At 32.7% G+C, this 57,671-nt stretch carries 52 protein-coding genes (2 of these 52 cut by a window edge); 30 read left to right on the plus strand and 22 right to left on the minus strand.

Translation table 11 applies throughout. From position 1 onward, the window contains the following. Window positions 1-1,063 carry the 3' portion of a membrane protein insertase YidC gene (gene yidC, locus EDB96_RS11275; protein WP_134140837.1) on the plus strand. 851 nt of this gene lie to the left of the window's left edge, so only the last 1,063 of its 1,914 coding nucleotides appear in the window; the start codon falls outside the window, past its left edge; its stop codon occupies window positions 1,061-1,063. Between the two features lie 70 nt (window positions 1,064-1,133). On the opposite strand, the gene EDB96_RS11280 is transcribed toward yidC, so the two are convergent. After that, window positions 1,134-2,114 (minus strand): fasciclin domain-containing protein, encoded by a 981-nt coding sequence (locus EDB96_RS11280; RefSeq protein WP_134140839.1) that lies wholly within the window; start codon window positions 2,112-2,114, stop codon window positions 1,134-1,136. Window positions 2,115-2,390: 276 nt separating this feature from the next. Between EDB96_RS11280 and EDB96_RS11285 the strand changes: the two genes are divergently transcribed. Further along, a complete protein-coding gene (locus EDB96_RS11285; protein WP_057118835.1) occupies window positions 2,391-3,101 on the plus strand; it encodes a toxin-antitoxin system YwqK family antitoxin in 711 nt (236 codons plus the stop codon). A gap of 89 nt (window positions 3,102-3,190) precedes the next feature. Beyond that, window positions 3,191-3,748: a DUF4956 domain-containing protein gene (locus tag EDB96_RS11290; RefSeq protein WP_134140840.1), complete on the plus strand. Its 558-nt coding sequence runs from the start codon at window positions 3,191-3,193 to the stop codon at window positions 3,746-3,748. Here the strand turns inward: EDB96_RS11290 and EDB96_RS11295 are convergent. Continuing rightward, complete coding sequence (locus EDB96_RS11295; protein WP_134140842.1) at window positions 3,745-5,622, minus strand: PEP/pyruvate-binding domain-containing protein; 1,878 nt, start codon at window positions 5,620-5,622, stop codon at window positions 3,745-3,747. The two genes, EDB96_RS11290 and EDB96_RS11295, sit on opposite strands and share 4 nt — an antisense overlap. Before the next feature lie 142 nt (window positions 5,623-5,764). On the opposite strand from EDB96_RS11295, the gene mnmA reads away from it, so the two are divergent. From mnmA to EDB96_RS11315, 4 genes are read left to right on the plus strand one after another with little or no spacing between them, the layout of a single operon-like run. Continuing rightward, window positions 5,765-6,952: a tRNA 2-thiouridine(34) synthase MnmA gene (gene mnmA / locus EDB96_RS11300; protein WP_057118828.1), complete on the plus strand. Its 1,188-nt coding sequence runs from the start codon at window positions 5,765-5,767 to the stop codon at window positions 6,950-6,952. 40 nt (window positions 6,953-6,992) lie between these two features. After that, window positions 6,993-8,600 (plus strand): S8 family serine peptidase, encoded by a 1,608-nt coding sequence (locus tag EDB96_RS11305; RefSeq protein WP_134140843.1) that lies wholly within the window; start codon window positions 6,993-6,995, stop codon window positions 8,598-8,600. A 9-nt stretch (window positions 8,601-8,609) separates the two neighbouring features. Then, a complete protein-coding gene (locus tag EDB96_RS11310) occupies window positions 8,610-9,554 on the plus strand; it encodes an NAD(P)H-dependent flavin oxidoreductase (protein ID WP_134140844.1) in 945 nt (314 codons plus the stop codon). 20 nt (window positions 9,555-9,574) lie between these two features. Beyond that, window positions 9,575-9,985 carry a hypothetical protein gene (locus EDB96_RS11315; RefSeq protein WP_134140846.1) on the plus strand — a complete coding sequence of 137 codons (411 nt, stop codon included), beginning with the start codon at window positions 9,575-9,577 and terminating at the stop codon, window positions 9,983-9,985. Between the two features lie 90 nt (window positions 9,986-10,075). On the opposite strand, the gene EDB96_RS11320 is transcribed toward EDB96_RS11315, so the two are convergent. Next, the gene (locus EDB96_RS11320; RefSeq protein WP_057118817.1) at window positions 10,076-10,516 is read right to left on the minus strand and encodes a DUF4268 domain-containing protein; all 441 of its coding nucleotides are present in this window, start codon (window positions 10,514-10,516) and stop codon (window positions 10,076-10,078) included. Window positions 10,517-10,607: 91 nt separating this feature from the next. Here EDB96_RS11320 and EDB96_RS11325 point away from each other — a divergent pair, with 91 nt between their 5' ends. After that, window positions 10,608-11,258 (plus strand): NUDIX hydrolase, encoded by a 651-nt coding sequence (locus EDB96_RS11325; protein WP_134140848.1) that lies wholly within the window; start codon window positions 10,608-10,610, stop codon window positions 11,256-11,258. Window positions 11,259-11,384: 126 nt separating this feature from the next. Then, window positions 11,385-12,194: a lysophospholipid acyltransferase family protein gene (locus tag EDB96_RS11330; protein ID WP_057118813.1), complete on the plus strand. Its 810-nt coding sequence runs from the start codon at window positions 11,385-11,387 to the stop codon at window positions 12,192-12,194. 119 nt (window positions 12,195-12,313) lie between these two features. On the opposite strand, the gene EDB96_RS11335 is transcribed toward EDB96_RS11330, so the two are convergent. Genes EDB96_RS11335 through EDB96_RS11345 form a run of 3 tightly spaced genes read right to left on the minus strand, consistent with a single transcriptional unit; the run spans window position 12,314 to window position 14,553 of the window. Then, window positions 12,314-12,946, minus strand: coding sequence for a hypothetical protein (locus tag EDB96_RS11335; protein WP_134140849.1), 633 nt, complete (start codon window positions 12,944-12,946; stop codon window positions 12,314-12,316). Window positions 12,947-12,954: 8 nt separating this feature from the next. Continuing rightward, window positions 12,955-13,449 (minus strand): RNA polymerase sigma factor, encoded by a 495-nt coding sequence (locus EDB96_RS11340; protein WP_008462500.1) that lies wholly within the window; start codon window positions 13,447-13,449, stop codon window positions 12,955-12,957. Window positions 13,450-13,491: 42 nt separating this feature from the next. Continuing rightward, entirely contained in the window at window positions 13,492-14,553 is a 1,062-nt protein-coding gene (locus EDB96_RS11345; RefSeq protein WP_134140850.1) for a DUF3810 domain-containing protein, read from the minus strand. Window positions 14,554-14,897: 344 nt separating this feature from the next. Here EDB96_RS11345 and EDB96_RS11350 point away from each other — a divergent pair, with 344 nt between their 5' ends. Further along, a complete protein-coding gene (locus EDB96_RS11350; RefSeq protein ID WP_134140852.1) occupies window positions 14,898-16,358 on the plus strand; it encodes an aminoacyl-histidine dipeptidase in 1,461 nt (486 codons plus the stop codon). A gap of 311 nt (window positions 16,359-16,669) precedes the next feature. On the opposite strand, the gene EDB96_RS11360 is transcribed toward EDB96_RS11350, so the two are convergent. The 3 genes from EDB96_RS11360 to EDB96_RS11370 all read right to left on the minus strand — a co-directional run bounded on the left by EDB96_RS11360 (window position 16,670) and on the right by EDB96_RS11370 (window position 20,353). After that, the gene (locus tag EDB96_RS11360) at window positions 16,670-17,443 is read right to left on the minus strand and encodes a carboxypeptidase-like regulatory domain-containing protein (RefSeq protein WP_057118806.1); all 774 of its coding nucleotides are present in this window, start codon (window positions 17,441-17,443) and stop codon (window positions 16,670-16,672) included. Window positions 17,444-17,650: 207 nt separating this feature from the next. Beyond that, window positions 17,651-19,570 carry a DEAD/DEAH box helicase gene (locus EDB96_RS11365; protein ID WP_057118804.1) on the minus strand — a complete coding sequence of 640 codons (1,920 nt, stop codon included), beginning with the start codon at window positions 19,568-19,570 and terminating at the stop codon, window positions 17,651-17,653. Window positions 19,571-19,774: 204 nt separating this feature from the next. Further along, window positions 19,775-20,353, minus strand: a complete 579-nt coding sequence (locus EDB96_RS11370; protein ID WP_057118802.1) for a non-canonical purine NTP diphosphatase — start codon at window positions 20,351-20,353, stop codon at window positions 19,775-19,777. Window positions 20,354-20,429: 76 nt separating this feature from the next. On the opposite strand from EDB96_RS11370, the gene EDB96_RS11375 reads away from it, so the two are divergent. Further along, a complete protein-coding gene (locus tag EDB96_RS11375; RefSeq protein WP_134140853.1) occupies window positions 20,430-22,208 on the plus strand; it encodes an ABC transporter ATP-binding protein in 1,779 nt (592 codons plus the stop codon). On the opposite strand, the gene EDB96_RS11380 is transcribed toward EDB96_RS11375, so the two are convergent. Continuing rightward, the gene (locus EDB96_RS11380; protein ID WP_134140854.1) at window positions 22,189-22,569 is read right to left on the minus strand and encodes a DUF2809 domain-containing protein; all 381 of its coding nucleotides are present in this window, start codon (window positions 22,567-22,569) and stop codon (window positions 22,189-22,191) included. The genes EDB96_RS11375 and EDB96_RS11380 overlap by 20 nt on opposite strands. Window positions 22,570-22,783: 214 nt before the next feature. Between EDB96_RS11380 and EDB96_RS11385 the strand changes: the two genes are divergently transcribed. The 3 genes from EDB96_RS11385 to EDB96_RS11395 all read left to right on the plus strand — a co-directional run bounded on the left by EDB96_RS11385 (window position 22,784) and on the right by EDB96_RS11395 (window position 25,057). Further along, window positions 22,784-23,962 carry a glycoside hydrolase family 88 protein gene (locus EDB96_RS11385; RefSeq protein WP_134140856.1) on the plus strand — a complete coding sequence of 393 codons (1,179 nt, stop codon included), beginning with the start codon at window positions 22,784-22,786 and terminating at the stop codon, window positions 23,960-23,962. A gap of 6 nt (window positions 23,963-23,968) precedes the next feature. Continuing rightward, window positions 23,969-24,370 (plus strand): hypothetical protein, encoded by a 402-nt coding sequence (locus EDB96_RS11390; protein WP_057118793.1) that lies wholly within the window; start codon window positions 23,969-23,971, stop codon window positions 24,368-24,370. Window positions 24,371-24,625: 255 nt separating this feature from the next. Beyond that, complete coding sequence (locus EDB96_RS11395) at window positions 24,626-25,057, plus strand: hypothetical protein (protein WP_057118791.1); 432 nt, start codon at window positions 24,626-24,628, stop codon at window positions 25,055-25,057. Window positions 25,058-25,112: 55 nt separating this feature from the next. On the opposite strand, the gene EDB96_RS11400 is transcribed toward EDB96_RS11395, so the two are convergent. Together EDB96_RS11400 and EDB96_RS11405 are read right to left on the minus strand one after the other, a co-directional pair. Continuing rightward, a complete protein-coding gene (locus EDB96_RS11400) occupies window positions 25,113-26,627 on the minus strand; it encodes an FMN-binding glutamate synthase family protein (RefSeq protein WP_134140857.1) in 1,515 nt (504 codons plus the stop codon). Window positions 26,628-26,664: 37 nt separating this feature from the next. After that, a complete protein-coding gene (locus EDB96_RS11405) occupies window positions 26,665-27,447 on the minus strand; it encodes an NYN domain-containing protein (protein ID WP_057118787.1) in 783 nt (260 codons plus the stop codon). A 325-nt stretch (window positions 27,448-27,772) separates the two neighbouring features. On the opposite strand from EDB96_RS11405, the gene azu reads away from it, so the two are divergent. The 3 genes from azu (at window position 27,773) to EDB96_RS11420 (ending at window position 30,346) form a co-directional block, all read left to right on the plus strand. Next, window positions 27,773-28,297 (plus strand): azurin, encoded by a 525-nt coding sequence (gene azu, locus EDB96_RS11410; protein ID WP_057118785.1) that lies wholly within the window; start codon window positions 27,773-27,775, stop codon window positions 28,295-28,297. A 183-nt stretch (window positions 28,298-28,480) separates the two neighbouring features. Then, window positions 28,481-29,740 (plus strand): aminotransferase class I/II-fold pyridoxal phosphate-dependent enzyme, encoded by a 1,260-nt coding sequence (locus tag EDB96_RS11415; RefSeq protein ID WP_134140858.1) that lies wholly within the window; start codon window positions 28,481-28,483, stop codon window positions 29,738-29,740. A gap of 120 nt (window positions 29,741-29,860) precedes the next feature. Further along, the gene (locus EDB96_RS11420) at window positions 29,861-30,346 is read left to right on the plus strand and encodes a hypothetical protein (protein ID WP_134140859.1); all 486 of its coding nucleotides are present in this window, start codon (window positions 29,861-29,863) and stop codon (window positions 30,344-30,346) included. Between the two features lie 337 nt (window positions 30,347-30,683). Here the strand turns inward: EDB96_RS11420 and EDB96_RS11430 are convergent, their stop codons facing one another. Both EDB96_RS11430 and EDB96_RS11435 read right to left on the minus strand, forming a co-directional pair. Then, a complete protein-coding gene (locus EDB96_RS11430; protein ID WP_057118779.1) occupies window positions 30,684-31,802 on the minus strand; it encodes a hypothetical protein in 1,119 nt (372 codons plus the stop codon). Between the two features lie 45 nt (window positions 31,803-31,847). After that, complete coding sequence (locus EDB96_RS11435; protein ID WP_057118777.1) at window positions 31,848-32,813, minus strand: transporter; 966 nt, start codon at window positions 32,811-32,813, stop codon at window positions 31,848-31,850. A gap of 123 nt (window positions 32,814-32,936) precedes the next feature. Between EDB96_RS11435 and EDB96_RS11440 the strand changes: the two genes are divergently transcribed. The 5 genes from EDB96_RS11440 to EDB96_RS11460 all read left to right on the plus strand — a co-directional run bounded on the left by EDB96_RS11440 (window position 32,937) and on the right by EDB96_RS11460 (window position 39,320). After that, window positions 32,937-33,218 (plus strand): DUF4834 family protein, encoded by a 282-nt coding sequence (locus EDB96_RS11440; protein WP_057119860.1) that lies wholly within the window; start codon window positions 32,937-32,939, stop codon window positions 33,216-33,218. A 48-nt stretch (window positions 33,219-33,266) separates the two neighbouring features. Next, window positions 33,267-35,720, plus strand: coding sequence for a YfhO family protein (locus EDB96_RS11445; protein ID WP_134140864.1), 2,454 nt, complete (start codon window positions 33,267-33,269; stop codon window positions 35,718-35,720). A 64-nt stretch (window positions 35,721-35,784) separates the two neighbouring features. Beyond that, the gene (locus tag EDB96_RS11450; protein WP_134140865.1) at window positions 35,785-37,074 is read left to right on the plus strand and encodes a glycosyltransferase family 4 protein; all 1,290 of its coding nucleotides are present in this window, start codon (window positions 35,785-35,787) and stop codon (window positions 37,072-37,074) included. A gap of 46 nt (window positions 37,075-37,120) precedes the next feature. Next, window positions 37,121-38,590, plus strand: a complete 1,470-nt coding sequence (locus tag EDB96_RS11455; protein ID WP_057118768.1) for a polysaccharide biosynthesis C-terminal domain-containing protein — start codon at window positions 37,121-37,123, stop codon at window positions 38,588-38,590. Window positions 38,591-38,969: 379 nt separating this feature from the next. Beyond that, complete coding sequence (locus EDB96_RS11460; RefSeq protein ID WP_317039113.1) at window positions 38,970-39,320, plus strand: hypothetical protein; 351 nt, start codon at window positions 38,970-38,972, stop codon at window positions 39,318-39,320. An 87-nt stretch (window positions 39,321-39,407) separates the two neighbouring features. Here the strand turns inward: EDB96_RS11460 and uvrA are convergent, their stop codons facing one another. Continuing rightward, window positions 39,408-42,203, minus strand: coding sequence for an excinuclease ABC subunit UvrA (gene uvrA / locus EDB96_RS11465; protein ID WP_134141144.1), 2,796 nt, complete (start codon window positions 42,201-42,203; stop codon window positions 39,408-39,410). A 541-nt stretch (window positions 42,204-42,744) separates the two neighbouring features. On the opposite strand from uvrA, the gene EDB96_RS11470 reads away from it, so the two are divergent. From EDB96_RS11470 to EDB96_RS11475, 3 genes are all read left to right on the plus strand, one after another. After that, complete coding sequence (locus EDB96_RS11470) at window positions 42,745-43,329, plus strand: RNA polymerase sigma factor (protein ID WP_057118765.1); 585 nt, start codon at window positions 42,745-42,747, stop codon at window positions 43,327-43,329. 50 nt (window positions 43,330-43,379) lie between these two features. Further along, window positions 43,380-43,523 (plus strand): hypothetical protein, encoded by a 144-nt coding sequence (locus EDB96_RS21065; protein ID WP_166669294.1) that lies wholly within the window; start codon window positions 43,380-43,382, stop codon window positions 43,521-43,523. 583 nt (window positions 43,524-44,106) lie between these two features. Continuing rightward, on the plus strand, window positions 44,107-45,171 hold the full coding sequence (locus EDB96_RS11475) for a tetratricopeptide repeat protein (RefSeq protein WP_057118763.1): 1,065 nt from the start codon (window positions 44,107-44,109) through the stop codon (window positions 45,169-45,171). Between the two features lie 44 nt (window positions 45,172-45,215). Here EDB96_RS11475 and EDB96_RS11480 read toward each other — a convergent pair whose 3' ends face one another. Beyond that, window positions 45,216-45,893: an endonuclease III domain-containing protein gene (locus EDB96_RS11480; protein ID WP_134140866.1), complete on the minus strand. Its 678-nt coding sequence runs from the start codon at window positions 45,891-45,893 to the stop codon at window positions 45,216-45,218. Between the two features lie 119 nt (window positions 45,894-46,012). Between EDB96_RS11480 and bcp the strand changes: the two genes are divergently transcribed. After that, window positions 46,013-46,465: a thioredoxin-dependent thiol peroxidase gene (gene bcp, locus EDB96_RS11485; RefSeq protein WP_134140868.1), complete on the plus strand. Its 453-nt coding sequence runs from the start codon at window positions 46,013-46,015 to the stop codon at window positions 46,463-46,465. 751 nt (window positions 46,466-47,216) lie between these two features. Here bcp and EDB96_RS11490 read toward each other — a convergent pair. Next, window positions 47,217-48,677 carry a hypothetical protein gene (locus tag EDB96_RS11490; RefSeq protein ID WP_057118757.1) on the minus strand — a complete coding sequence of 487 codons (1,461 nt, stop codon included), beginning with the start codon at window positions 48,675-48,677 and terminating at the stop codon, window positions 47,217-47,219. Between the two features lie 90 nt (window positions 48,678-48,767). Between EDB96_RS11490 and EDB96_RS11495 the strand changes: the two genes are divergently transcribed. Genes EDB96_RS11495 through EDB96_RS11505 form a run of 3 tightly spaced genes read left to right on the plus strand, consistent with a single transcriptional unit; the run spans window position 48,768 to window position 50,518 of the window. Then, the gene (locus EDB96_RS11495) at window positions 48,768-49,532 is read left to right on the plus strand and encodes an MBL fold metallo-hydrolase (protein ID WP_134140869.1); all 765 of its coding nucleotides are present in this window, start codon (window positions 48,768-48,770) and stop codon (window positions 49,530-49,532) included. 12 nt (window positions 49,533-49,544) lie between these two features. Next, window positions 49,545-50,048: a hypothetical protein gene (locus EDB96_RS11500; RefSeq protein WP_057118752.1), complete on the plus strand. Its 504-nt coding sequence runs from the start codon at window positions 49,545-49,547 to the stop codon at window positions 50,046-50,048. A 44-nt stretch (window positions 50,049-50,092) separates the two neighbouring features. Next, window positions 50,093-50,518 carry a hypothetical protein gene (locus tag EDB96_RS11505; RefSeq protein WP_243839338.1) on the plus strand — a complete coding sequence of 142 codons (426 nt, stop codon included), beginning with the start codon at window positions 50,093-50,095 and terminating at the stop codon, window positions 50,516-50,518. A gap of 66 nt (window positions 50,519-50,584) precedes the next feature. Here the strand turns inward: EDB96_RS11505 and EDB96_RS11510 are convergent, their stop codons facing one another. The 4 genes from EDB96_RS11510 to EDB96_RS11525 form a co-directional block, all read right to left on the minus strand. Next, window positions 50,585-51,229 carry an alpha/beta hydrolase gene (locus EDB96_RS11510; RefSeq protein ID WP_166669295.1) on the minus strand — a complete coding sequence of 215 codons (645 nt, stop codon included), beginning with the start codon at window positions 51,227-51,229 and terminating at the stop codon, window positions 50,585-50,587. A gap of 74 nt (window positions 51,230-51,303) precedes the next feature. After that, a complete protein-coding gene (locus tag EDB96_RS11515; RefSeq protein ID WP_057119856.1) occupies window positions 51,304-51,630 on the minus strand; it encodes a hypothetical protein in 327 nt (108 codons plus the stop codon). Window positions 51,631-51,634: 4 nt separating this feature from the next. Further along, window positions 51,635-52,885 carry a dihydroorotase gene (locus tag EDB96_RS11520; protein WP_134140870.1) on the minus strand — a complete coding sequence of 417 codons (1,251 nt, stop codon included), beginning with the start codon at window positions 52,883-52,885 and terminating at the stop codon, window positions 51,635-51,637. A gap of 70 nt (window positions 52,886-52,955) precedes the next feature. Continuing rightward, entirely contained in the window at window positions 52,956-54,884 is a 1,929-nt protein-coding gene (locus EDB96_RS11525; RefSeq protein ID WP_134140872.1) for a vWA domain-containing protein, read from the minus strand. A 226-nt stretch (window positions 54,885-55,110) separates the two neighbouring features. Between EDB96_RS11525 and EDB96_RS11530 the strand changes: the two genes are divergently transcribed. Continuing rightward, window positions 55,111-56,223: a lactonase family protein gene (locus EDB96_RS11530; protein ID WP_134140874.1), complete on the plus strand. Its 1,113-nt coding sequence runs from the start codon at window positions 55,111-55,113 to the stop codon at window positions 56,221-56,223. A 147-nt stretch (window positions 56,224-56,370) separates the two neighbouring features. Here EDB96_RS11530 and EDB96_RS11535 read toward each other — a convergent pair whose 3' ends face one another. Beyond that, a protein-coding gene (locus EDB96_RS11535; RefSeq protein ID WP_134140876.1) for a DEAD/DEAH box helicase crosses the window boundary here: on the minus strand, window positions 56,371-57,671 show its 3' portion. It continues 52 nt past the right edge of the window; the window shows 1,301 of its 1,353 coding nt (coding positions 53-1,353); the start codon falls outside the window, past its right edge; its stop codon occupies window positions 56,371-56,373.

Raw genomic sequence — 57,671 nt, forward strand, 5'->3', positions numbered from 1 at the left:
TATTTTAGCTACGGAGAAACCATTTGAAACTTCAAAATTACAATCTGACGATTTAGTTAAAGATGAAAAAATTGACACTGTTTTTACAAAACAGTTTAGAGCAAATTTACCTTTAGCATTCTCAAATGGTGAGATTGATTACAAAATGAGTTTGTATTTTGGTCCGGCTGATTACAAAACATTAAAATCTTACGATAAGAATTTCGAAAAAATCATTCCTTTAGGATGGGGAATTTTTGGATGGATTAACAAATTTATCTTTATTCCTTTATTTGGGTTTTTAAGCTCAACAATGGGATTGTCATTAGGAATCGCAATCATAATTTTTACAATTATAATCAAATTGGCCATGTCGCCAATTACCTATAAGTCGTTCTTGTCTCAGGCTAAAATGAAAGTTTTAAGACCTGATATTGCAGAGTTGGGAGAAAAATTCAAAAAAGACCCAATGAAAAAACAGCAAGAAACAATGAAACTGTACAACAAAGCAGGAGTAAACCCAATGGCAGGATGTATCCCAGCATTGATTCAGCTTCCTTTTATGTATGCATCGTTCCAGTTTTTCCCAGCGGCTTTTGAATTAAGACAAAAAAGTTTCCTTTGGGCAGACGATTTATCATCTTTTGACTCAGTTGTAAAATTACCATTTACTATTCCGTTGTATGGAGATCATATCAGTTTGTTTCCAATTTTGGCGGCAATTGCGATTTTCTTCTACATGAAAATGACATCTGGAGATCAGCAAATGGCAGCGCCTCAACAAGAAGGTATGCCGGATATGGCAAAAATGATGAAAATCATGATTTATGTTTCGCCATTAATGATGTTAATTTTCTTTAATAGTTATGGTGCAGGTTTAAGTTTGTATAACTTTATCTCAAACTTAATTACAATCGGTATTATGTTCGTGATTAAAAACTACATCGTAGACAGCGAAAAAATTCACGCTCAGATTCAAGAAAATAAATTAAGAGAGCCTAAGAAACCAAGTAAGTTTCAACAGCGTCTTCAAGATGTAATGGAACAGCAAGAAGCTGCAAAAGCTCAGAATAAAAAGAAATAATACTTTTTTAGTATATAAAAAGAAACCGTCTCGTTTTTTAACGAGACGGTTTTTTTACAATTAGTTTTATCTAAAATTTCGGTAATAAAACCTTGTCGATAACATGAATTATTCCATTTGAGCATTGCACATCTGTTGCTATAATATTACTTACTCTATTACTAGCGTCAGTAATTTTTGGACCGCCAGTTAAGTTAACTGTAAAATTTTGACCGGCAAAAGTACTTACCACTTGTCCGTTTGTTAAAGCAGATGATTGAACATTTGCACCAGTAACTACATGATATTTTAAAGTAGTTTCTAAAACATTAGCAGGAATAGCAGGAAGACCCGAAAAACCAGTTTCGGTTAGGAAACTTGTAAAAGCAGCATTTGTAGGAGCAAAAACAGTAAATGGAGAATTTGCAGTTCCTGATAAAGTTGCAGCAAAACCAGATGAGGCATTGTATGTCAAAGCAGCAACCAGTGTGGTAAAGTTTTTATTGGCCACTGCATGGTTTACAATTGTTGGTAATCCGATAACGCCATCTACTATGTGAATAACACCATTAGAAGCTTCAATATCTGCAGTAGTTACCATCGCACCTCCATTTGTTTTCCCGCCGTTAATGTCGACTCCTGTGCCTTTTTCCAGATACATACTGATAGTGTTCGAAGTTGAAGCACTTCCTTTAGCTAAAGTTTTTACATATCCAGTAGCTATTTCAGAGGATTTTACCTTTGTGCTTAAAACGTGGTTCAATAGAATTTCTTTTAAGGCAGGAACAGGAACTGCGTTAAGGTTAGCATATCCATTTGCTTGTAAAAAAGCGGTAAAAGCAGTATTCGTTGGTGCAAAAACGGTGTAAGTACCAGAAGAGTTCAACGTGGCAGCCAAATCTGCTTTTTCCAAAGCTGCAACTAATGAACTAAGATTAGAATTTGTTTTTGCGATCGCCACAATTGTTTGCGGTTGTTGTGAATCATTATCATCATCATCGTTGTTACATGAAATACTGACGAAAGCGATTAATGCTAATAAAGCAATTAATTTAATTTTGATTGTTTTCATAATATAGTTTTTTGTGTTTGTTACTACTAAGTTATCTATTTTTGTTTAACGAAAAAAGAAAATAATTAAACATTTATTAAAATTAGTAATTATTTAACTTTTGTTTATTCTATTGGTTTTTAGTTAATTATGAGTTTAGTGCTTTTTAATTAGTGGGAATAGCCTTAAAAATGTTAAATCATATTTTTTGCTTAAAAGGCTCTTGTTATCCTTAAAATGGTTATATTTTTGTAATAATAAAACTCAATATTTGTTGTTATATAGAAAAAATAGATTATGAAAAAATTTTTGCTTTTGTTTTTAATAAGTATTGCGGCTTATTCACAAGAATCTAACAAGGTAGATGCAAGCGGTAAAAAAGATGGGCTTTGGAAAGGAATTTACACCGAATCTAAGCGACCTCGTTATGAAGGAACTTTTAGTCACGGAAAAGAAACGGGGATTTTCAAATTTTTTGATGATACCAAAAAAGGAGATGTTATCGCTACTAGGGATTTTAGTGCCAATGATGGAAGTTCGTATACTATTTTTTATGATCAGAATAAAAACAAGGTAAGCGAAGGTAAAGAAGTTGGAAAATCTCGTGAAGGCGAATGGAAATATTACCACAAAGCTTCTAAAGTTTTGATGACTGTTGAAAATTATAAAAACGGAAAGCTTGAAGGCTTGCGAACCATTTATTATCCTAATGAAAAAGTGGCAGAGGAGATGATGTATAAAAATGGTTTAAAAGAAGGAGCTTACAAAAAGATGGGACAGGATGGAACACTTTTGGAAGAGTCGAATTTTAAAAATAACGAATACAACGGTGATGCTGTTTTTTATGATTCAGATAAATCTGTTGCTTCTAAAGGCAAATTCGTAAATGGTAAAAAAGCAGGAATTTGGCAGTTTTATCAAAAAGGAAAATTGGTCAAAGAAGTAAATATGAGTGATCCAAAAAACACCAACAAAGCTTCTGAAAAAGGGCCGGCACCCAAAAAATAGTCATCTAATACATTTGTAATTACTTCATTCAAAATAAAAAAGAAAAAGAATTAATTGTTTACATTTGGGTAACCAATTTATTCTAACCAATGGATTTACGCGAACTTTTAGGAAGATTTCTGCTGTTGTTTTTCTCAATTTTGGTTTTGTATTTTTTCTCCAATAGAAAGGATAATGCAACCATAAATCCATTAATGGTAATTGTTGGGTTGTGTACATTTTCACTGTGTTATCTTTTTACCAAAATAGAAATCGGAGTTGGAATTGGGTTTGGATTGTTTGCGATTTTTTCGATACTTCGATTTAGAACGCAGTCTTTTACTGTAAATGCTGTGATCTTTCTGTTTGCGACCATTACATTATCGATTTTAGATATCATGTATCCTTTTGAAAAGATCGAACTGCTCTTATTTTTTCAAATAATAATAATCGGATTTTATGTTATCGCTTCGATTATTGTTAATAAAAAAGCTTCTAAATATTTAAATTCAGTCGATGTAAAAATTCCGCTTGACGAAAGTTTTTCTTTAAATTCAGAAGTAATTAGAAAATCAATTCAGCAGAAAATTAAAATTGAAGAATTTGATTTTAGAATTGTCTTAATCAATACCGCTGCAAACGAAATAGATTTATTGGTTTTTTATTAATCATTAAAAGGGCGAACCTGTTTGATGTATAAATCTCTTTTTTCGCCCACAATTTTGAATTCAATATCTACAGGATGAAATTGGTTTTTGCGCCAATATCGATACATTTTAGTTTCAATTTTTTTACTGACTTCGTATAGATTACTCATTTCTTTTCGAGTCAATAATGGCTCATTATTATTCAAATTGGAGTTTGAAGTATAATCAATATCAAAATCGGTTTCGTCTTTTCCGTCATTAAAATGATAAGCAACAAATTGCTCGCAGATTTCGCCTTTTTCGGGTTTCACAACAGAATTTTCTCCTTTTTGAACATTAACCGTAATCCCAGGAAAGTTTTCTCTGAATATATTTTTTGTGATTATTACGCCATTTGCCAATTCATCAGGAAAAGAACGATGAACCAAAACTCCCATAGCAATGTTTTGCTGGTCGATTCCAAAAAGTTCTCTTTCGTTGTATGAACCTTCATTCCAAACACTTGCCCAAACTTGTTTTATAGCTTTTTCGAATGTTTTGATGCTGTCACCAAGAATTCCTGTTTTAGAATCGTAGAGTCCAGCGCCATTAAAATCATCCAGATCTTCTGCATTTGTAGAAGATCGAAATCTGAAGTTTTTAAATTTGGCATCTTTAAAAGCCATCTTCAATTTCGATATTAATTCAGGATCCACAGGTTCTTTTTTGATAGCGTCTCTAATTTTTTTTAGCTGTTTATTAACCCAAACCGTGGAATCTTTTTGAGAGGAAGCTAAAAGCTCTGCAATTAATGGAGAAATGGCAGGATTCTGAATATGCTTTGTATAATAGTAAAACGGAATAGCATGTGCATTTTCTGGAACTTTAAAGGGAATTTCTTTAGAAATTGCAATTAAATACGCCATGTTTTGCGCCTTCGAACCGATATAATTAATTCCCTTTTTTGGAATTTCAGATAGATTGACCAATTCTGTAACGCTATTGTCTATAACTAGCTTTTTCTTTTTTCCAGCAGATTTTGTTGGAATTTTTTTGGTGGTTTCTTTGATGAAAAAAGTATCAACTTCAATTTTTAATTCTACTTTTTTAGAAAGCAGTTTGTTGATATTGTTATCTTTTTCAATATCCGTATAAGCCATTATCGGAATCTTTCTGTTTTTTCCTAATAGAACCAAATGGCTCAATGGAGTTTGAAGTTCATTTACAATAATTCCTCGTACATTTGGGAGGATGTCAGGTGTTCCATCCAAAATGATAATTTCATCTGAATTAGGTTTCAATGTTTCTAATTCTTTGATTTTATATTTTTTTAGAATTCCGACGTTGCTGCCGCCAACAACTTCTTGGTATTTAATTTCATTAAAAATATAATCTGATTTCACGCAGGGAATTGAAAATTTATCTTGCCGAGACCATTCCATCATTTCAGGATTATTCAAATAGAATTTTAAATTCTGCCCGATAAAAGTGGAGTTCTTGACTAAATTGAAGAAACGTTCAACTAATGGAATTGGCATGTGATCAGAAGCAGCGAGTTCGAAAATCCATTTTTCAGTTCCTTTTATATGATTTAAATTTCCGAGTAAAAAGTCTCGATCTTTTTCAGTGTTGCTGTAGTTTCTATTATTAAACACATCTAAATCTTGACTGTATCCTAAATAATTAGTTGCAAAATCATAATGAAGTAAAATGAGACTGCTGTTGAAATAATACATTTTCTGTTTTCGCAAGTCATACATAACTTTAACCGATTCGATATTTGAGAATTTATCAGACAAAGGTTTGCCTCTAAATGCTTTGTAAGCTTCGTAGTTTGGAAGAGACGAAACAAATCGCTGCGCACTTAAAGTTGTTAAGACGAACAAGAAAAATAGGCTGTAAATGTATTTTTTCATTCTATTGAAATTGAGTATTAAATGTACTTAAAAAAGTAATAAGTTTTATCTACTGCGGGATTGCTTAAAGTAATCAAAACCTTTGTGCAGTTTTCTATTATTTGGCGTACCTTTGCAACCTTAAAAAATTAAACTTTTCAAAATGAAACGAGTAGTTGTTGGACTTTCAGGTGGAGTAGATTCTAGTGTTGCAGCCTATTTACTGCAGCAGCAAGGATACGAAGTTATTGGCCTTTTTATGAAAAACTGGCACGATGATTCGGTTACTATTTCTAACGAATGTCCTTGGCTTGAAGACAGTAATGATGCGTTGCTTGTTGCTGAAAAACTTGGAATACCGTTTCAAACTGTTGATTTAAGCGAAGAATACAAAGAAAAAATCGTTGACTATATGTTTAACGAATACGAAAAAGGAAGAACTCCAAATCCTGATGTACTTTGTAACCGCGAAATCAAATTTGATGTGTTTATGAAAATCGCTCTAAGTCTTGGAGCAGATTATGTTGCGACTGGGCATTACTGCCAAAAAAGTGAAATCGAAGTTGACGGAAAAACAGTTTATCAATTAATTGCTGGGAATGATGTAAATAAAGATCAATCTTATTTTTTATGTCAGTTGTCACAAGAGCAATTGTCTAAAGCGTTGTTTCCAATTGGTGCTTTGACAAAACCAGAAGTGCGCGAAATTGCTGCCGAAATGGAATTGGTTACCGCAGAAAAGAAAGATTCTCAAGGATTATGTTTTATAGGGAAAGTTCGACTTCCAGAATTTTTACAGCAAAAATTACAGCCTAAAGAAGGTAAAATTGTTCAAGTTGATAAAAATGATGCTATTTATGTTGGTGAAAAACCAGCTGGAATTTCTTTAGAAGAAGATTTAAAATTAGAATCTCAAAAGTTAAACTACGTTCCAACAATGGGAAAAGTAGTGGGCAAACATCAAGGAGCGCATTATTTTACTGTCGGGCAAAGAAAAGGTTTAAATGTTGGAGGAACTACAGATCCATTATTTGTAATTGCTACAGATGTTGAAACAAACACTATATATACAGGTTTGTCAAGTTTGCATCCAGGATTATTTAAAAAAGCACTTTTTGTTGGAAAATCTGAAGTACACTGGGTTAGAGAAGATTTGGCTTTGAAAGCAGGTGAGAAAATGGAAGTGATGGCTAGAATTCGCTACCGTCAGCCATTACAGAAAGCAATTTTACATCAATTTGAAGACGGAATGTACGTTGAATTTGAAGAAGCACAGTCTGCCATTACAGAAGGACAATTTGTTGCTTGGTATTTAGAAAATGAATTAGTTGGTTCGGGAGTAATTTCTTAGCTTTATACCTTATTTGGAAGAAATTCCTCAAAGGTACGCTATGAAATATAACTTTACTTTCCTTTTATTACTTCTTTCGTTTGCGGTATTTGCACAAGAAGATGCGTGGGTTTATTTTAACGGAAAACCGAATGCGCAGTTGTTTTTTGATAATCCGTTGACAGAACTTTCTCAGAAAGCTTTAGATCGAAGAACCAATCAAAATATCGCTTTAGATATTACAGATGCTCCTTTGGAAACTACTTATGTAAGCCAAATTAAATCCAGTGCCGGTATAACAGTTATGGCGCAGTCCAAATGGTTGAATGCACTTCATATTCAGGGAACTCAGGCAAACATAAATGCATTAAAAACATTGCCTTTTGTCCAGAAAATAGAATTTGCTGATAAAACTTTAAACACTACAGCCAAAAAAGTTTCGGAAACTAAAACAGCTAAAGGTCTCAATAAGCTGGAGGCGGCAATAGATTATTCGTATGGCAATTCTGCAAATCAAATTCAGATGCTGAACGGACAAATTTTGCATCAGCAGAATTTTACTGGAGAAGGAAAAATTATTGCAGTTTTTGATGGTGGTTTTCCAGGCGTAAACACAGCACAGCCTTTTGAGAATCTTAGAAATAATAACCGAATTTTAGGCGGTTATGATTATACAACAAGAAATGCAAATTTCTACACAGGCAGTGATCACGGGACAAAGGTGCTTTCTACAATGGGCGGTTACAAAGAAAATTCGTTAGTTGGAACAGCTCCAAATGCTTCTTATTATCTTTTTATTACAGAAATTGGTGCTTTAGAAAATCCGGTAGAAGAATCGCTTTGGGTTGAAGCTGCCGAAAAAGCAGATGCTTTAGGAGTCGATATAATTACTACTTCGTTAGGATACTTTGGTGATCGCGACGAGTCTAGATACAATCATACTTACAGCGATATGAATGGAATTACCAATTTCATTTCGCGTGGTGCAGAAACAGCATTTAGTAAAGGGATTTTAGTTTTGGCTTCTGCTGGAAATGAAGGAATTCAGGTTGAAAAACATATTGGCTCTCCAGCTGATGCAGTTTCGGTATTGGCAATAGGTTCTGTTAATGCTACTAAAGTGAGGGCTAGTTCAAGTTCGATTGGACCAAGTTATGACGGAAGAATAAAACCAGATATAATGGCGCAAGGCGTGGCTTCAGTAGTCTCTGATCCAAACGGAAATATTGGAACCGCAAATGGAACATCTTTTTCTTGTCCGATAATGGCTGGAATGGCAGCCTCTTTATGGCAGGCGTTTCCAACTAAAACCAATAAACAAATTCGACAAATGATTTTGGCTTCTTCTGACAGATTCACAAACCCGGATAATAATTACGGTTACGGAATTCCGAATTTCGGTGCGACTTTAAGTGTTGATGATTTTGTTGCAGAAGCTTCTTTTGCTGTATATCCAAATCCTGTTAAAAATGAAGTTTCTTTTTCTTTTTTAACCGAAAATAACACAGCCTCTGTCACTATTTATTCGGTGTTAGGCCAAAAATTAATTGAAGAAAAGATTAATAATTCCAATCCAATTCTCTCTTTGCAGTCATTACAAAGCGGACTCTATTTTTATAGTTTTGATGCTGATAATCTGCATAAAACAGGAAAGCTAATCAAGCAATAATTTATTTGAATGAATAAAATCACACAACTTTTTAATATAAAATATCCAATTATTCAAGGCGGAATGATTTGGAACAGCGGATATAAATTAGCTTCGGCAGTTAGTAATGCTGGAGGTTTGGGGTTAATTGGCGCAGGTTCTATGTATCCAGAAGTTTTGAGAGAACATATCCAAAAATGTAAAAAAGCTACGGACAAACCTTTTGGTGTCAACATTCCAATGTTATACCCAAACATTGAAGAAATCATAAATATCGTGATTGAAGAAGGCGTAAAAATTGTTTTTACTTCTGCAGGAAATCCTAAAACTTGGACTTCATTTTTAAAAGAAAAGGGGATTACAGTAGTGCATGTGGTAAGCAGCAGTGTTTTTGCCCTAAAAGCACAGGACGCAGGTGTAGATGCTGTTGTGGCGGAAGGTTTTGAAGCTGGAGGACATAATGGACGTGAAGAAACCACGACGATGACTTTGATTCCGATGGTGAAAGAAAAAATTCAGATTCCCTTAATTGCCGCGGGTGGAATTGCAACAGGAAGAGGAATGCTGGCTGCAATGATTTTGGGTGCCGATGGTGTTCAAGTTGGAAGTCGTTTTGCAGCTTCTGTAGAATCTTCTGCACACAATAATTTTAAAGAAACTATAGTTAATACTAAAGAAGGAGATACGCAATTGACATTGAAAGAATTAGCTCCAGTTAGATTAGTCAAAAATAAGTTTTACCAAGACGTTCAGGAATTGTATAAACACTGCCCTTCAAAAGAAGAATTAGCACAGCTTTTAGGTCGTGCAAGAGCTAAAAAAGGTATGTTTGAAGGCGATCTGGATGAAGGCGAACTTGAGATTGGACAAGTGGCAGGATTGATTCATAAAATTTTACCAGTTGAAGAAATTATTCAACAAATGATCGCCGAATTTGAAGTCGCATGCAAAGAAAAGACTACTTTTGAGTTTTAATTATCCGCAAGAAAATATCTATGAATTTTTTACGCACCTATATAGTAATACTTTTTCTGGTATTTGGATTCCAGCAGGCTCAAAGTCAGTCTTATCATTTTAAAACCTCAGGATTTAGCGTTTTAGAGAAAAATGAAAGAGGGAAATGGGGCGAATGGTCCAATTTGGATTTAGTAAATCTTTCCGTTGTTTTAGATACAAATAAACATAGAATCGTTGTTTATTCACAGGAAATCCAGCTTTTTAGTATTTTAGATTATATCGAGCGTGAAGAAAATGACACAGATATTGTTTACTCTTTTATGTGTAAAGACAACGACGGTAGAGAATGCAAACTTTCCATTATAACACGTAAAAAACAGGATTATCGTAAACAGCTTTATATTAATTACGATGACCATATTATTGTTTATAATATTTTTACGGTATAAAATAGTAAACCCGGCAGATTCTAAAATCTGCCGGGTTTGTTATATATAAAATCTTTGAACCTTAATCTCTAAAAGCCTCAGAACCTTTTTCTATAAAACATCAATATCCTTGATAAACTCATCATACTCTAAATAAAACATTTCTAGAGCATGCATATTTTCATTAAAGAAATCAAAAATTGTATCCCAGTTATTTCGGTTGCTAAAACCAACACCTGTTTTTTCAACCCAGATTCGGCTGATTGTTTTACCGCTTTCGAGAGTATAATTTTTTTCAAAAACCAAGTCTTTAATAAATTCTTCTTCCAGAATGTTTTTTAAAGCTTCTATTTTTTCAAAGTAAGCCGTACGCTTTTCATCACTTCTATGTTCAATATCAATTAAAACCTGAGCCTTTTTATTATCAACATAAAATTTAAAAGAGAAGTCTTTAATCTTTGTATCATAAAGCACCCATTTGCGAGGATATTTTTCTGCGAAAGCTACCCAAAATTCTCTTTTAATTTTTTGTGATTCTTCTCTGCTGTACATTTTTTAGGCTTTAATTTTAGAAAACTTGCGGTACTGCGTTTTCTAGAGTATATTTATGTTTTATTTAAAAGTACAAAAATAAGCTTTGATTATGAATTTTCAAGACTTTTTGAAATATGTTCCCAATATTATTCCGGTTGAACTGCCAGCGGTCGAATCACATTTAAAAATGGCTCCAAAAGAACGCATTGAGGGATTAAAAAATCTTGATATTGAAGCACTGAATGCTAGAATGGCAGGAGTAATGATGCTGTTTTACCCAAAGCAGGAAAAAACACATTTAGTTTTGATTGTAAGAAATGCTTATGATGGAGTGCATTCTGCTCAGATTGCGTTTCCTGGAGGAAAATATGAAACAGAAGATTTGAATTTTGAAACTACTGCACTGCGCGAAACTCAGGAAGAAGTTGGAGTTGCCAGTGATAAAATAGAAATAATCAAACATTTTTCTCCCATGTATATTCCGCCCAGTAATTTTTTGGTGCATCCGTTTTTAGGAATTGCAAAAGAAGAGCTTTCTTTTTACCCTGATATTAGAGAAGTTGCAAATATCATTGAACTGCCTTTGTCGGTTTTTTTAAATGACGAAATAATTATCGAGGCCAGATTATCAACTTCTTATGGTGCTAATATTTTAGTGCCGGCTTTCAATATTCAAAATCATGTGGTTTGGGGTGCAACAGCAATGATCTTGAGCGAATTGAGAGATGTATTAAAAATGACTTTTGGGTATGAAATTTAAAAATGTTTATTTAACAATTTGATATTCATTTTAATAGGTGTAAATTGGAGAAATTGTTTTAAAGTGTTGCTAAAAGAATAATTTTTGTATGTTTGCGACCTAACAAAAAAATAAGATAAATTAGTTATGGGATTGTTTAAACGAAATCCTTTTGGGCATATATTATTCATCAAGAAATGGTTAATCCGAATTTTGGGTGCCATGACGCATAGAAGATATAGAGGTTTTAACGATTTGCAGATTGAAGGATCTGAAATTATTAAAACACTCCCAGATTCTAATGTCTTATTTATATCCAATCACCAAACTTATTTTGCAGACGTTGTTGCAATGTTTCATGTGTTTAACGCAAGTTTAAGCGGACGTCAAGATACTATTAAGAACATTGGCTATTTGTGGCAGCCTAAAATGAATTTGTATTATGTTGCTGCAAAAGAAACCATGCAGGCAGGATTACTGCCAAGAATTTTGGCTTATGTAGGAGCAATTACAGTCGAAAGAACTTGGCGTGCTAAAGGCGTTGATGTTACAGAGAAACGCGATGTAAATCCAAACGATACCGAAAACATTCGAATTGCCCTTGAAGATGGCTGGGTAATTACTTTTCCGCAGGGAACTACAAAATCGTTTAAGCCTGTTCGTAAAGGAACTGCTCATATTATCAAACAGCATAAACCAATTGTAATTCCGATTGTAATTGATGGTTTCCGTAGATCATTCGATAAAAAAGGACTTCGAATGAAGAAAAAAGGGATCCTGCAGTCTTTCATCATCAAAGAACCTCTTGATATTGATTATGAAAACGATACAATCGAGCAAATTGTTGAAAAAGTAGAATACGCAATCGAACAACATCCTTCATTTTTAAAAGTAATTCCAGCAGAAGAAATTAAAGCACAGGAAGAACTTAATAAACTCAGACAGTGGGATTATTAGTGATTTTAGATTTCTGATTTTAGATTTTAGATTGTTTCAGGTTTCAAGTTGTCAAAAAAACTTAGAACCTTAGTATCTTAGTATCTCAGAACTTTAGCGTATCTCAGAACCTTGGCAACTTAAAAATCTATTTTCTTCAACTCCTTATAATTAGTATATAATCTTCTTAAAAGAGTTCCGTAGATTATTCTGTAGAAACACCAGAATAAACCGAAGAAGCCTAAAATTACCAAGAATAATATTCCTATCGTAAAAAACATAGCTCTTCCGTTTAAGGCTAATTTTTCTCTCAGAAATTCCATATCTGGATTGTAAACAAAAGCAATAAAGAAGCTTAAAATAGCCGTTATTACAATCATTCCTAAATTATACCAAACATAGTACTGAACTGTTTTTCTAGTCTTTAAAATGGCACTCATTAATGATTTGGTAGCTACAGTGGTCGAAATCGTTTTGTAGTTTTTATAAAAAATATACACAAAAATGAGAACGACAATATAATTAAAGTATGTTATAAACTCTAAAGCCATGATAATTTCTGGATGATTGATTTTTTTCAAAACATCATCCGTATTAATAAATAAGTTTGAAAAAGTCCAAAACGAAATTTCCAAAATACTGATAATCAAAATCCATTTTACTATGGAAGATGATTTTTTGTGAATCATTTTATAGATTTCAGTTTCAGAAATTTGTTGAAAAGAACCTGAGTTCTTCTGCCAGTCTTTTTTTAGTAAATCCAGTTCTTTCATAATAATTTTTAAGGATTTAGTATTTTTTTAAGTTTCCCTTTAATTCTGTTCATTTTCACGCGCGCATTCACTTCGCTGATTCCTAAGGTTTCAGCTATTTCTTGATAATCTTTGTCTTCTAAATACATAAAAACTAATGCTTTTTCGATGTCGTTAAGCTGGTAAACTGCTTTGTACATCAATTTTATCTGTTCTTCTTCTTCGTAATTGTAGTCAACATCTTTTACAAAATGCTGGTGGTTTTCATAATCTACGGTAGAAATAGTTCTTTTGGTTTTGCGGTATAATGTAATCGCGGTGTTCAAAGCCACGCGATAAGTCCAAGTCGAAAATTTACTGTCGCCTCTAAATTTTGGATAAGCCTTCCAGAGCTGAATGGTAATTTCCTGAAATAAATCTTTATGAGCATCTTCTCCAGCAGTATATAATCTACAAATCTTGTGGATTATATTCTGATTTGCCTGCAATTGCGCAACAAATGACTGTTCTAGATTTTCGCTCATAAAAGTATTAGTAGTTATGAAATCATTTTTGTTACAGTTGAATCAAAGTTTTCTGGTTTTATAATAATTAATTGCCAAGTCAATGAATTTGCTGTAACTGTCCATACCATCTTTTTGGTTGTTTGATTTTAAGAAATTATCGTAAAGAAAATAAAATCCTTCATCAAGAAAAGTATCGTACTTTTTGTGAAAATCTTGACTTTCCTTATAATTTTTTAAGATACCAATATGTACAGATTTCTTTAATTGATTAAAAACTTTCTCGTTTTTAAACTTCCAGATTCCTAAACAATAATTCAATGTAAAACTATATCCAGCATACTGATAATAAAGATTATCATTTTTAGCGGAAGCTAAAAAACCTATAAAATTACATTCACTTTCACTGGCAAAACCAATTTGATGCGCCATTTCGTGCGCCGTAGTTTGAGGAAAAGTGTACATTGGCAGTAAATAATTGATCTGAGCCTCATTGGTAAACGGATTCAAATAACCGCCAAAACCCATATAAGTCAATGGTGTACTGAATAGGGATTTCTTAACGCTTAAAATTTCATATTTAAAATAAGGATGTTCCTTCGCTAAATTGTCATAACCGTTTAAAATCATTTTAAACGATTCTTTTTGAGAGTAAGGAAAAACAATTTTTGCTGTGTCATTTTTAGTAATTGCAAACTGAATTTCATTCGTTTTTGTAATTAATCTTTTCGTAAAAGCTAAAAGATCAGCATCTGTATACTCTCTCTTGATTTCCATTTTTTCGAAAAGAGGCTCTCTATAATAATTGAACGCCCAAAGAAGATGAAAGAAAAAGTAAAAAACAGAAATTTTGCTTAATATCTTTAAAAGATGATCTTTCCAATCTGTTCTCCATGTTTTACGGATTTTCCAAAACCAGCCAATTATACCTAAAATTAGAAAAGCATAAATACAATCTCCAATAGAAAATGGAACTTTTCCTAGTGCTATCCTTAAAAGATGAGAAATTCTAACAAATAAATTGTTACTGTAAAAACCTTCAACAAAGTCTGGAAAGAAGGCGAGGATTCTTAAAAAGATAATTTGAACAAGAAGAAATATAGGTAAAATGTATTTTGATCTCACGGTTTAGGTTTTTTATAAAAATAATAATTAAATAGAAGTTGAGTTTATTTTTTTGAAATTTTATCATTCTATAAATGAATTATAATATAAAAACTTTTAAATATTGGTATTTAAATCTGCCGTCAGGCACAATTGATTGGTAGAGAATTTATGCATATTGAAGCCAAGCGTTCCCATAGGAACGCATGATAGCTCCTTGTTTTATTTTATTACCAACGAAATGCCACTATGTGGCATAAAAAGGGAAAAGATTTCTGGATTAATATCCTATAATTTGTATCGAAAAAAGCATTTAAACTTTGTAACTTTGAAGCTCTTAATTGTTAAACATCAAACAAAATATAATGAGTCAAGAAGTAAGAAATCTGGAGCCAAAAGCACTTTGGAATAAATTTGCAGATTTAAATGCCGTTCCTCGTCCTTCAAAAAAAGAAGAGCGCGTAATTGAGTTTATGAAAAACTTTGGAAACAGTTTAGGTTTAGAGACTTTCGAAGATGAAATTAGAAACGTAATCATCAGAAAGCCGGCTACACCAGGAATGGAAAATCGCAAAGCTATTGTAATGCAGGGGCATTTGGATATGGTTCACCAAAAAAATGCAGATACTGTTTTTGATTTCGATACGCAGGGAATTGACATGTATGTTGATGGAGACTGGGTTCGCGCTCGCGGCACAACTCTAGGTGCAGATAACGGATTGGGAGTAGCTACAATTATGGCAATTTTAGAAAGTAAAGATATTCCGCATCCAGCAATTGAAGCTTTGTTTACAATTGATGAAGAAACAGGAATGACTGGTGCGCTAAACCTAAAAGGCGGAATTCTTCAGGGTCAGATTCTGTTGAATTTAGATACCGAAGAAGATGATGAAATTGATATCGGATGTGCAGGAGGAATTGACGTTACGGCTACAAGAACGTATCATGAAGAAGAAGTTCCAGAAGGCTCTGTTGGTTACACAATTACAGTAAAAGGACTAAACGGAGGACATTCAGGAATGGATATTCATAAAGGTTTAGGGAATGCTAATAAAATAATGAATCGTTTATTATTTGATGGATTTGAAAACTTCGGTTTACAGATTGTTGAAGTAAACGGTGGAAGTTTAAGAAATGCAATTCCGAGAGAAAGTGTTGCTAAAGTAATTATTTCTCAAATGTTTGATGAAGCTTATGTGTATGATATGCAGGAAATTATTTCTGACATCAAAGCTGAATACAAAACAACTGAGCCAAACCTATCAATTGAAATCGTGAAAGGAGAATTACCTGAAAAAGTAATGGATTTAGGGGTTCAGGAAGGAATCATCAGAGCGATTTACGCCGCACATAATGGCGTTTACAAAATGAGCGCTGATATGGCAGATTTGGTTGAAACTTCAAATAATATTGCGCGAGTAATTATTAAAGACGGAGAAATTTCGGTTGGATGTTTAACGCGTTCTTCTGTTGAATCTTCTAAATTTGATTTAGCAAATTCATTGCGTTCTGCTTTCGAATTAGTAGGATGCGAAGTTGAACTTTCTGGTTCTTACCCAGGATGGACTCCAAACGTTAATTCTGAAATATTAGAAGTTTTAAAAGAAATCTACGAAAAGCAAAATGGAGAACAGCCTAAGGTTGTAGCTTGCCACGCTGGTTTAGAATGCGGAATTTTAGGAACAAATTATCCAGATATGGATATGATTTCTTTTGGCCCAACAATTCATGGAGCACACTCTCCAGACGAAAGAGCTAGTATTTCTTCAGCTCAAAAATATTGGAAATTTGTACTAGAAATTCTTTCGAATATTCCAGTTAAATAGTTTTCAGTCACGGTATTCAGTCACAGTTAATTTCAGTTTCTAAGAAAACTGTAAACTGTGACTGTAAACTGCGACTAAAAAACTTAATCTCTCTTAGGAGTATTTTTCTTTTCTCTTTTTTCTTCTTTCTTTTCTTTAGCCGTTTTTAACGGTTCTTTTTTTGCTGTTTTTTTAGCATCTTGACCCTTTGACATAATTTATTGATTTTGATGGTGTTTTAGTAAATGTAAAGCTTTTAAAAACTTAAACGCCAAAAAAAATCCTCAATTTTAGAATTGAGGATTTAAATATTTTCCTTATGAAGGAGATTCTTAATTACGTTTTAATACTTTATACTGCTCATAACAAGCGCTAATGGCATCCATAATCTGAAGATCATTTGCAGTTTGTATAAAAGAATCAGAATAGTTACATCTGTGCATGATTTCAGGAATCTCGTCTTTGCTGACTCCTAATAACACGGCAACTGTTTCGCGGTCGTATTTAGATTCCAGAAGTGTTCGTACCGTATCATCTTTCTTCATTTCCTTTAGTTTCTTAAGTTCTTTACCGTTTTTTCCAAAGAAATTATAGAGCATATCCGCGGGGTTAAAAATCGATCCTAGTACCTTACCAAATGCATTTGGAGCATATTCTCCTGCTTCATAACCTTGTGTAAGTCCAGAAATGCTGTAACGATAGTTTTCTTTTGTTGGAATTAATTTAGAATCAATTTCAAGATATCCTGTTAAAGTAAACGGAGCAATGATAACCTCCTCCAAAGCAATAGCTTTTTCAGTAAGCTGAATACGGGTTACTTTATTTTTTATCCAGTCATTTGTAACTCTAATTCTTAGAGATTGAAACCCTAGAATAGAAAAGTGAAGTGTGTCGTTAACCTGAACATCAATTTCAAAATATCCTTTTTCGTCAGATTTTGCACCACGAACTTTGTTAGTGTTAATAACGTTTACACCGGCAAGAGGTTGTTTACTGTTGTCATTAATAATATAACCTGAAACTCTTTGAGGAACAGTTGGCTGCGTATCTTGCGCAAAACCAATGTTAGCTAGAAGAATAAAAAAGAAAACTGCGAAATATTTCATATCCTGATTTAAAGCTCTAAAAGTAGTAAATCGGGATTAAATATTTTGCAGTCTTGGAATTTAATTATAAGAAAATTAACAAAGGAAGCAGTCTTGCTTTAGTAATTACAAAACTCATTCATAGAGAGTAAGATTCTTAATATAAAAAAATCCCAAATTCCAATTATATCTGGAATTTGGGATTTTGTATTTTGAGATACTAAAGTATTAATCTCTTCTAGATCTTCTTGGTCTTGGGCTGTCGCCAAAGTTTTCAGAACGTCTTGGAGCTCTTTCTGAAGAACCATTTTCGTTTCTTGGAGCAGAACTTCTAAAACCACCTTCTCTTCTTGGAGCAGATGAATTTCTGTCGCTTCTAAAACCACCTTCTCTAGATCCTCCGTCTCTTGAAGAATTTCTGTCGCTTCTAAATCCGCCTCCAGAACCTTCACGTCTTGGAGCAAAGTTTCCTTCTCTTCTTGGTCCAGAACTTCTTCCGCCGCCACGATTGTTGTGGTCGCGTCTTCCGCCTCCGTCATTTTTAGAGATCTCAACATTGATACGACGACCTTCTAATTGTACGTTGTTTAAAACGTCCATTACTTTGTCAGTATGCTGTGGATCAGTGTTAAAGAAAGAGAAACCTTCTTTTACGTCAACCTTAAAGATATCATCACGACCTAAATCTAATGTTTCTTTTAAGTAATCTTTTAATGACATCCAGTCAAAATTGTCTCTAGAACCGATGTTTACAAAATAACGAACTGCTCCGTTATTATTGAATTCTCTTGGTTCAGAATCTCCTCTTTCACGTCTTTCTCCAGATTGAGCAGAGATATCTCTGTTCTTTTTGTAATAAGTAATGAAACGGTTAAATTCTACAGAAACCATTTTCTTAATCAATTCTTCTTTAGATAAATCTTCAAGAACATTGTTGATTGCTGGTAAGTAGTTGTCAATTTCGTGATCAACCTCAGTATCTTTAATTTTATTTGCTAAGTGCAATAATTGGATTTCGCAGATTTCAATTCCAGATGGAATAGTTTTTTCTTCAAACTTTTGTTTGATGATTCTTTCGATAGAAGAAATTTTACGCAACTCACTTTTTGTAACAATTACAATAGAAGTTCCTAATTTTCCAGCTCTACCAGTACGACCAGAACGGTGGTTGTAAGTTTCAATTTCATCAGGTAATTGGTAGTTTACAACGTGTGTTACGTTATCAACGTCAATACCACGCGCAGCAACGTCAGTAGCAACAAGCATCTGAATTTGTCTTCCGCGGAAAGATTTCATTACACCATCACGCTGTGCTTGAGATAAATCTCCGTGTAAAGCAGCAGCACTGTATCCGTCTTCGATTAATTTTTCAGCAATAGCTTGTGTGTCTCTTTTTGTACGACAGAAAACTACAGAGAAAATATCTGGATTAGCATCAGCTAAACGTTTCAAAGCTTCATAACGGTCACGAGCATTTACTAAGTAAAATTCGTGAGAAACTGTTGCAGAACCTGAGTTTTTGGCTCCAACAGTAATTTCAACTGGGTCACTCATGAATTGTTTTGCAATTCTAGCAACCTCTTGCGGCATAGTTGCAGAGAACAACCATGTACTTTTTTCGTCTGGAGTATCTGATAAAATAGATACGATATCCTCATAGAATCCCATGTTTAACATTTCGTCAGCCTCATCAAGAATACAGTAATCTATATTTTTAATGTTAACCAAACCTCTGTTAATCATGTCTTGCATTCTTCCTGGAGTTGCAACGATAATCTGCGCTCCTCTTTTAATGTCTCTAGCTTGCTCTGTAATACTAGCCCCGCCGTAAACTGCTACCACATTAATACCTTTTTCGTATTTTGAGTAGTTTTTAAGTTCGTTGGTAATCTGTAAACAAAGTTCTCGTGTTGGCGATAAAACTAATGCTTGTGTGTTTCTGTTGTCAGCATCAATTTTTTGAATTAGCGGAAAACCGAAAGCTGCCGTTTTCCCTGTCCCTGTCTGAGCCAACGCAACCATATCTGTGTCTTTTTCCAATAATAGGGGAATCGCCTTTTCCTGTACCTCTGACGGATTTTCAAATCCTAGATCTAAAATCGCCTTCAGTAACGATTCATTCAATCCTAATTGTTCAAATTTATTCATATATGTATTTAAAATAGGGTGCAAAATTACTGTTAATTATTCAGATAAACTAATGGTAATTCAAGAATTATGTATTTGTTATGATTTGATTTTCAAAAAGTTACATTTTTATTAAAATGATTTTTAATAAAAAAATCAGAAAACACACAAAAAACACGTCATGAAATCTAAAATTTAGTCTTTAAAATGTTGTATTTGAAACAATTATTTTGCGGCACTCAGGAAATCAATTAGTTGCTGAACTGCTTTTCCGCGGTGTCCTATTTTATTTTTTACTTCTAATGGCAGTTGAGCGAATGTTTCATCAAAATTTTCAGGTTTAAAAATAGGATCATATCCAAAACCATTTGTTCCCATTTTATCTGAGGTAATAGTTCCTTTGGCAATTCCGGTAAATAAATGTTGTTTTCCTCCAAGGTTTAAAGTAATAACGGTCTTGAACTGGGCGCTGCGATTTTCTTCATTTTTTAATGCCTCTAAAAGCTTATTCATATTGTCATCTGCATTTTTTTGTTCGCCAGCATATCGCGCAGAATAAACGCCAGGTTCGCCATTTAATGCGGTTACTTCTAAGCCAGTATCATCAGCAAAACAATCATAACCATATTTTTGAGTTACATAATCGGCTTTTAAAATAGCATTTCCTTCAATTGTTTCCGCAGTTTCAGGAATATCTTCAAGGCAGTTAATATCTTCTAGACTTAATATTTTAATGCTCTCAGGAAGCATACTTTGTATTTCTGCGATTTTATTTTTGTTGTTTGAAGCGAAAACGAGTTTCATAGAATTATCTGTTTAAATGATTTCAACACAAATTTAGAATTCTTATATTTGATATGTTACCTAAAAAATAAAATAAATGCAGTTATCGGTTCTTTATAAAAAAATAATGCCTTTTGTAAAGCCTTACAGAAAAATGGTAATTGCTACTTTACTGCTTACGTTTTTAGGTTCATTTGCGGCTCAGGTAAATGCTTTAATTCTAAAATACACTGTCGATACCATCAATAATTTAATGGTCGCACACGAGCCGCTTTCTAAAGGCTTTCATTTATTAGGAATTATTAGTATTGTGTTGTTAATTAAAGAATTGGTTAATTCAGTTGTACAGTTTGGGCAAAAATTCTACGGAGAAAAACTCCGTATTTTTATAACCCGTGATATTTCTCAAACCATTGTTGAAAAAATCCTAAGTTATAGAATGGAATTTTATACTTCTGATGAAAATGAAAGCGGAAAACTTCAAACCAGAATCGATCTAGGCATTAGCAGTTTAACACGATTGGTCCAAAACTTTTTTATTGATATTCTGCCATTATTTGCAAATGCTTTTGTGGCATTGGTGATAATGTTTTATGCCAATGTCTATGTTGGTTTGGTGAGTTTGTGTATTATTCCGATTTACTTTTACATCAGTCAATTGCAGGCGAGAAAATTAAGCGGATTTAGGAGAAGAATGCGTAATTACCGCGAAACTAAAAACAACGGAATCATAAGTTTAATTGAATCTATTACAGTTATTAAATCTTTTGTGAGAGAATCGACAGAAGCGGAACGCCACGAGAAGATCCAATATGAAATGACCGAAAATCAATTAGCAACCAGAAAAACGAGTTTTATTTTTGAAAGCGTTAAAAGTTTTGTTGAGCAGATAGGAGTAGTGATTATCATTATATTAACAGCTTATTTTGTGTTGAACAACCAAATGACAATTGGTGCCATAATGTTTCATATTATGTTGTTTAATAATGTTTCGTCTCCGATTAGACAATTACACCGAATTTACGATGAAGTAAACGATGCTCTTATTTACTCCGAAGGCTTTTTTGATATTTTAGAATCAGAACAGGAAATAGAAACCACCGGAGATTTTATTCCAGATAAAATTAACGGATTAATAGAGGTTAAAAATGTAGATTTTGTGTATCCAAACGGAACACAGGCGCTTTATGATATTAATTTTACGGTAAAACCAAACGAGACCACAGCTTTGGTCGGATTGAGCGGCGCGGGAAAAAGTACTGTTATTAATTTGCTGGACAAATTTTATCAGCCTTCGTCGGGTCATATTTTTTTAGATGGAGTTGATTTAGCAGATTATAATACAGATTTTCTGCGTAAAAATATTGGATTGGTGCTTCAGAAAAACCATATTTTTAAAGGCACAATTGCAGAGAATATTTTATACGGAAAGCCAGAAGCATCAAAAGAGGAAATTATCGAAGCTGCCAAACAAGCCTATATTCACGAACAAGTAATTCAATTGCCAAAAGGATATGATTCTGATGCGCATTTACTTTCTGGCGGACAGCAGCAGCGAATTGCGATTGCGAGATTGTTTTTAAAAAATCCGCCCATAATTTTCTTAGATGAACCAACCGCGAGTTTAGATGCGATTGCAACAGAACAAATAAAAAAGTCTCTCGACGCCATAAAAAAAGATAGAACTGTAATTATAATTTCGCACAGTATTTCTCAAATTATTGATGCCTCAAATATTATAGTTTTAGAAAAAGGTAGATGTGTCGAAAAAGGAACTCATGATGAATTATATGATAATAAGGGAACGTATTATCAAATATTTATGGCGATGGCCAATAGTTTAAATATTGAAAAAATCACACAGACTTTTGACTGATATAATTTAAAACTATTTTTTCGACAAGAAAAGCATAGGCAATTCCGAAAGTATAAGCAAGAATATCCGACCATAAAAATCCCTGACCTAAAATATACCTTCCAAAAAGTGTCTTTCTAAGTTCAACAATCCATTCTGCTTGATACAATTGTAGAAACTCAATGCTGTAACAAATTAGGAGAGAAAGTAAAGCAATTAAAAAAGCCTTTTTAAGTGGAAGAAAAATTCGAACCAAAAAGTAAATCATAACTGCATACAAAAAATCGCCAATCCATAAGGGAATAAAAGAGATTTTTCTGGAAAGGATTCCAAGGAAAATAATGCTGACGAAAATAATGAAATAATAGACTCTGGATTTCAAGTTTAGTAATGTTTAGTTAGGAGCAAATTTATACTAAATCTTTTATTTCAAGATATTGAAGATTTTCTCTTTTTCAAAGTTTAAAAACTTTGAAAAAGAGAAAAGAAGTGGACTTAAAGTACGTTTTTAGGGAACGAAAAATACAAATCCTCAATTGATTGACTTTATTTCATAAATTTATCAGTTCAATTAATTTACTATCAAAAATAGCCACATGAATTCAAAATTTTTTCCCCTGATTTTATCTTTATTTCTTTTCGGAAATCTAAGCTATTCTCAAAAAGACAAATCATTTAATATTCAAAAGCAATTAGAATATTGTGCAGCACAGGCTTCTAAAACTTTAAAAGTGATTCCGAATGACGGGACTTCTCCAAGAACAGTTCCTAACGGAAGTAAAGAATGGAAATTTGTTGACTATAAAGACTGGACAAGCGGATTTTGGCCTGGCGAATTATGGTTTTTGTATGAAGCGACAAAAGACAAAAAATGGGAAAAAGAAGCCGACAAATTCACCCGTTTTTTAACGCCTTTATCTGTAAGCAAAGCAAATGACCATGATTTAGGTTTTCAGGTTTTTAATAGTTTTGGAAACGGATATCGATTGACTAAAAATCCAGAGTACAAACAAATTATATTGAAAACAGCAGATACGCTGGCAACACTTTTTAATCCGAAAGTGGGAACAATCCAATCTTGGCCGAATAATAAAATGGGAGGTCATAATACGATCATTGATAATATGATGAATTTGGAACTTCTGTTTTGGGCATCTAAAAATGGCGGGGATAAAAAACTTTACGACATTGCGGTAAAACATGCAGAAACCACAATGGCAAATCATTTTAGGCCAGACAATACTTCTTATCATGTTGTAATTTATGATTTTGAAACTGGGAAAAAGATCAAAGGCAGAACGGCTCAAGGTTACAGCGATGACAGTATGTGGGCGCGCGGACAGGCTTGGGCAATCTATGGATTTACAATGACTTATAGAGAAACTAAAGATCCTAAATTTTTAGATTTCGCACATAAATTAGCTCGTGTTTATTTGGATAAATTAACAACAGAAGATTTAATTCCGTACTGGGATTTCAATGCGCCCAATATTCCTAACGAACCTAGAGATGCTTCTGCGGCAGCGATTGTTTCTTCGGCGCTTTTGGAGTTGAGTTCTTATACAAAAGATAAAAATTTGAAAAATGAATATTTAACAAAAGCTAAAAAAATGATTGTTTCACTTTCAGAGCATTATCAAAGTCATGATGTTAATTCAGCATTTTTATTGCATTCAACAGGTCATAAACCTGCAGGAAGTGAAATAGATTGTTCTATAAATTACGCAGATTATTACTATCTTGAGGCATTATTAAGACTTCAAAAACTAAAATAAAATATCATGAAGAAAATAAGCCCAATTGTATTTGCAATAATGATGGTATTGATGCTTGCCAGCTGTAAAAATACCAAACAAAAACTTCAGGAATATGTTACGGAATATAATAAAACTGCGCCAAGCTTTAGAGCCGACCATGTAACATTAACAACAGCCCGAGGTTACCTAAACGATAATAAAATTGAACTGCGTTTTGAAACCGATTTAGAACAAAATGAGGCAAACAAATTAGCTACAGGAATCGCTTTTGTGAAATTAATAAAGAAACTTATTGCCAAAGATCAGATTCCGAGACAATTGATTGAAGAAGGAGTTCAGTTTGATGTTTACTTTTTAGCCAATGACAACACGGTTCTGGGAAAAGAAATCTTAAATGGCGAATCTCTTAAATATTTTTTGAAGTAAAAAATCAGTACTTTAAAAAGTTTAATTTCCTACATATGAAAGTCTCTTTAAATAACAAATTAAAGAGACTTTTTTATGATTAGACTTCAAATAAAGCAAAAAATAGCTTTTTGAATTCTTACATTTTTTTTGTTTTTAAAGGGTAATCAATTTGTATTCAATTAATTATCTATTGTATTTTGTTGATAAAACATTGTTTTTGTATCATAAATTAATTATGTTTGAGTTAAAAAATAACTATAAAACCAATAATTTATGAAAAAAATTACCCAAATCGCATTCGTGCTCTCTTTTGCATTGTTTTTAGTTAGCTGTAAAAACACCAAGCAAAAAATTCAGGAACATGTAAGTACTTATAATAATTCTTCTTCTATAAAAGGAAACGGAATTACAAGTACAACAGCAAAAGCTTTTTTGAATGACAACAAAATCGAAATTAGAATTGAAACGAATTTAGAAGAGACGGATGCCAACAGAATTGCCTACAAAGAATCATTTCCTGATTTATTAAAAGAAATGATTAAAAATGACCAGATTTCTACTGAGTTAGTTAATGAAGGAGTATCTTTTGATGTTTACTTCCTAGCTTATAATAATGCTATTTTGGCGCAGCAAGTAGTAGACAAACAAGAATTAGCGGTATTAGAAGGAACCGCAGAACCAAGTAAAGAAACTGCAAAATTGTAATTTAAATAATGGAATTAAAAAAAGCCTCTTTAGTATTTTAAAGAGGCTTTATTATTTATGAGAATTGCGTAACGTTTTTCAAATTATCCGGGAAATACATATCGGATAAACTAGCAAATTCGTCACCGCGCATAAAAATATTAATGTCCACATCGGCGAAACTTTTCTTTCCTGCTGCTGCTAAAAGTTCATTTGCAGAGTGCAGTGTATTTTTATGGAAATGATATACACGCTCAGATTTATCCGTCACAACCAAACCTTTCATCAGCATTTTGTTTTGAGTTGCCACTCCAGTTGGGCATTCATTATTATGGCAGCGTAAAGCCTGAATACAGCCCAAAGAAAACATAAATCCTCTGGCGCTGTTACACATATCTGCTCCAAGTGCTACGGCATGTAGAATAGAATAACCAGAGATTATTTTTCCGCTTCCAATAATTCGCATTTTATCACGAATTCCTAAACGAACCAGAGTTTTGTTCACGAAAATTAATGCTGGTTCAAAAGGCATTCCAACTCCATCAGCAAATTCAAGAGGCGCAGCGCCGGTTCCGCCTTCTGCACCATCTACTGTGATAAAATCTGGATAAATATCTTCTGCAATCATTTCTTGGCAGATGGCTTCAAACTCAGCTGTGTTTCCAATACACAATTTAAATCCGATTGGTTTTCCGTTAGATAAATCACGTAATTGTTTGATGAAATGAATTAATCCTTTTGCATCAGAAAAAGCATGATGGCCTGGAGGCGATAGAATCATGGTATGAGGTACAACACCTCTAATCTTAGCAATTTGTTCGGTGTTTTTAGCAGCAGGAAGAACACCTCCGTGACCTGGTTTTGCACCTTGCGAAAGTTTAATTTCGATCATTTTTACATTAGGAAGATTCGCTTTTTCTGAGAATTTCTCAGGACTAAAATTTCCTTCTGCGTCACGGCATCCAAAGTATCCTGTGCCAATCTGCCAGGTAATATCGCCGCCGCCAGCAAGATGAAATTCTGTTAATCCTCCTTCGCCTGTATTTTGGTAGAAATTTCCTTTTTTAGCACCAATATTTATGGCACGAACTGCATGCTCGCTCAAAGAACCAAAACTCATAGCAGAAACATTAAATAAAGAAGCCGAATAAGGCTGTTTGCAATCTTTTCCACCAACTAATACTCGAGGTAATTCTTCGTTTACTTGTGCTGGGAAAATAGAATGTTTGATTCCTTCGTAGTTCTCAGTATTTAAGTTTAACTGCGTTCCAAAAGGAGTGCTAGAATCAATATTTTTAGCTCTTTGATAAACTAAAGAGCGCTGATTTCTAGAGAAAGGTTTTCCATCTGTAGATCTTTCAATAAAATACTGCTGAATCTCTGGTGCAATCATTTCAAATAAATATCTGAAATAACCCAGAACAGGGAAATTCCTTAAAATAGCATGTTTTTTTTGAGAAGCGTTATAAGCTCCAATAATCAATAAAATAGGAATAATAAAAACGAGTAAATAGCCTCGGCCGGTATAATAGTAAATTGCTGCAACAATTAGAAACAATAAGAATCCGTAAATAAAGAATTTCTTTCTCATGTTTTTAAAAAATTAAATAGGTAATAAGTGCGGGTAATTAATTGAATCGTAAACGCACATAAACGTGTTTGATTCCTTTTTTGTCAGATTCTCTTTCATCAATCTCCAGAATATCTGTTAGTGACTTCAACATTGGCGTAAGCTTAGAGTAGCCATAATTTCTAGGGTCAAATTCAGGTTTTTTCTTCACAACCAAGTTTCCTACATCTCCTAAAAATGCCCATCCGTCATCATCTTCAAGATCTTCGATTGTAGCTTCTATAAGTTCTATAGTTTGTTTGTCAACTTTATGGAGCGCTTTTTCAGCTGGTTTCTCAACTGGCTTTTTAGTGTCGGCAGCAGTATGAGTTTTTGGTTTTTTCTTCTGAATTGCACCGTCCAAAACTTCAATGTAGATAAATCTATCGCAGGCAACAATAAACGAACTTGGAGTTTTCTTTTCGCCAATGCCAATTACTTTCATGCCGGATTCTCTCAAACGAATTGCCAGACGCGTAAAATCGCTGTCACTCGAAACAATGCAGAAACCGTCTAACTTTCCTGAATATAAAAGATCCATAGCATCAATAATCAATGCTGAATCTGAAGAGTTTTTACCAACTGTATAACTATATTGCTGAATAGGAGTGATGGCATGTTCTAATAAAACACCTTTCCATCCGTTAGCATTTGGTTTTGTCCAATCGGCATAAATCCTTTTAGTGGTTGGAGTTCCCAGCTTTGCGATTTCTTCCATCATACCTTTTACATTGCTGTAAGGCACATTGTCCGCATCAATAAGAACAGCCAGTTTTAAATCTTTTGAGTTGCTTAAAGGCATTATTTCAATATTAGAAAATTAAGGATTCTCAAAGTTAAAATTAAAATTGGTTTTTATAAGAATCGAATGATGAATTAGTGATTTTATTAACACTAATTATTTTCATTATAAATAATGTTTGTAGAGTTAAAAATGAATTAAAGATACGGTTGTCTTTTGTTTTATGTCTATCTATATTTGTGTTGGTTTTAATTGAAAAATTCATGCTTTTAAAGAGTGTGAGCAGAGAATTAGAACTTTAGTTTTAAAAGAATAAGCCTTTAAAAGAATTCCGCTCGGAATAATATATTGAATACAAACAATAACATTTATAAATTATCTTAAAATGAATACAAAAACAAAATTTTCAATAATGATCCTAATGGGATTTTTAGCAATAACTTCTTGTGGAAAAAAAGAAACAACTCCAGCTGACCAGACTGAAAAAAGTGAATCATCAACAGAAGGAGAAGCGGCACCAGTAACATCAACAGAAGAAAATGTATTAATTATTGAAGGAAATGACCAAATGCAGTTCAACACAAATGAATTACATGCTGTTGCCGGAAAACCAATTAAATTGACTTTAAAGCATGTTGGAAAAATTCCAAAAGAGGCAATGGGACATAATTTAGTAATCTTGAAAGAAGGAACAGATGAAGCTGCTTTTGCGCTTAAAGCGAATGATGCAGCGGCGACTGATTATATCCCTGAATCTGAAAAAGCTTCGATTATTGCTCACACTAAATTGTTAGGAGGCGGAGAAGAAGACACAATCGAATTTACAATTGATAAGAAAGGAACATACAAATATATTTGCTCTTTCCCTGGCCATGTGGCTATGATGAAAGGTGTACTAATTGTAGAGTAGCTATTCCTGAATCTTTTTACGGAATTAGTTCTTATGAAATCTGTATAAGTGATTTTGAGGTTAAATCTTGTTAAAATCTTACCGCAGAAAATTTTAAATAAAAATAAATGACACTCTGAATTTTAGAATAATAATGATTATTTTTGCTCGCTGATTAAGTTAAAAAAATTACTACACTATATTATGGTAAAAGATTTATTCGAAAGAATTCAGGACAATAAGGGACCTTTAGGAAAATGGGCTTCTCAAGCAGAGGGCTATTATGTTTTCCCAAAGTTAGAAGGAGAGTTGGGTCCTAGAATGACATTTCATGGAAAAAATATTTTAAACTGGAGTTTAAATGATTATTTAGGTCTAGCAAATCATCCAGAAGTTCGTAAGGCAGATACAGATGCAGCAGCTCAGTTTGGTGCGGCTTATCCGATGGGAGCTCGTATGATGTCTGGACACACTACGTACCACGAACAATTAGAAAATGAATTAGCTGCTTTTGTAATGAAAGAATCTGCTTATTTATTGAATTTTGGTTACCAAGGAATGGTTTCTATCATTGATGCTTTGGTTACTAAAAATGATATCATTGTTTATGACGTTGATTCACATGCTTGTATTATTGATGGTGTTCGTTTGCACATGGGTAAACGTTTCACATACAAACACAATGATCTTGAAAGTATGGAGAAAAACTTGCAGCGTGCTACTAAAATGGCCGAAGAAACAGGCGGAGGTATTTTATTTATTACCGAAGGTGTTTTTGGAATGCGCGGACAGCAAGGAAAATTAAAAGAAATTGTTGCCTTAAAGCAAAAATACAATTTCCGTTTATTGGTAGATGATGCACACGGTTTTGGTACACTTGGTAAAACAGGTGCTGGAGCAGGTGAGGAGCAGGGAGTTCAAGACGATATTGATGTTTACTTCTCTACTTTTGCAAAATCTATGGCTAATATCGGTGCTTTCGTAGCGGCTGATAAAACAGTTATTGATTATTTAAAATACAATTTACGTTCTCAAATGTTCGCAAAAGCGTTACCAATGATCCAGACACTTGGTTCTTTGAAACGTTTAGAATTATTGCGTAATTCTTCTGAAATTAAAGATAAACTTTGGGAAAATGTAAATGCATTACAAAGCGGTCTTAAAGAAAAAGGATTTAATATTGGAGATACAAACACTTGTATTACGCCGGTTTACCTAGAAGGAAGTATTCCTGAAGCAATGGTAATGGTAAACGATTTAAGAGAAAACTACGGTATTTTCCTTTCTATTGTTGTTTATCCAGTTATTCCAAAAGGAATTATTTTGTTAAGAATGATTCCGACAGCTTCTCATACACTTGCTGATATTGAAGAAACGTTATCTGCTTTCGAAGCAATTCGTGAGAAATTGGTAAACGGAACTTATAAAGAAATTGCTGAACGTACGACTGTAGACGTTTCGTAATTACCAGAAATAGAATTTCCTTAGGTGGGAATTATGTAAAAAATCCATTCGTTATGCGAATGGATTTTTTTTTATTTTAAGGTAACTTTATATCATAATCACAAAATAAAAATAACAATTATGAAAAAAGTATTAATACTAACAACCCTTATTTTGACGGTTCTTGTATCTTGTAAAAAAGAAACTACAACGACAGAGCCAGTACAAATAGCACCAAGCCCGCCAAAAGAAGCAGAGATTGTAGAACCAGCTGGTGATCAATGTTATGCGTGGAGAGCTAATGGAAGTATTATTGAAATGAGTTTTAATGTAAACTCACATCAAGAAGTAAACGGGAAACTAAGCTACAACTTAGTAGGAAAAGATAAAAATGAAGGAACATTGATAGGTAACATGAAAGGCGATACTTTAATTGCCGATTATACCTTTAGTTCTGAAGGAGTTTCATCTGTTAGAGAGGTTGCTTTTTTACAAAAAGATGGTACTTTTATTGAAGGATACGGCGATGTAGTAGCAGCAAACAATAAAGTTTCTTTTAAAGATAAATCAAAATTAAAATTTGACGCAAAAAATACATTGACAAAAGTAGATTGTAAAGTAGAGTAAATAAACAAGAGTGCTTTAATGTAAAAATCCATTCGTTTGGGGGCGAATGGATTTTTTTTATTGTAATTAGGATTAATTTTTAGTCTTAAGTCTTAAGTTTGTCTATATAATCGCTCGAATTTCCGTTCCAATAACACTTTGAGCAACGATGATTATTAAATTCGTGTTTACAATTTTTATAACCATACAATTGATGAGCACATTCAGGACATAAATTCTTCATTTGAGATGATTTTTCGTAAAATTCGCTTTTACATTCTTCACAAATTTTTATTGAATACTTATCTAAAACCATATTGTGCTAAACTGAACACTTAAAACTGCGACTGAAAACTAATTAAAGATTCTTCAAATAAGTCTTTCTCTGACAGTGAATAACTGGATCAAAGTTTTTCCAAAGCAAATGAATCGCATTGTTCTCTAATAACTCTGGAGTTCTAATACAATTTCGAATTCCTTTTTCTGAAAATGTTTTATAATATTCATCAAAAATAATTGCCGTTACCCCCTTGTTTTGATAATCAGGATGAACTCCGATTAGGTAAAAAACAACATCTTTACTATGTTTTTTGGCTTTCAATAATTGTAAAAAACCAAACGGAAATAATTTACCTTTTATTTTTTGTAAAGCTTCTGTAAAACTTGGCATTACAATACTAAAGGCCACTAAATTGTCATCTTTGTCAACAACGAATTTTATATATTCCGGATTGATAAAACTGATATATTTCTTTTTAAAATATTCTTTTTGAACGTCTGAAATTGCTACAAACGATGCAAGGTTGGCATATGTTTCATTAAACAAATCAAACATTTTGTCTACGTGAGGCATAATGTCTTTTGTCTTAGTAAAATTAAGTGCTCGCAGTTCGTAACGTTTTTTAATTAAAGCCTGTGCTTTTAAGAAAAACTCCGGTTTTACATTCGAAAAAGGAAATATACTCTCGATATATTGTTTCTCAACTTGAAAACCTAACTGCTCTAAATGAGTTACATAATAAGGATGATTGTACCAGGTAATCATTGTCCCGACTTGATCGTAACCTTCTGTCAGAAGGCCAACCTTGTCGAGATTAGAAAACCCCATTGGGCCTTCTGCATGTTCTAAATTATGACTTCTTCCTAATTCAAAAACCTTTTCAAGCAAAGCTTTTGTTACTTCAATATCATCAATTACATCAAACCAGCCAAAACGTACTTTTCTCTTATGCTGATTGTTAACTTCAGACCAATTGATAATAGCAGTGATACGACCAACAATTTTATTGTCTTTGTAAGCCAAATAAAAATAAGCTTCAGCATTGTCAAAAGCTGGATTTTTGGTTTTATCAAAAGATTCCAATTCGTCTGCAATAATTGGCGGTACCCAATACGGATTATCCTTGTATAATGAGAAAGGAAATTTAATGTATTCGGTTAATTCTTTTTTGCTTTTGGCTTCTTTAATTGTAATCATTCAAGTGGTATTGAGAGTCTCTTTTAGTTGAGTTGTGTTATTATTTTATTCGTATTTAGCTTTACGTCTTCTTTCTTTTTCTTGGTAATCCACATTTTTTTCATTTTCAGGATTCTTCTTTGCTTTTTCCTGAGCTTTATTTAATGCTTGTTTATCTTTGTACCATCCATCATAACGCCATGATATTCCCACTCCTCCATATAAAACAGACGGTGTATTCTTAAAGTTAGTACTTATAGAGGCATCAACCTGCATGTTTGGAGAAAGAAGATAAGCAGCTCCGCCTCGAACAATTGCATCGCTGTAAAAATCACTTTTATAGCCTTGATTTTCAACAAAACCAGACCATTTTTCGTTAAATCCGTGTGTCAAAGTTAATACATATCCGTAACTTGGATAATCAGTTCCAATATAATCAGCAATAATATTGGTTACAAAAACCCATTTTCCTCCTCCAAATAAGTTTTGGGTAATCAAAGAAACTTTTGGGGAAATCGCTCCATCAGGCGAGAAATAATATGGATTATCAGCCCCAACAAAATTTGCTCCTGCAAATATAGAAACTGCCGGGATTAACTCACGCCAATTAAAACTATGATTGGCTTTATAGCTGTAGATGTTTACTTCTCTTTTATTTTTGTAAGGATCGTAAATAAGATATTTGGCACCTAAGACAGTCTGCCTGAAATTATTTTTTTTGTAGCTGGTAAATGGAGTGTCAAAATTTTCCATTTGATATTGAACATCAAGAACAAATTCTAATTGTTCAAAAAAAGCACCGTATCTAAGCGAAAAGTCGGTTCCAAAACCGCTGGCATCATAATTTAATAGATCATGTTTTTCCTTGATGCCGTAAACTCCTAATTCGGCTTGGATTACTGATTTTCCAACACCGTATGCGGACATAGTTTCGCCTGGGCGATTTGAGTTGATGACATCAGTATATTGTGCAAAAAACAATTGTGGAATAAAAAAAAGTACCGGGGCAAGTAAGTTTTTAATTTTGAACATATAATTTTTTTTGGATTAAAATATAATAACGCATATCAAATGTACATATTTTATTATTTATTTAAGATTCATATTTTATTTTTAAACAACGGATTTATTAATTTTGGAAAAAATTTTACAGTTATGCAAGAAGCATCATTTTCAGGTTTAAGATTAATTATTGGCATTATTGCCTTTTATTACATTTTTAAATTCTTAGCTAGAATCTTTTTACCAGTATTGGTAAAAAAGGCTGTTGAAAACGCAAGTCAAAATTTTCAGAGACAACAGCAATATCAAAGCAATACTTGGCAGAATAATAATAACAATACTAAAGACGAAATAATTATTAATACTGCAAATGCTAAAAACCCGCGTGAAACCAAAAAAGTGGGAGAGTATGTTGATTACGAAGAAATAGATTAGATTTGTGTCCTGAAAATTTAGGATCATTTTAACCCAAACCAGCCAAAATTGAAAATAGTAAATAAGTTCTATCCGCACGCCCTTGTTGTACTGGGCTTTATCCTTGTATCATTAATTTATTTTTATCCAGTTCTGCAAGGAAAACAAATTTTCCAATCTGATATTGCTCAATACACCGGAATGGCAAAGGAGCAAAATGACTTTAGAGCTGTGGAAAATGCTGAACCTTATTGGACAAATTCAGCTTTTGGTGGTATGCCTACTTATCAGCTTGGAGCAAATTATCCAAATGATTTTGTTGGAAAGATAGATGATGTACTGCGTTTTCTGCCACGTCCTGCAGATTATTTATTTTTATATTTTCTTGGTTTTTATGGTTTGTTATTAGTTTTAAAAACCGATCCTTTAAAAGCTTTTATTGGAGCCATTGCGTTTGGTTTTTCTACTTATTTAATCATTATTTTAGGAGTTGGACACAATGCTAAAGCTCACGCTATTGCGTATATGCCTTTGGTAATTGCTGGTTTTATACTCGTCTTTCAGAAAAAATATGTCTGGGGAGGTTTGCTCACCATGTTTGCAGTGGCATTAGAAATTAATGCCAACCACTTCCAAATGACCTATTATTTATTGATTTTCTTATTGATACTTTCAGGTTATTTTGCTTTTGATTTCATTAAAAATAAAGAATATAAGCCGCTTTTAATTTCAATTGGTACTTTGATTGTTGCGGGGATTTTTGCAATTGGAGCCAATGCAGGAAATTTATTAGCAACTAGCGAATACGCAAAATATAGTATCAGAGACAAAAGTGAGTTGACTTTTAATCCAGATGGATCTAAAAATGAAACCACTGCTTCAATGACAACGGATTATATTACAGAATATAGTTATGGTATTGCGGAAAGTTTGAATTTAATTGCTCCTCGTATTTTTGGAGGTTCAAGCCATGAAAATGTAGGTACAGACAGCCGCATGTATGAATTCATGCTGGAAAAAGGCGTACCAGCAAGTCAAGCACAAGATTTTGTTTCAGCAATGCCTACTTATTGGGGCGATCAGCCAATAGTTTCTGCACCCGCCTATATTGGAGCAGTAGTTTTCTTTTTGGCAGTTTTAGCGTTGTTTATTGACGAAAGAAAAATCAAATACGTGTTTTTAGCAGGAGCCTTATTTACACTGGTACTTTCTTGGGGAAAAAATTTCTCATTATTGACAAATTTTTTCATAGAGTATCTTCCAATGTACGATAAGTTTAGAGCAGTTTCTTCTATTCAAGTCATATTAGAGCTGTGTTTTCCTGTTTTGGCTGTTATGGGATTACAATCCTTTTTTAAAGCTAAAGATGAACCGAAATTGCAACAAAAAGCATTACTTCAAACAGGAGTTTTTGGTTTAGGAATTCTAGTTATTTTGCTAATTGCTAAAGGTTTTTTCCATTTTACTGGAGCAAGCGACCAATATTTCCTAGAAAGCTACGGACCAGAATTTGTTGATGCGCTGAAAGAAGACAGAATGACAATGTATTACGCAGATTTATTAAGATCTGGATTTTTAATCGTAGTTACTTTTGTAATTCTTTGGATGTTTATTAAAAATAAATTTTCACAGACAACAACTTTAATCATAGTTGGAATCGTGATGGTTTTCGATTTGTTTTTTGTGGACAAAAAATATGTTTCGGCTAAAGATTTTGTTACCCCAGTTCAAATTGCTGCGCCTTTTCAAGAAACACCTGCCGATTCTCAAATTTTAAAAGATACATCAATTTACCGTGTTTTTGATCTTCAAGGGCAATTACAAGGAAGATCTTCATATTTCCATAAAACAATTGGAGGATACAGTGCCGTAAGACCTAGAAGAATGCAGCAGTTGTATGATTACCAAATTGCTAAAAATAATTTAGAAGTGCTTAATATGCTAAATGTTAAGTATGTAATTCAAGTGGATAAAGAAGGAAACCAGATTCCGACTCAAAATCCAGATGCTAATGGAAACGCTTGGTTTGTAGGTTCTGTAAAATTGGTCAACAAAGCAGACGATGTCATGAAAGCGCTTAATAGTTTAAATACTAAAAAAGTCGCAGTTTTTAATGTTCATGAACATGAAGGTAAATTTAAAAGCGCTCGTTTAAAGAAAGCTTGGGATACAACAGGAACAATAAAAGTAGTTACTTATAAGCCGAATTACATCAAATACAAATCTGAAAATAAAGGAGATGGCTTAGCTGTATTCTCTGAGATGTACTATAAAAATGGCTGGAATGCTTATGTAGATGGTAAATTGACAGATCATTTTCCTGTAGATTATGTTTTAAGAGCAATGGAAATTCCTGAAGGGAAACATACTATAGAATTTAAATTTGAACCTCAAGTTATTAAAACTGGAGGAACAATTACTTTGATTAGTTCAATTGGAATGTTACTGCTTTTAGCTGGAGGAATTTATTTTGAAAAATTTCGTAAAGATTCAAAAAGTAATAGCGGAGATACTCAAAAATAATTTAAAATCTTTGTGACACTTAGTGGATACTTTGTGAATCTCTGTGGAACTGAATAAATCCTAAATGGAACAAAAAAAGCTCTTAATAATTACCTATTACTTTCCGCCCGCTGGTGGACCTGGTGTGCAACGCTGGTTGAAATTTGTGAAATATTTACCAGAATTTGATGTGCAGCCAATAGTTTATGTTCCAGAAAACCCTACATATCCAATTGTTGACGAAGGTTTGGTCAGTGAAATATCAGACAAAGTAATTGTTCTAAAGAATAAAATATGGGAGCCATACCAATTGGCTTCTGTTTTTTCAAAAAATAAAACTAAAAAAATTAGTTCTGGTATCTTTCCGCAAAAGAAAAAACAGACATTTTTAGATAAGACCTTTCTCTGGGTTCGAGGAAATCTTTTTATTCCAGATGCCCGCGTTTTTTGGGTAAAACCATCAGTGTCTTATCTTGAAAAATACATTCAGGAGAATAATATCGATACCATTGTAACTTCTGGTCCGCCACATAGTTTACATTTAATTGGTTTAGAATTACAGCAGAAATTAAAAGTAAAATGGTTTGCCGATTTTCGTGATCCCTGGACAACGATTGGTTATCATAAAGCCCTTCGTTTATCATCTTACGCTGAAAAAAAGCATAAAAGTTTAGAGCATAAAGTCCTTAATTCTGCTGATGAAATTATTGTAACAAGCAAAACCACAAAAACAGAGTTTGAGGCTATTACCAACAAGCCAATTACAGTAATTACAAATGGTTATGATGTCGAAACTGTCGAAAAACAGACTTTAGATAGTAAATTTAGTTTAGCTCATATAGGTTCTTTTTTATCAGACAGAAATCCGCCATTTTTGTGGGAGGTTTTGGTTGAGTTGTTAAAAGAAGTTCCAGAGTTTAAATCACATTTAGAAATCAAACTTATTGGTGCGGTAAGCCAGGAAGTGCTAGACGCAATAAAAGACCATCAATTAAATGATTATTTAAATTTACTAGGTTATGTCTCGCATCAGGAAGCAGTTGCACATCAAAGAAAATCTCAGGTTTTACTTTTAATAGAGATTAATTCTGAAGATACCAAAAGCATTATTCCCGGAAAATTATTCGAATACATGGTTTCAAATCGCCCAATTATCGCTATCGGACCACAAGGTTCTGACTTTGCAGATATTGTGACGCAGACCAATACAGGAGTATTTTTTGATTATTCTGAAAAAACGAAGTTAAAAAGTGTAATTTTGGACTTTTTTAATCAGTTTTTGGAAGGGAAATTGCAAGCACACGGAATTGGTTTACAGCAATATTCCAGAAAAAATTTAACCAAACAGTTAGCACAGCTGATTAGTAAATCATAGATTGTAAAAATCTAAAATCTAAAAATCTAAATTCAGAAATCCAAACATGGGTATTGTCTTAAATCAGTCTTTTAAAAATACTGTAATTACATATATTGGCTTTGGCATCGGAGCCATTAATACACTTTATTTATATCCAATTTTCCTTGGGGCAACCTTTTATGGTTTAACTAACTATATAACTTCAAGTGCAAATGTTATAATGCCTTTGTTTGCTATTGGAATGCAAAATACATTAGTAAAGTTTTATTCTCAATACAAAACCGAGGAAGAAAAATCTCAATTTTTATCTTTTACGGTCTTGTTTCCGATTCTATTAATAATTCCGCTCTTATTAATCGGACTTTGTTTCTATGATGAAATTTTGTTCTTTTTGTCAAAAAAGAATGCAATTGTAAAAACTTACGTATGGCTAATCCCGTTTATCGGATTGACTATGGCTTATTTCGAAATTTTTTATGCTTGGGCACGTGTTCATATGCATTCTGTTTTTGGAAATTTTATTAAGGAAATTGGTTTACGATTGTTTTCCTTATTCTTATTGATAGCGGTTTACTATAATGTACTCAGTGTTGAAGGATTTGTATATGCAACTGCAGTATTATATTTATTAGCATTTTTAGTTACCATGTTTTATGCTTTTAGTGTAAAAAAACCGCATTTTCAGATTGCTAGACCAAAAAACACAAAAGATATACTCGTCTATACATTTTATATTATTTTGTCGGGAAGTGTCGCTAATTTACTGTTAGACGGAGATAAAATGATATTGAATCAATATATGATTATCGATAACATTGCATTTTATTCTGTGGCAACTTATATTGCTTTGGTAATTTCGGTTCCAAGCCGTGCGATGCACCAAATCGTTTATCCGATTACGGCTAAATTGATGCACGAAAACAAACACGATGAATTAAACCAGCTTTATAAAAAGACATCTATAAATCTGCAAATGGTCGGCGGATTTGTAATGCTATGTATTTTTGTTAATATTAATCAATTGTACGAATTAGTTCCAAAGGAATACAGCGGCGGAATTGCAGTTGTATTTATGATTGGTCTTTCAAAATATTTTGATTTGATTTTAGGAAACAATAATGCCATCATATTCAATACAAAATATTACAGAATGGTTTTATATTTAGGATTAATGCTGGTTGTTTTGACAATAGTTTTGAACATGATTTTTATTCCTATTTTCGGAATTTTCGGTTCTGCTTTTGCAACCCTTTTGTCTATTACTTTATATAGCTTAGCAAAACTACTTTTTGTGGTTAAAAAACTTCATCTTTATCCTTTTACCAAAGAAACAATTTATTCGATACTTTTAACTTTCGCATTGTTTTTAGTATTTTATTTCTGGGAGTTTCCTTTTTTCCAGTTAATAAGCATTGCTCTAAAATCTATTTTGGTAACGATTGTATATGTGTATCTGAATTATAAATTTAAAATCTCTCCAGATATCAATAATGTAATTGATACAATTTTTAAAAAGATAGGAATTAAAATCTAATACCATTTTTATATTGATTTTATCAAAGAATAAGAGGTCGTCTTAATGCTTAATATCAGTATATTCTTTCTTTTTTGTTTTTGGATAGAAAAAATCAGATGCTTCATATCATTTCCTTCTATAAAGGCATTTCACGAATGTAAGACCTCATGTAAAGGATTATGAATAAATTCTTACTTCATTGTTTTTGATGTATAAAGTTAATTAATTGAAAACGAGTGATTAATTTTTAAATTTTAACACTTGAATATTTTGTAATTAATTTAATAAAAATTAACTTTATCATGAAAGTTTAGCATTACTTTCATGCAATTGCAGTTTTTTTTCTAACAAAATGATGAAATGTAGGTATTTTTTTATTTTTTAGAATTCAATAATTTTGCAAGAAATTACAAATAAAGTATTAGAATTAATTGTAGTATTAATAATTATGAAAGACAATCATCTCAGCCAAGAACAAAGCATGCAGGTATTTTCTAATATGATATCAAATAAAGTTCATAATGGATTTACGCTGGAAGAAAGAAATGATAAATTGCTTTTCGCAGTTTTATCTAAAGGAGGTAAAGTGGTTAACCACAGTTTAAATTTCATGATTTTTTGTTTGACTCTTGGACTATGGTCATTTGCTTGGCTATATCTTACAATCGAGGCTTCAAAACAAAAAAAGATTTTAGTAGCTATTGATGAAGACGGATTTCCTTTTGAGGAAAGATGTTTAGTAGCTTAGCATTGAAAAAAACAAAAAAAATAAAAGCCATAAATACAACCTAATCAACTGTATTTATGGCTTAATTATTTTTAGGAAATATTTCTCCTATAATTTATCTTTTAGATAAACTCCAGTAACTGATTCTTTTACTTTTACTATATCTTCTGGTGTTCCAGAAGCAAGAAGATACCCGCCATTTTCTCCACCTTCAGGACCTAAATCCAAAATCCAATCGGCACATTTAATTAGGTCAAGATTATGCTCGATTACAATAATAGAATGTCCTTTATCAATTAAGGCATCAAACGAAGCTAAAAGTTTTTTAATGTCATGAAAATGAAGACCAGTAGTTGGTTCATCAAAAACAAATAATGCCTTATCCTTCGTTGCTCCTTTTACTAGAAAAGAAGCTAATTTGATACGTTGTGCTTCACCTCCAGAAAGAGTAGAAGAAGATTGTCCTAATTGTACATATCCTAAACCAACATCTTGCAGCGGCTGTAATTTCTGCGTAATTTTAGATTGTTTATTTTTTTCGAAAAAAGCAATTGCATCATCAATAGTCATGGTTAGAATATCATTGATGTTTTGATTATCAAAAGTAACTTCCAATATTTCTTTTTTGAATCGTTTTCCGCCACAAGTTTCGCATGGTAATGAGACATCGGCCATAAACACCATTTCGACGTTTATAGAGCCTTCTCCTTTACAAGTTTCGCATCGGCCTCCATCAACATTAAAAGAAAAATGTTTGGCCTGATATCCTCTTATTTTAGATAATTTCTCTTTTGCATATAAATCTCGAATATCATCATAAGCTTTAATATACGTTACAGGATTTGAACGTGAACTTCTCCCAATCGGATTCTGGTCTACATATTCGATATGTTTAATTTGAGAAAACGAACCTGTAAGCTCGGTAAATTGACCAGCTTTTTCAGAAGCGCTTTCTAGTTTTTTCTGCATTGCCGGAAACAAAATCTTTTTGATCAAAGTACTTTTTCCACTTCCAGAAACTCCTGTAACAACAGTTAATACATCTAAAGGAAAAGTAACATTGATGTTTTTTAAATTGTTTTCGCGCGCTCCAACAATGTCAATATGATTTTTAAACTTCCTTCTTTTCTTAGGGACAGAAATTTCTAAATCTCCGTTGAGATATTTAGCGGTTAACGATTCAGATTTTAAAATTTCATCATAAGTTCCCTGTGCCACAAGATTTCCTCCAAAAGTTCCTGCTTCGGGACCAATATCAATAATCATATCAGCCGCTTTCATAATGTCTTCATCGTGCTCCACTACAATCACGGTGTTTCCTAAATCGCGAAGAGAAAGTAAAACTTTTATAAGACGTTCAGAATCTTTAGGATGAAGACCAATACTTGGTTCATCTAAAATATACATAGATCCAACTAAGCTGCTTCCTAGTGAAGTTGCAAGATTAATTCGCTGTGATTCGCCACCAGAAAGTGTTGCTGAATTTCGGTTTAAAGTAAGATAATCTAATCCGACTTCGGTTAAGAATGACAAACGATTATTAATTTCAACCATTAAACGCTTTGCAATCTGCTGTTCGTAAACATTTAATTCGATGTTTTTAAAGAAAGTAACCAAATGTTTTATTGGCAAATCAACTAAATCAGAAACTGTTTTTCCGTTGATTTTTACGTAAGATGCTTCTTCGCGCAAGCGTTTTCCTTTGCAAACATGGCATTTTGTTTTGCCACGGTAACGCGATAGCATTACACGGTTTTGAATTTTATAATTCTTCTCTTCTAATTCTCTGAAGAAATCATTAAGCCCTTGAAAATATTGATTTCCTGTCCAGATTAAATCTTTCTGTTCTTCGGTAAGTTGAAAATAAGGTTTGTGAATAGGGAAGTCAAACTTATATGCATGTTTAACCAATTCGTCTTTATACCAGCTCATGCTATCACCTCGCCAAGGATAAATGGCGCTTTCAAAAACTGATAAGGAAGTATTTGGAACAACCAAATCGGCATCAATACCAATAATATTTCCGTAACCTTCACAAACGGGACAAGCTCCATAAGGATTGTTAAAGCTGAATAAGTGAACATTTGGCTCTAAGAAATTGATTCCGTCAAGTTCAAATTTATTCGAATAAGAAAATCTTTTATCAGAATTGAGTTCTTGTAAATAACAAATGCCTTTACCTTCAAAAAAAGCCGTTTGCACGGCATCCGAAAGTCGATTATAAAATTCCTCTTCTTCTTTTACAATAATACGATCAATAACCAGCAGAATATCTTTGTTATCAAATTTATGAAGATCTGAAGGTGTAAATTCATCCAGACGAACCATTTCATTATCAACAAGAATACGAGCAAAACCTTGCTGCAGTAATACTTTTAATTTGTCTTCTAACTGTCTCCCTTCTTCAAGGTGAATAGGAGAGAGCAAAAGCCATTTACTGTCAATTGGCAGAGTTTTTACATCAGAGATAACATCTGTTACAGTATTTTTTTTGACTTCTTGTCCAGAAATAGGAGAGTATGTACGTCCAATTCTGGCAAACAAGAGTTTGATATAATCATAAATTTCTGTTGATGTTCCAACAGTCGAACGTGCGTTGGTTGTATTTACTTTTTGTTCAATAGCAATTGCAGGGGCAATTCCTTTAATATATTCAACTTTAGGTTTGTCTAAACGTCCTAAAAACTGTCGTGCATACGAAGATAAACTCTCGACATAACGTCTTTGTCCTTCGGCATATAAAGTATCAAAAGCTAAACTCGATTTTCCTGATCCAGAAAGACCTGTAATCACAACAAGTTTGTTTCTCGGAATAACCACATCTACATTTTTTAGATTATGTACTTGTGCTCCTTTTATTATAATATTTGATTTTGGGTCTATTTTAGAAAGATCAATTTGCATAAAAAAGTCAATTTTTACAAAAGTAATCAATTTTGAATTGGATTTTGTTAAGGACATAGTTCCAAATTTTAACTATTTTACCATAATGTCAAAGCATTGCAAAACTCCTTTAAATAAAGGTGATTGGAGAAAATTGAGAATTATTTTTAACAATTAATTGAATTAAAACCGCTAAATAGAAAAAATATTTATATATTGGGATCAATTAATCAAGAAAAAAATTGTAATTTAAATCTGGTTTTAAGTTAAAATATAATCTTATTTAATTTATTGTAAGGTATTTACGTCTGTTTACAAAAGCAATTCATTTGTTTTTAATTTTGTAGATTTTTAGCCTTTTCAATGTAAATTTTAAGTTTATTTTACTTTAATAAATGTTTTACTAATAATTATTGGCAATTTAATTTGCTTTTTAAAATAATTATTTGTTAAATTTGGCCAAAATATTAACACAACTCAAAAAAGATTCGCCTATATAATAAAACTACTTTTTAGAAAAAATTACTCCAAATTTTAAAACAGAAACTAAAAAAGTAGTATTATGGCTGATCTGCATATTCCAGACGCTCTATTAGTTAAAAATTATGTTGACGGCAGTGAAGCTGCATTGGCAACATTAATAAAAAGGCATGAATCTAAGATATATGGTTTTATATATTCTAAGATCGCTGATAGAGATATTTCAAATGATATTTTTCAAGATACATTTATTAAAGTTATTAAAACTTTAAAAAGCAATTCTTATAACGAAGAGGGTAAATTCCTTCCTTGGGTAATGCGTATTTCACATAACTTGATTGTGGATCATTTTCGCAAAACCAAAAAAATGCCAATGTATAGAGAAACAGAAGAGTTCTCTATTTTTTCGATAATGTCAGATGATGCTTTGACTATTGAAGGCAAAATGATTGTGGACCAAGTTGAGATTGATTTAAAAAAACTTATTGAAGAACTTCCAGAAGATCAAAAAGAGGTGTTGGTAATGCGTATGTATCAAGATATGAGCTTTAAAGAAATCTCTGAGATTACAGGTGTAAGTATCAATACTGCATTAGGAAGAATGCGTTATGCTCTAATGAATTTGAGAAAAATAATTGATAAACATCAAATTATTTTAACCAACTAATACTATTTTGGAAATTAGCTCGTTATACTAGTATAAAACATTTTTACAGTATGGCGAAAATTTACTCAAAAAAAGCATTAGCTTCAAAAAATCTTAAACCTAAAAAAGAAGTCGTTTCTTTCTTATTGAATTATTCTCAAGCCTTGACTGTGGTTAAGATTGAAGAAAAAACTTTTGAGATTATAGCTAATTAAACACCCCGCTGCTCCTGTCGGATGTTTATTAAAATAAAACCAAATGGTCGTTTTGGTTGAAAAGCTCACTATTCGTATGTAAATACTAATAGTGAGTTTTTTTATGCGAAATAGTGAAGTAATTGCTTTATGCACAAATTCAATTTTCGTGGGATAAATTTTTTATAAGTTTTTTATATCACTTTTTAACAGTTTTGTTAAAATTTAATATTTTGACCCGATTTTATATGTTTATTTAATTTTTAATTTTATTTTAGTTAAAAACTAATTTTATATTCATTAAAAATGAATTTTTGAAGTATTTTTCGTATTGAAACATTTGCTTCAATTTATAATTTAAAATATCAATTAATTAAAAATTAAATACTTAACCCAAAACCAGATTAAATATGAAGAAAAACTACCCTGCTTTATTTTGTTAAGTTTATTGTCTTTTGATTTTTAAGCAGAGAATATTTGAACCAGAAAATATTTTTTGCCACAATAGTTCAGATAATTTTTAAACCAATTTAATTATCTGCTAAAAACTATCTATCAATAATAAACATGAAAATCATTTAATCAACCAAAACTTAACCGCAAAATGAAAGAGAAATTTAGAGTGCTGTCATGCCTTCTTATGATAAGCATTGGCGTATTTGCCCAAAAAGAACGAATTAAAGAAGCGCAATCTTTGTATGATAAAGGAAAAAGCGAGGAATCTTTAGCTATTTTAAACAAAACAGAATATCTTATTTTAAATGCTCCAGATGAAGATAAATCTGATTTTTACTTCTTAAAAGGAAATGTCTTAAAAGATTTAGCTATAAAAAATATTGATGCAGCCAATAATTTTACAATGGCAGCACAAGCTTATCAAGATGTATTTTTATACGAGAACGAATCAGGTAAATTTAAATCTACTGTTAAAGCTAATATGGCATTAAAAGATATGAAAGCCAGTCTTGTAAATGGCGCAATGGAAGATTTTAAAGCTGGTAAATTTAAAGAAAGTGCTGAGAAAAGTTATAAGGTATACTTATTTGATAAAAAAGATACCCTGAATTTAGTAAATGCAGCAGCCTCTTCTATAAATGCTAAAGATTACAACTCTGCAATCACTTATTACGAATTACTGAAAAAGATTAATTTTTCTGGAAAAGGAGTTTTATATTACGCGACAAACAAGAAGACAAAAGAAGAAGATGTTTTTATTTCGCCAAAAGCAAGAGAATCAGCTATTCAGCAAGGACTTTATGAAAAACCAAGAACAGAATCAGTTCCTTCTAAAAAAATAGAAGTTAATAATAACTTAGCATATGCTTATCTTGAAAACAAAGATTACCCAAAAGCAGAGGCGGTTTATAACTATGTTTTAGAGTTAAATCCGAATTATGTTGATGCGTATATAAATTTGGCTTACTTAAAATTGCAGATGAAAAAAGATTTAGCTGAAGAAATTTCATCCCTAGGAACTTCTCCTGCAGAAATGCAGAAATATGATAAGCTAAATGCTAGAAAAGATGATATTACAAGAAGTGCAATCCCGTATCTGAAAAAGGTTCTGACTTTAGAACCTAAGAATCCAGATGCCACAAAGACATTACTAGGTGTTTATCGATCTCTTGATATGACAGCAGAATATAATGCCTTAAAAGCTGGAATGTAGTTTTTTAAGGTACAAAGTTACAAAGAAGCAAAGGCACAAAGTTTTTATTTTGTGCCTTGTTTTTTGGAAGGTTTTGGATTTTCCATTTCTTCAATGATAGATTTCTTTCCGATTGTTTTTGTGATGATATCTTTTTCTAAACTCCATCCTCTAGCAGGTGAATATTCACGTCCGTACCAAATAATCTGCAGATGCAAGTCGTTCCATAATTCTCTTGGGAATAGTCTTTTAGCATCTTTTTCCGTTTGAGCCACATTTTTTCCATTCGATAAGTTCCATCTGTACATTAATCGATGAATATGCGTGTCTACGGGAAAAGCAGGAACTCCAAAAGCCTGAGACATAACAACACTTGCTGTTTTGTGGCCGACTGCTGGTAAAGCTTCAAGTGCTTCAAAACTTTGTGGAACCTCTCCGTTATATTTCTCAATTAAAATTTCTGATAATCCGTGAATTCCTTTTGACTTCATTGGAGACAAACCACACGGACGAATAATTTCCTTGATTTCCTCCACAGACATTTTAACCATGTCATACGGATTGTCAGCTTTTGCGAATAATATGGGAGTAATTTGATTTACACGCACATCGGTACATTGAGCAGAAAGCAAAACAGCGATTAAAAGTGTATAAGCATCTTTATGATCTAGCGGGACAGGTATGGTAGGGTAGAGTTCTTTTAACGTATTTATAACAAATTGTACGCGAGCTTCTTTATTCATTTCCGTAATTTTAATCCCGTAAAAATAATGAATTCTAAGTTATGAGTTAGATTTGCGGGTTATAAGTTATCTTTGATTTTTAATCTAAATTCTAAAAGTAACAATCTAAAATAAGAAATATGACAACATTAAAAGCAGGAGATAAAGCGCCAAATTTTTCGGGAGTAGATCAAGATGGAAAAGCGCATAAACTGGCAGATTATGCTGGAAAAAAATTAGTGGTTTTCTTTTATCCAAAAGCAAGTACGCCAGGATGTACAGCTGAAGCATGTGATTTGAGAGATAATTTTGAGCGTTTTAAAGTTAATAATTATGAACTTTTAGGTGTTAGTGCCGATAGTCAGAAAGCACAGTCTAAATTTAAAGATAAATACGAGTTTCCTTTTCCATTAATTGCAGACGAAGACAAATCGGTTATTAATGCATTTGGAGTTTGGGGGCCGAAAAAATTCATGGGAAAAGAATATGACGGAATCCACAGAACAACTTTCGTAATTGACGAAAAAGGAATTATTGAAGAAGTAATAGAAAATGTAAAAACAAAAGAGCACGCCTCTCAGATTTTGAAGTAATTTTTTGTTTCAAGTTTCATGTTAATCTTGGCGTTTTAATTTTTAACGCAAAGCACGGTAAGTTTTTTATTTTATCTGTGGCGTTTATAAACACAAAGTTCGCAAAGCTAATTCAATACAAAGCTTTGCGGACTTTGCGTTTTTCTAAAACCTAGCTTATTGAAAAAATCTTAGTTTGCTCTGCGGTAAATTTTATTTCAAGTTTTTCATAAGGCAAAGCCTAAACACAAAGCTTTGCGGACTTTGTGTTTTTCTAAAACCTAGCTTATCAAAGAATCTTAGTGTGCTCTGTAGTAAAATTTTATTTCAAGTTTTATCTGGCAAAGTTCAATCAACACAAAGCTTTGCGAACTTTGTGTTTTTCTAAAACCTAGCTTATCAAAAAAATCTTAGTGTGCTCTGTGGTAAATTTTTTATTTCAAGTTTTTCATCTGGCAAAGCTAAATCAGCACAAAGCTTTACGAACTTTGTGTTTTTCTAAAACCTAGCTTATCAAAGAATCTTAGTGTGCTCTGTAGTAAAATTTTATTTCAAGTTTTATCTGGCAAAGTTCAATCAACACAAAGCTTTGCGAACTTTATGTTTTTCTAAAACCTAGCTTATCAAAAAACTTAGCGTGCTTTGCGTTAAAAAATTAAACCGCAAGATCAATATGAAACTTAAAAAAAGTTTTTCACCCTGAGCGAAGTCGAAGGGCACGCGTTAAAAACAAAAAAAGTCCCAAAAAGAAATTTCATTTTGGGACTTTTTATTAAGCATTTTGTTCAAGCTCTTTTTGCGGATGATATCCAAAAAGATGATGCTCTTTTATAATTTCAGCAACACCAGAAGGAAGCATTGGTTCCCAGCCGGTTTTTCCTTGTCCAATCATTTTCAGTACTTCGCGTGAGAATACATTCAATATATTTGGGTTATAATCCTTAATGTCGACAACTTTACCGTTGAACTTGAAGAATTTGTACAATTCTTTCATTCTAGGATGAACTTTTAGGTTATCAGAAGTTATAATTTCACCATTATCGCCGAGCATTGGGTATAAGAATACTTTCATATCACGATAGAATAGTTTTCCGAAAGCTTCCAAAATTCCACCACTTAAATGACGATAGTATTTCTCATCAAAAATATCAACAAGGTTGTTTACACCCATTGCCAATCCCATTCGGGCTTTGGTATAATTAGAAAAATACTCAACCACTTTATAATATTCCTGAAAATTAGAAATCATAACAGTTTGGCCAAGCGAACAAAGTAATTCGGCTCTGTCCATAAAATCCCTTTCATCAATCTCACCGTCTGAACGTAAGTTTGAAAGTGTAATTTCAAAAATAACAAGTGTATTATTTTTTTCAACTTTACTTTCTTCGAGAAACATTTTTAAAGATTTCTCATACATGTCAAGATTTACGTTTGTAACCGGACGGAAACTTCCTCTAAAAGCAAGAAGATTCTTTTTGTATAAAACAGCTGCTGGTAAAACATTCTTTCCATCTGGATTAAACATTACGGCATCTGTCATTCCGTTTTTAACCAATTGCAAACTCATCAAACGATTGTCAACATCGGCAAAACGAGGTCCAGAAAAGTTGATAGTATCGATTTCTAATTGGTCTTTATCTAAGTGATCGTATAAGTAACGAAGTAATCGTTTTGGATCGTTGTATTTGTAAAAAGCACCGTAAATTAAGTTTACACCTAAAATTCCTAGTGTTTCTTGTTGCAGTCTAGCGTCAGTCTCTTTAAAACGAATGTGAAGAATAATTTCGTTATAAGCTTCGTCTGGTTCAATTTGGTATCGAATTCCAACCCAGCCGTGACCTTTAAATTGTTTAGCAAAATCTATTGTGGCTACAGTATTGGCGTAACTAAAGAAAAGTTTTGTTGGGTGTTTTTCTCTGCTTAAACGCTCTTCGATGATCTGTCCTTCATGGGTAAGCATTTTTTTCAAACGCTCTTCAGTCACATATCGTCCATCGCTTTCCACTCCATAAACCGCATCACTAAAATCTTTATCATAGGCAGACATTGCTTTTGCAATTGTTCCCGATGAACCTCCGGATCTGAAAAAATGTCTAACAGTCTCTTGTCCAGCACCAATTTCAGCAAATGTTCCGTAAATATTTTCGTTTAAATTAATACGTAAAGCTTTGTCTTTTATAGAAGGAATCTGTTCGATGACCTTGTCACCCTTGAGTTTTATTTCTGTACCCATTTTATTTTAAATAGATTTGTTACAAAGTTAGTAAATTAGGCTTCTAATGAAAGAGAATTAATCCTATTTTTGTAAAAAAATTAAGTTCAATTGAAGGTTTATTTTTTAGGTACAGGTACTTCTCAAGGCATTCCGATTATCGGGATCGATCATCCAGTTTGTAAAAGCACTGATGCTAAGGATAAAAGGCTTCGTGTATCCATTTGGATTACATGGGACGAGCATTCTTATGTCATCGATTGCGGACCTGATTTTAGACAGCAAATGCTTTCCTGCGGCTGTAGAAAACTTGACGCAATTCTATTTACTCACGAGCACGCAGACCATACTGCTGGTTTAGACGATATACGTCCGTTTAATTTTAGGCAGGGAGAAATCCCTATTTACGGTCATCAACGCGTTTTAGATAATCTAAGACGTCGTTTCGATTATGTTTTCGAAACAGTAAACAAATATCCTGGAGCTCCAAGCGTTAAAACAATCGAAGTGCAAAATAATGCGCCTTTTGCAATTGGAGATAAAATGGCAGTGCCAATAAATGCTATGCATGGCGATTTGCAGGTTTTTGGATACAGAGTAGATGATTTTGCATACTTAACAGATGTAAAAACAATCGAACAAGCTGAAATTGATAAACTGAAAGGCTTGAAAGTATTGGTTGTAAATGCTTTAAGAGTTGAACCTCATGATACGCATTTTAACTTGCAGGAAGCGCTAGATTTTATTAATCTCGTTAAACCCGAAAAAGCTTATTTAACGCATATTAGCCACGTTTTAGGTTTTCATGAAGAAGTTCAAAAGAAACTTCCTGAAAATGTTTTTCTGGCTTACGACAATTTAGAAATTACAATTTAATTATACCACAAAATGAAAAAATCCTTAATGCTTTATCTTCTGATTTTAGCGGTTTTAATGAATGTCTTTACTTATGCTTTTTACAATAGTGAAGTAAAATTTGCGGAAAATAGATACGATAAAACAACTAAGAAACTAAGAGACAGCATCAATCTAGTAAAAACAAAATTGGCCGAAGCTGATTATTTTTCTTTAGAACATAACGAAAATGCTCAAAACTACTTTGACAACAGTGCTTCTGGCGGAAAAGTAATTTTGTATGAAAAACTGATTCCAGTTGTTACGGAGAAACTATTAGATTTCAATGCAAATCCAAAAGGGAATCCGTATACAGGTCAAGATCAGATTGGTCCAAATAAATTTATCATCAACAAAGTTAAAATTTTAAACCACCGTTGGATAATTGCTGATTACAGCAATGGCGAATTATGGGGAGAAGTCTTGTTAAAATATTTTGTTGATAACGATGATAATATTACTTTTGAAGTAAATCAAACTTGGTTATATCAAAAATAGTATTTTATAATCCTATTTTTTTTGACCTTTAAATCAATAGGATTATGAAAAAGATGTTTTTGTTTTTGATTATGGAAAGCGCGTTTTCCTGTGCCAAAAAAGTTGCGCAAGAAAATGTAAATACAACTCCAAAAGAGCCAGCAAAAGAAGTGGTAGTAGGAGCAGATGCCGATTCTCACGGCTGTAAAGGTTCTGCTGGATATACTTGGTCAACGCTTAAAAAAGAATGTATCCGAATTTTTGAAGGAACAAAACTGTCACATTATGATGATGGTAAAACATACACTACTGCATCATACGTAATTTTCGATGGAAACAAAGCTGAACTTTTTCTAGACACTCAAAAAGAATCCATCATTTTAGAAAGAAAATCTGAAGGCGATTCTTGGGTTAACGGCGATTGGCAGTTAATTCCTTGGAAAGGTTATGTTTTAAAGAAAGGAGAGAAGATTCTTTATACAGGAGAATAAAGTTTACAGTATTCAGTTGCAGTTTACAGTTTGTTGAGACTGAAAACTGCAACTGAAAACTGAAAACTACAAACCCAGCCAATTCTTAAAATCAAAAAAATTCTGCGGAGCAACTCCATGTCCAACCGGATATTCTTTGTAAACAACAGGGACATTTAATTTATCTAAAATTGCTGGAGTTTTTCTAGCCCATTCAATCGGAATAACCTGATCTACAGTTCCGTGAGAGGCGAATATTTTAAGGTTTTTAAAGTCGTTGTTTTCAAAACCTTCTTTGATGATTTCTTCATTAAAATAACCACTCATTGCCACTACTCTTTGAATTTTTTCTGGATAAGAAAGTGCTGTTGCATAACTTAAAATAGATCCTTGGCTAAATCCAATCAGAGTTACGTTGTTCGCATCAATTGGGTAATTTGCAACCAATTCGTCAATAAATTTGGCAATTAAATCTCTTGAAGTTTTTGCTTGTTCGTTATCCGAAAATTTATTCTGATCGGCATCAAAATTAATTGCGTACCAAGCGTATGCTCCATATTGTAAATCGTAAGGCGCTCTGGCAGAAATTATGTAATAGTTGTCTGGAAGTTCAGAAGCGAATGAAAATAAATCAGCTTCATTACTTCCGTATCCGTGCAATAAAAGCAATAACGGATTTTTATCTAAAATTACTTTTGGTTCTTGTATTTTATATTCTAAAGATATATTCATATTTTAATTGTGAATTGTGAATTGTGAATTTTCCGAATTTGGAATTTGGAATTTTTTAATTGAAATTTAAAAAATTAGCCAATCTTTTTAAACCATTTTTGAAATAATTCTCCAACTAACGGAATTGGTTTTGTTTGTCCCTGAATGGCAGTAAAAATACCAAAAGTCCATAGAATTGAAATACAAATCCACATTGGGAAAGTAATAAAAAAGCTGTCGAAATTGCTGATTATTGCGCCCAATGAAATAAAGGTTAAAGACAATCCTAAAGCCTGACGGATATGAAAAGAAGCAAAACTATTTTTGTTTTCAGAATTCATGCTCATGGCGATCAAAACACCAATGATTAGAATGTAGCTGGTAATGGCGATTGATTTTCCTTCTTCGACTGAATTATTCATTTTATTATTTTGTAACAAGTTGATTTTGATTTAAAATTCCATAAACAGAACCTTTTAATTCAGTTCCTAAAAAAGCAGAATTTTTAGATTTTGAAAGAATGTTTTCTTTTGTAAATATTGATTTCCCTTCTGGAGTAAATAAGGTGAAATTTGCTTTTGCACCTTCTTCGATTGTGTTGTTTTCAAGACCAAAAAGCGTTCTTCCAGAAGTCAATTTTGCAATAACAGTTTCTAATGGTAAAACCGTTAATAAAGCTCCAAAAGCGCTTTCTAAACCGATAGTTCCGTTTTTAGCTGTATCAAATTCCATTTTCTTGAATTCAATGTCAATCGGATTATGGTCAGATGTTATTGTGTCTATAGTTCCGTCAGCAATTCCATTTAATAAAGCTTGTCTGTCTACTTCAGTTCTTAAAGGAGGCGTAACTTTAAAGCGAGTATCAAATCCGTCCAGTTTTTCATCTGTTAAAACCAAATGATGTACAGATGCGCTGCAAGTTACATTTAGACCTTTAGCTTTAGCTTCTCTAATTAATTCAACCGGTTTTGCTGTAGAAATGGTCGGAATATGAAGTTTTCCGCCAGTATATTCCAATAAAAACAAGTTTCTTGAAATCTGCAGTTCTTCGGCTAAGTTTGGAATTCCTTTTAAACCTAATCTTGTAGAAACAATTCCTTCATTCGCAACACCATTTCCTTTAATATTAGGATCTTGCGAGTAAGCAATTACCAAACCATCAAAATCTTGTACATATTGTAAAGCGATTTTAAGGATATTTGCGTTGTCAATACTTTTGTTGTAATCTCCAAAAGCAATAGCGCCGGCATTTTTCATATCGAAAAGTTCTGCCATATCTTTTCCTTCACTTGCTTTAGTTAAGGCTCCAATTGGGAAAATTTCTGTTGCAAAACCATTTGCTTTATTTTTCACAAAACTTACCTGAGACTGATTGTCAATAACTGGTAAGGAGTTAGGCTGAAGTGCAATTGCAGTAAAACCACTTTTTGCGGCAACATTTAAACCGTTTGCAATGGTTTCTCTGTCTTCGTAACCTGGCTCGCCCAGCGAGACACTACTGTCAAACCAGCCCTGCGAAACGTGAAGGTCATCGAAACGTACAATTTCTGCATCATCGTTTGGAAGTGAAACGCCTATTTTTTCTATTAAACCATCTGCAATTAAAAGATCAACGGTCTGATTGTGAAACGGACTTTTTGAGTCGATAATTTTGGCGCTTTTGATGATTATTTTCATATTGTAGATATTTTTTTGTCGTAAGATGATTTTTGTAAAAAGTTGAATGCCTTTAAAACAAACTCGAATTCTATTTTACAAATTTTATAATTGCCATTTCTAGTGCTAAAAATAACAGTGCAAAGATAACAAACCATTTCCAAATTTGGCTGTCAGTTCGTTCAGTTTGTAAGGTATTAAAAATGGTCGAAATAGTATCGGCGGTTTTAAAGTCAGAAACTACATTTGTGTTTACCTGACTCAAATCGCTTTCCGTTCGTTTGTAATTAAAACTAATATTTTCAACCCATTCTTTTTTATCGAAAACACCGTAATTACCAGCAGTTTCAGGAAAATCATTAAAGGTTAATTTTACTTTATTGTTCAATATCTGCTGAATCGGAATAAAAGAATCTTCATTTCCTTTTACTTCCAAAATCGCGTCTTTAGTTAATAAAACATCCACAAAATAAGGTTGATTATTTCCTATTGTCAATGCGTTAACTCCAGTTTTTTGATTGTTCTGAGCGATTTTATAAAATAGCGGAACAATTAAAGGTGATTGCTGAAAATTTGAATTTGTACTATTTATTGGTGCTGTAAAAACCGTTATTCCAGAAACCTGATTTTGAACAGAAGTTACAAAAGGTGTCTGATCTTCAAAGGAAAGGACAGCAGGATATGAACTTGAAACGGCAAATGCACTATTTACTTTTGGATATTGAAAATTCGTTATTTTGTTATCAAAAACTCCTGAAAATAACGGATGATCAAAATTAATTTTAGTGATTAATTTACTGTTGTTTTCTAAATTACCGAATTGAACTTTTCCAAAATTACTCAGCAAAGTATTTAAATTAGCAATTGAACTCTTCTCAGAAGGAATTACAACCAAATTACCGCCTTTAGAAACAAAAGCTTTTAAAGTAGTCTGCAAAGCCTGCGGAATTTCATTCAATTCGTTTAAAATAATCGTATTTTGTTTCTCTAAACTATTGTAATCTAAAGAACTAATCGAATAATTGTGGTAATTGAATTCGCCTGGAGTATAAATTCTAGATAAGAAATTACTTTTTTCAGGTTCGCCGATACTGATAACGTTTGTTTTTTTGTTTTTAGAAATGCTGAAAAACAATTTGTTATCATACGTTAAGCCGTTATCTTCGATCATTATATATCCATGAAAAGCTTCTTTTGGAATCGTAAAATTGATTTTCTTTTTCTTAGTGTCAAAATTGACAATCGTTTTGGCAATCAATTTATTTTGGTTGTACAAAGCAGTCGAAACCGGTTTAAAATCTTCGCCGTAAGCTGATAAATTAATTCCGATTTCATAGAAATTCTCTAAAGTTTGATTAATGTTAACGCTGTCGATCGAAACGTTATTTTTTTGTTCTGCTTCTGGAACTATGAAATATGGTTTTTCTTCAAAATTTACAGTTGCAACATCTTTTTCTTTTAAACCTACAGCATCTGTAATGATTACAATGTCTTTTTTATGTGCAGATTTGTGTGCTTTAATTTTTGCAGTTATTGCCGAAAGGTCAAAAGGCGCTGCGCTGTATTTTAGGTTTTGTAAAGCACTTTTAGAAGATTTAATATCGGTATTCCAGAAATTTTCGGTGTTAGTTAATAAAGAAAATGGAGTGTTTTCTGGAGTGTTTTCAAGCAATTCCTGAACAGCTCTTTTTAACAATTCGCCTTTTTTGCCTTTTGCCTGCATACTAAACGAATTGTCTAAAACAATATACATTTCGTTTGAAGCATTTTTGCTGTCGACTGCCTGAAAAAACGGCTGGGCAAAAGCTAAAATTATAAAAGTCAGCAGTAATAAACGTGTAGCCAATAAAAGGCGCTTTTTAATTTTAGAACTTTTACGTGTCTGAATTGCAAGTTCTTTTAAGAATCGAACATTGGTAAAAAAAGAGGTTTTAAAACGTCTTAATTGAAATAAGTGAACCAAAATTGGAACGATCAATAAAAACAGAAAGTATAGAATTTCGGGATGTTTAAAATGCATTCTGGCTTCGATTTACTTCACTACGTTTTGTTTTTCGCGAAGATGCTGGTCAAAAATACGAATTAAAAATTATTTAAACCATAATAAGTTTCTGTAAGAGATTAACTAGTGCTGGATAAAATTTATGGAGTTTGAAAAATGTAACTTTTGCCATTTCTTTTGTAACAAAGAAACTATTTTAAAACGATTTTTATTCCTTATTTTAGCTGATTCAAAAAAACAAACTATGAAAAAAATATATTTATTTTTATTTTCTGCTTTATCCCTGACCACGGTAAAAGCTCAAAATAAATTCAACTTATTGGTTGGAACTTACACAAATACCTGTCAAAGCAACGGAATTTATGTTTATGAATTTGATGCATCTTCCGGCGGTTTAAAATTAAAGAATTCTTCAGAAAATGTTATCAGTCCAAGTTATTTATCGGTTTCTGCTGATAATAAATTTATCTATGCTGTAAACGAAAACGGAACTCAAAGTGCTGTCAGTTCTTTTAGTTATAATTCAGCTTCAGGAAAAATAAAGTTATTGAATACAAATGCTTCTTTAGGTGCAGATCCATGTCATTTAATTAATGATGATAAAAATGTAATTGTTGCCAATTATTCTGGCGGAAACATTGTCGTTTTTAAGAAAAAGCCAAATGGAAGTCTTACTGAAGTGCAGCAAATAATTCAGCATGAAGGAAAAGGTCCAAATGCAGCGCGTCAGGAAAAAGCGCACGTGCATATGGTTGTTTTTTCACCAGATAAAAAATTCGTTTTGTCTAATGATTTAGGTTTAGATAAAGTGTTTATTTATAAGTACAATCCGAATTCTACAAACGAAATGCTGACGCTTAAAGGTAGTGTTGATGTAAAGAAAGGAAGCGGGCCAAGACATTTGACTTTTAGTAAAGATGGAAAATTTGTGTATTTGGTTCAGGAATTGGACGGAACTTTAACGACTTTTAGTTATGATAAAACTGGAAATCTAAAACTAATTGCTGAAACAAGCATTCTTCCAAAAGGTTTTACTGGCGGAACAGGCGCAGCGGCAATTAAAATTTCTCCAGACGGAAACTTCTTATATGTTTCTGATCGTGTAGACGCAAACTCTATTTCGGTTTATAAAATCCTTAAAACAGGAGCCATTGAATTGGTAGAGCAGCAAAGCACTTTAGGAAAAGGTCCAAGAGATTTCGCTATTGACCCAACAGGAAATTATCTTTTAGTTGGTCATCAATATACTAATGATATCATTATTTTTAAAAGAAATAAAACAACTGGAAAAATCACAGACACCGGAAAAAGAATCGAGTTGTGTTCGCCGGTTGGATTGGTTTTTACGAAAATATAATTTTTAAGGTTCTAAGGGGCTAAGTTACTGAGGGACTAAGATAAAAGCTCAAATTTAATGTGTTGATTACACTTTAAATTTGAGCTTTTTTGTAATTTTTAAACTTAGAACCTTAGTATCTCAGAACCTTAGATTCTTTAAAAAAATCTATTTATCCTTATCTTTTCTCTTCTTATCTCTAGTCTTCAGCATATTTCTGTTAACAGAACCATGTGTTTTCTTTTTTGTTTTTGAAGGGCCTCCAAGATTGACTTTTTTGTTCTTTTTCGATTTTTCATGAAAAGCACCATCGCCGTCTAATTTTGGTTTTTTCATTAAAAACTTAATTGGCTGTCTGTCTTTTTCAGGTTCTATTAATTTAGATGAAATCTCAACTTCTTCTGGGAAATCTGCAATTTTAAGTTCCTGATTCATTAAAACTTCGGCTTCAATTTTAAATTCTTCTTCACGAGGTGTAACAAAACTGATCGCTGTTCCTGTTGCATCAGCACGACCAGTACGCCCAATTCTGTGCATGTAAAGTTCTGGTAATTCTGGAAGTTCGAAGTTTATAACGTGAGAGATATTAGAAATGTCCAAACCTCTCGCCATAATATCGGTAGTAATTAATCCGCGCAGATTTCCTTCTTGAAATTCTGCCATTGTACTTAAACGATAATTCTGCGATTTATTAGAGTGAATTACTCCAAACTGTCCTTCAAACATTTCTTCAATACGAGTATGAAGCATGTCCGAAATCTTTTTATTATTAACGAAAATCAGAATACGTTCCATGCTTTCGTCCGTCTCTAGTAAATGCCTTAAAAGATTTACTTTAGTATTAAAGTTTGGAACATTATATGTAATCTGTGTAATTTTTTCTAACGGAGTTCCAGAAGCAGCTAAAGTAACTTCTTCAGGAAAATCAAAATAATCATTTAAAATCGCATCAACTTCGTCTGTCATTGTTGCAGAGAATAAAATGTTTTGACGTTTTGGTTTCATCATTGCCAAAAGAGCTGTCAATTGCGCGCGGAAACCTAAATTCAACATTTCGTCAAATTCATCAATAACCAGTTTTTGAGTTTCGTCAAAACGAACTACAGCATCCAGAGCCAAATCCATTGTACGACCTGGAGTTCCCACTAAAATATCGACACCTTCGTAAACGGCTTTCTTTTGTGTGTTAATGTTTACGCCTCCGTAAATTCCTAAAGTTTTAACCGACATGTATTTAGTCAGTTTTTCAACCTCTTCTACAACCTGAACTACTAATTCGCGGGTTGGAACAAGAACTACAATTTTAGGGGTATTGGTGTTAGTAAATTTATATAATTTTAGAAGCGGCAGTAAATAAGCAAGTGTTTTACCAGTTCCGGTTTGTGCAATTCCCATCATATCTCGCCCAGAAGTAATCACTGAAAAAGATTTTTCCTGAATAGGAGTTGGTGTAACAAACCCTAAATCGT

Origin of the sequence: Flavobacterium sp. S87F.05.LMB.W.Kidney.N, assembly GCF_004366435.1 — a bacterium.
GTDB lineage: Bacteria > Bacteroidota > Bacteroidia > Flavobacteriales > Flavobacteriaceae > Flavobacterium.

Coding starts and splice junctions, on each gene's coding strand:
- EDB96_RS11400 (WP_134140857.1), bottom strand. CDS start 26,627: ATGAGAAAGAAATTCTTTATTTACGGATTCTTATTGTTTCTAATTGTT.
- EDB96_RS11315 (WP_134140846.1), top strand. CDS start 9,575: ATGAATTTTTTACGCACCTATATAGTAATACTTTTTCTGGTATTTGGA.
- EDB96_RS11395 (WP_057118791.1), top strand. CDS start 24,626: ATGAAAAAAATTACCCAAATCGCATTCGTGCTCTCTTTTGCATTGTTT.
- EDB96_RS11430 (WP_057118779.1), bottom strand. CDS start 31,802: ATGATTACAATTAAAGAAGCCAAAAGCAAAAAAGAATTAACCGAATAC.
- EDB96_RS11530 (WP_134140874.1), top strand. CDS start 55,111: ATGAAAAAAATATATTTATTTTTATTTTCTGCTTTATCCCTGACCACG.
- EDB96_RS11455 (WP_057118768.1), top strand. CDS start 37,121: ATGGGTATTGTCTTAAATCAGTCTTTTAAAAATACTGTAATTACATAT.
- EDB96_RS21065 (WP_166669294.1), top strand. CDS start 43,380: ATGGCGAAAATTTACTCAAAAAAAGCATTAGCTTCAAAAAATCTTAAA.
- EDB96_RS11415 (WP_134140858.1), top strand. CDS start 28,481: ATGGTAAAAGATTTATTCGAAAGAATTCAGGACAATAAGGGACCTTTA.
- EDB96_RS11320 (WP_057118817.1), bottom strand. CDS start 10,516: ATGTACAGCAGAGAAGAATCACAAAAAATTAAAAGAGAATTTTGGGTA.
- EDB96_RS11340 (WP_008462500.1), bottom strand. CDS start 13,449: ATGAGCGAAAATCTAGAACAGTCATTTGTTGCGCAATTGCAGGCAAAT.
- EDB96_RS11450 (WP_134140865.1), top strand. CDS start 35,785: ATGGAACAAAAAAAGCTCTTAATAATTACCTATTACTTTCCGCCCGCT.
- EDB96_RS11525 (WP_134140872.1), bottom strand. CDS start 54,884: ATGCATTTTAAACATCCCGAAATTCTATACTTTCTGTTTTTATTGATC.
- mnmA (WP_057118828.1), top strand. CDS start 5,765: ATGAAACGAGTAGTTGTTGGACTTTCAGGTGGAGTAGATTCTAGTGTT.
- bcp (WP_134140868.1), top strand. CDS start 46,013: ATGACAACATTAAAAGCAGGAGATAAAGCGCCAAATTTTTCGGGAGTA.
- EDB96_RS11375 (WP_134140853.1), top strand. CDS start 20,430: ATGCAGTTATCGGTTCTTTATAAAAAAATAATGCCTTTTGTAAAGCCT.
- EDB96_RS11310 (WP_134140844.1), top strand. CDS start 8,610: ATGAATAAAATCACACAACTTTTTAATATAAAATATCCAATTATTCAA.
- EDB96_RS11285 (WP_057118835.1), top strand. CDS start 2,391: ATGAAAAAATTTTTGCTTTTGTTTTTAATAAGTATTGCGGCTTATTCA.
- EDB96_RS11420 (WP_134140859.1), top strand. CDS start 29,861: ATGAAAAAAGTATTAATACTAACAACCCTTATTTTGACGGTTCTTGTA.
- EDB96_RS11390 (WP_057118793.1), top strand. CDS start 23,969: ATGAAGAAAATAAGCCCAATTGTATTTGCAATAATGATGGTATTGATG.
- EDB96_RS11500 (WP_057118752.1), top strand. CDS start 49,545: ATGAAAAAATCCTTAATGCTTTATCTTCTGATTTTAGCGGTTTTAATG.
- EDB96_RS11290 (WP_134140840.1), top strand. CDS start 3,191: ATGGATTTACGCGAACTTTTAGGAAGATTTCTGCTGTTGTTTTTCTCA.
- EDB96_RS11440 (WP_057119860.1), top strand. CDS start 32,937: ATGCAAGAAGCATCATTTTCAGGTTTAAGATTAATTATTGGCATTATT.
- EDB96_RS11480 (WP_134140866.1), bottom strand. CDS start 45,893: ATGAATAAAGAAGCTCGCGTACAATTTGTTATAAATACGTTAAAAGAA.
- EDB96_RS11350 (WP_134140852.1), top strand. CDS start 14,898: ATGAGTCAAGAAGTAAGAAATCTGGAGCCAAAAGCACTTTGGAATAAA.
- EDB96_RS11505 (WP_243839338.1), top strand. CDS start 50,093: ATGAAAAAGATGTTTTTGTTTTTGATTATGGAAAGCGCGTTTTCCTGT.
- EDB96_RS11515 (WP_057119856.1), bottom strand. CDS start 51,630: ATGAATAATTCAGTCGAAGAAGGAAAATCAATCGCCATTACCAGCTAC.
- EDB96_RS11335 (WP_134140849.1), bottom strand. CDS start 12,946: ATGAAAGAACTGGATTTACTAAAAAAAGACTGGCAGAAGAACTCAGGT.
- EDB96_RS11295 (WP_134140842.1), bottom strand. CDS start 5,622: ATGAAAAAATACATTTACAGCCTATTTTTCTTGTTCGTCTTAACAACT.
- uvrA (WP_134141144.1), bottom strand. CDS start 42,203: ATGCAAATTGATCTTTCTAAAATAGACCCAAAATCAAATATTATAATA.
- EDB96_RS11370 (WP_057118802.1), bottom strand. CDS start 20,353: ATGAAACTCGTTTTCGCTTCAAACAACAAAAATAAAATCGCAGAAATA.
- azu (WP_057118785.1), top strand. CDS start 27,773: ATGAATACAAAAACAAAATTTTCAATAATGATCCTAATGGGATTTTTA.
- EDB96_RS11510 (WP_166669295.1), bottom strand. CDS start 51,229: ATGAATATATCTTTAGAATATAAAATACAAGAACCAAAAGTAATTTTA.
- EDB96_RS11435 (WP_057118777.1), bottom strand. CDS start 32,813: ATGTTCAAAATTAAAAACTTACTTGCCCCGGTACTTTTTTTTATTCCA.
- EDB96_RS11490 (WP_057118757.1), bottom strand. CDS start 48,677: ATGGGTACAGAAATAAAACTCAAGGGTGACAAGGTCATCGAACAGATT.
- EDB96_RS11360 (WP_057118806.1), bottom strand. CDS start 17,443: ATGAAATATTTCGCAGTTTTCTTTTTTATTCTTCTAGCTAACATTGGT.
- EDB96_RS11475 (WP_057118763.1), top strand. CDS start 44,107: ATGAAAGAGAAATTTAGAGTGCTGTCATGCCTTCTTATGATAAGCATT.
- EDB96_RS11405 (WP_057118787.1), bottom strand. CDS start 27,447: ATGCCTTTAAGCAACTCAAAAGATTTAAAACTGGCTGTTCTTATTGAT.
- EDB96_RS11470 (WP_057118765.1), top strand. CDS start 42,745: ATGGCTGATCTGCATATTCCAGACGCTCTATTAGTTAAAAATTATGTT.
- EDB96_RS11305 (WP_134140843.1), top strand. CDS start 6,993: ATGAAATATAACTTTACTTTCCTTTTATTACTTCTTTCGTTTGCGGTA.
- EDB96_RS11330 (WP_057118813.1), top strand. CDS start 11,385: ATGGGATTGTTTAAACGAAATCCTTTTGGGCATATATTATTCATCAAG.
- EDB96_RS11520 (WP_134140870.1), bottom strand. CDS start 52,885: ATGAAAATAATCATCAAAAGCGCCAAAATTATCGACTCAAAAAGTCCG.
- EDB96_RS11385 (WP_134140856.1), top strand. CDS start 22,784: ATGAATTCAAAATTTTTTCCCCTGATTTTATCTTTATTTCTTTTCGGA.
- EDB96_RS11280 (WP_134140839.1), bottom strand. CDS start 2,114: ATGAAAACAATCAAAATTAAATTAATTGCTTTATTAGCATTAATCGCT.
- EDB96_RS11325 (WP_134140848.1), top strand. CDS start 10,608: ATGAATTTTCAAGACTTTTTGAAATATGTTCCCAATATTATTCCGGTT.
- EDB96_RS11365 (WP_057118804.1), bottom strand. CDS start 19,570: ATGAATAAATTTGAACAATTAGGATTGAATGAATCGTTACTGAAGGCG.